Source organism: Brachybacterium sp. JB7, from assembly GCF_003335205.1.
Classification (GTDB): domain Bacteria; phylum Actinomycetota; class Actinomycetes; order Actinomycetales; family Dermabacteraceae; genus Brachybacterium; species Brachybacterium alimentarium.
Window position 1 is genome coordinate 1 of record NZ_QPGN01000002.1, and the last position, 55458, is coordinate 55458.

At 69.9% G+C, this 55458-nt stretch carries 55 protein-coding genes, 2 tRNA genes and 1 riboswitch (1 of these 58 only partly in view); of the genes, 26 read left to right on the forward strand and 31 right to left on the reverse strand.

The window, feature by feature from the left end; genetic code table 11:
* From CIK81_RS02340 to CIK81_RS02355, 4 genes are all read left to right on the forward strand, one after another.
* On the forward strand, positions 1-442 hold a 442-nt coding region (locus CIK81_RS02340; RefSeq protein ID WP_114355327.1), incomplete at its 5' end, for a DAK2 domain-containing protein.
* Between the two features lie 127 nt (positions 443-569).
* Complete coding sequence (locus tag CIK81_RS02345; protein ID WP_114305247.1) at positions 570-1040, forward strand: ribose-5-phosphate isomerase; 471 nt, start codon at positions 570-572, stop codon at positions 1038-1040.
* Positions 1041-1132: 92 nt separating this feature from the next.
* Positions 1133-1903: a triose-phosphate isomerase gene (locus CIK81_RS02350; protein ID WP_114312136.1), complete on the forward strand. Its 771-nt coding sequence runs from the start codon at positions 1133-1135 to the stop codon at positions 1901-1903.
* Positions 1904-2100: 197 nt separating this feature from the next.
* The gene (locus CIK81_RS02355) at positions 2101-2934 is read left to right on the forward strand and encodes a hypothetical protein (protein ID WP_158541890.1); all 834 of its coding nucleotides are present in this window, start codon (positions 2101-2103) and stop codon (positions 2932-2934) included.
* 22 nt (positions 2935-2956) lie between these two features.
* Here the strand turns inward: CIK81_RS02355 and CIK81_RS02360 are convergent, their stop codons facing one another.
* The 3 genes from CIK81_RS02360 to CIK81_RS02370 all read right to left on the reverse strand — a co-directional run bounded on the left by CIK81_RS02360 (position 2957) and on the right by CIK81_RS02370 (position 5911).
* Positions 2957-3652, reverse strand: coding sequence for a GntR family transcriptional regulator (locus tag CIK81_RS02360; RefSeq protein ID WP_096197756.1), 696 nt, complete (start codon positions 3650-3652; stop codon positions 2957-2959).
* Positions 3653-3920: 268 nt separating this feature from the next.
* Complete coding sequence (locus tag CIK81_RS02365; protein ID WP_096197755.1) at positions 3921-4922, reverse strand: Gfo/Idh/MocA family protein; 1002 nt, start codon at positions 4920-4922, stop codon at positions 3921-3923.
* A complete protein-coding gene (locus CIK81_RS02370; RefSeq protein WP_114305248.1) occupies positions 4916-5911 on the reverse strand; it encodes a Gfo/Idh/MocA family protein in 996 nt (331 codons plus the stop codon). Before CIK81_RS02370 ends, CIK81_RS02365 begins: the two co-directional genes overlap by 7 nt.
* Positions 5912-6145: 234 nt before the next feature.
* Between CIK81_RS02370 and CIK81_RS02375 the strand changes: the two genes are divergently transcribed.
* Genes CIK81_RS02375 through CIK81_RS02385 form a run of 3 tightly spaced genes read left to right on the forward strand, consistent with a single transcriptional unit; the run spans position 6146 to position 9466 of the window.
* Positions 6146-7663, forward strand: coding sequence for an alpha-N-arabinofuranosidase (locus CIK81_RS02375; protein ID WP_114305249.1), 1518 nt, complete (start codon positions 6146-6148; stop codon positions 7661-7663).
* A 6-nt stretch (positions 7664-7669) separates the two neighbouring features.
* Positions 7670-8857, forward strand: a complete 1188-nt coding sequence (locus CIK81_RS02380; RefSeq protein ID WP_114355328.1) for a sialidase family protein — start codon at positions 7670-7672, stop codon at positions 8855-8857.
* Positions 8858-8887: 30 nt separating this feature from the next.
* Positions 8888-9466: a sugar O-acetyltransferase gene (locus CIK81_RS02385; RefSeq protein WP_096165742.1), complete on the forward strand. Its 579-nt coding sequence runs from the start codon at positions 8888-8890 to the stop codon at positions 9464-9466.
* Positions 9467-9479: 13 nt separating this feature from the next.
* On the opposite strand, the gene CIK81_RS02390 is transcribed toward CIK81_RS02385, so the two are convergent.
* Positions 9480-10850 (reverse strand): aminotransferase class I/II-fold pyridoxal phosphate-dependent enzyme, encoded by a 1371-nt coding sequence (locus CIK81_RS02390; RefSeq protein WP_114355329.1) that lies wholly within the window; start codon positions 10848-10850, stop codon positions 9480-9482.
* 177 nt (positions 10851-11027) lie between these two features.
* On the opposite strand from CIK81_RS02390, the gene pdxS reads away from it, so the two are divergent.
* Together pdxS and pdxT are read left to right on the forward strand one after the other, a co-directional pair.
* Complete coding sequence (pdxS, locus tag CIK81_RS18440; RefSeq protein WP_241963895.1) at positions 11028-11960, forward strand: pyridoxal 5'-phosphate synthase lyase subunit PdxS; 933 nt, start codon at positions 11028-11030, stop codon at positions 11958-11960.
* A complete protein-coding gene (gene pdxT / locus CIK81_RS18445; RefSeq protein ID WP_241963896.1) occupies positions 11957-12559 on the forward strand; it encodes a pyridoxal 5'-phosphate synthase glutaminase subunit PdxT in 603 nt (200 codons plus the stop codon). The genes pdxS and pdxT overlap by 4 nt, the downstream gene beginning before the upstream one ends.
* A gap of 102 nt (positions 12560-12661) precedes the next feature.
* Here pdxT and aceB read toward each other — a convergent pair whose 3' ends face one another.
* Positions 12662-14257, reverse strand: coding sequence for a malate synthase A (gene aceB, locus CIK81_RS02400; protein ID WP_241963942.1), 1596 nt, complete (start codon positions 14255-14257; stop codon positions 12662-12664).
* A 197-nt stretch (positions 14258-14454) separates the two neighbouring features.
* Positions 14455-15771: an isocitrate lyase gene (aceA, locus tag CIK81_RS02405; protein WP_114355331.1), complete on the reverse strand. Its 1317-nt coding sequence runs from the start codon at positions 15769-15771 to the stop codon at positions 14455-14457.
* 170 nt (positions 15772-15941) lie between these two features.
* Here aceA and CIK81_RS02410 point away from each other — a divergent pair, with 170 nt between their 5' ends.
* Entirely contained in the window at positions 15942-17426 is a 1485-nt protein-coding gene (locus CIK81_RS02410; protein ID WP_096165738.1) for a helix-turn-helix transcriptional regulator, read from the forward strand.
* A 195-nt stretch (positions 17427-17621) separates the two neighbouring features.
* On the opposite strand, the gene CIK81_RS02415 is transcribed toward CIK81_RS02410, so the two are convergent.
* The 4 genes from CIK81_RS02415 to soxR all read right to left on the reverse strand — a co-directional run bounded on the left by CIK81_RS02415 (position 17622) and on the right by soxR (position 21073).
* Entirely contained in the window at positions 17622-18764 is a 1143-nt protein-coding gene (locus tag CIK81_RS02415; RefSeq protein WP_114355332.1) for an NAD(P)/FAD-dependent oxidoreductase, read from the reverse strand.
* A gap of 85 nt (positions 18765-18849) precedes the next feature.
* On the reverse strand, positions 18850-19806 hold the full coding sequence (locus CIK81_RS02420; RefSeq protein ID WP_096165736.1) for a sigma-70 family RNA polymerase sigma factor: 957 nt from the start codon (positions 19804-19806) through the stop codon (positions 18850-18852).
* Between the two features lie 98 nt (positions 19807-19904).
* A complete protein-coding gene (locus CIK81_RS02425; RefSeq protein ID WP_114307424.1) occupies positions 19905-20534 on the reverse strand; it encodes a superoxide dismutase in 630 nt (209 codons plus the stop codon).
* Between the two features lie 68 nt (positions 20535-20602).
* Positions 20603-21073 carry a redox-sensitive transcriptional activator SoxR gene (gene soxR / locus CIK81_RS02430; protein ID WP_096166522.1) on the reverse strand — a complete coding sequence of 157 codons (471 nt, stop codon included), beginning with the start codon at positions 21071-21073 and terminating at the stop codon, positions 20603-20605.
* 78 nt (positions 21074-21151) lie between these two features.
* Here soxR and fdxA point away from each other — a divergent pair, with 78 nt between their 5' ends.
* The 3 genes from fdxA (at position 21152) to CIK81_RS02445 (ending at position 22953) form a co-directional block, all read left to right on the forward strand.
* Positions 21152-21481 (forward strand): ferredoxin, encoded by a 330-nt coding sequence (fdxA, locus tag CIK81_RS02435; protein ID WP_096166523.1) that lies wholly within the window; start codon positions 21152-21154, stop codon positions 21479-21481.
* Positions 21482-21533: 52 nt separating this feature from the next.
* Positions 21534-21923: a MerR family transcriptional regulator gene (locus CIK81_RS02440; RefSeq protein WP_096166524.1), complete on the forward strand. Its 390-nt coding sequence runs from the start codon at positions 21534-21536 to the stop codon at positions 21921-21923.
* 79 nt (positions 21924-22002) lie between these two features.
* Positions 22003-22953, forward strand: a complete 951-nt coding sequence (locus CIK81_RS02445; protein ID WP_114355333.1) for a PD40 domain-containing protein — start codon at positions 22003-22005, stop codon at positions 22951-22953.
* Here CIK81_RS02445 and CIK81_RS02450 read toward each other — a convergent pair.
* The 4 genes from CIK81_RS02450 to CIK81_RS02465 are packed head-to-tail and all read right to left on the reverse strand — an operon-like array spanning position 22881 to position 26408.
* Positions 22881-23417: an HAD family hydrolase gene (locus tag CIK81_RS02450; protein WP_114355334.1), complete on the reverse strand. Its 537-nt coding sequence runs from the start codon at positions 23415-23417 to the stop codon at positions 22881-22883. The two genes, CIK81_RS02445 and CIK81_RS02450, sit on opposite strands and share 73 nt — an antisense overlap.
* A gap of 5 nt (positions 23418-23422) precedes the next feature.
* Positions 23423-24904, reverse strand: coding sequence for a PepSY domain-containing protein (locus CIK81_RS02455; protein WP_114355335.1), 1482 nt, complete (start codon positions 24902-24904; stop codon positions 23423-23425).
* 9 nt (positions 24905-24913) lie between these two features.
* Positions 24914-25630, reverse strand: coding sequence for a class F sortase (locus CIK81_RS02460; RefSeq protein WP_114355336.1), 717 nt, complete (start codon positions 25628-25630; stop codon positions 24914-24916).
* Between the two features lies 1 nt (position 25631).
* Positions 25632-26408, reverse strand: a complete 777-nt coding sequence (locus CIK81_RS02465; RefSeq protein WP_096166529.1) for a CHRD domain-containing protein — start codon at positions 26406-26408, stop codon at positions 25632-25634.
* A 197-nt stretch (positions 26409-26605) separates the two neighbouring features.
* Here CIK81_RS02465 and CIK81_RS02470 point away from each other — a divergent pair, with 197 nt between their 5' ends.
* Genes CIK81_RS02470 through CIK81_RS02480 form a run of 3 tightly spaced genes read left to right on the forward strand, consistent with a single transcriptional unit; the run spans position 26606 to position 28621 of the window.
* Complete coding sequence (locus CIK81_RS02470; RefSeq protein WP_114355337.1) at positions 26606-27151, forward strand: TetR/AcrR family transcriptional regulator; 546 nt, start codon at positions 26606-26608, stop codon at positions 27149-27151.
* 1 nt (position 27152) lies between these two features.
* Positions 27153-27872 carry an ABC transporter ATP-binding protein gene (locus CIK81_RS02475; protein ID WP_241963897.1) on the forward strand — a complete coding sequence of 240 codons (720 nt, stop codon included), beginning with the start codon at positions 27153-27155 and terminating at the stop codon, positions 27870-27872.
* Positions 27869-28621, forward strand: a complete 753-nt coding sequence (locus CIK81_RS02480; RefSeq protein WP_114355339.1) for an ABC transporter permease — start codon at positions 27869-27871, stop codon at positions 28619-28621. The genes CIK81_RS02475 and CIK81_RS02480 overlap by 4 nt, the downstream gene beginning before the upstream one ends.
* Positions 28622-28697: 76 nt before the next feature.
* On the opposite strand, the gene CIK81_RS02485 is transcribed toward CIK81_RS02480, so the two are convergent.
* From CIK81_RS02485 to CIK81_RS02500, 5 genes are all read right to left on the reverse strand, one after another.
* Positions 28698-29708, reverse strand: a complete 1011-nt coding sequence (locus CIK81_RS02485; RefSeq protein WP_114355340.1) for an IS481 family transposase — start codon at positions 29706-29708, stop codon at positions 28698-28700.
* Between the two features lie 451 nt (positions 29709-30159).
* Positions 30160-31448, reverse strand: a protein-coding gene (locus tag CIK81_RS02490; RefSeq protein WP_114355341.1) for an IS3 family transposase whose coding sequence is annotated in 2 segments (ribosomal slippage) — positions 30160-31175 and positions 31175-31448 — 1290 coding nt in all. Because the reading frame shifts where the segments join, the coding sequence is not laid out codon by codon here.
* A gap of 356 nt (positions 31449-31804) precedes the next feature.
* Positions 31805-31880, reverse strand: a tRNA-Ala gene (locus CIK81_RS02495).
* Between the two features lie 34 nt (positions 31881-31914).
* Positions 31915-32064, reverse strand: coding sequence for a DLW-39 family protein (locus CIK81_RS18095; RefSeq protein ID WP_158541891.1), 150 nt, complete (start codon positions 32062-32064; stop codon positions 31915-31917).
* A gap of 20 nt (positions 32065-32084) precedes the next feature.
* Positions 32085-32158, reverse strand: a tRNA-Ile gene (locus CIK81_RS02500).
* Positions 32159-32365: 207 nt separating this feature from the next.
* On the opposite strand from CIK81_RS02500, the gene CIK81_RS02505 reads away from it, so the two are divergent.
* The 4 genes from CIK81_RS02505 to CIK81_RS02520 all read left to right on the forward strand — a co-directional run bounded on the left by CIK81_RS02505 (position 32366) and on the right by CIK81_RS02520 (position 36352).
* Entirely contained in the window at positions 32366-33067 is a 702-nt protein-coding gene (locus CIK81_RS02505) for a fasciclin domain-containing protein (RefSeq protein WP_096197574.1), read from the forward strand.
* Positions 33068-33153: 86 nt separating this feature from the next.
* On the forward strand, positions 33154-33786 hold the full coding sequence (locus CIK81_RS02510) for a sigma-70 family RNA polymerase sigma factor (RefSeq protein WP_114355342.1): 633 nt from the start codon (positions 33154-33156) through the stop codon (positions 33784-33786).
* Complete coding sequence (locus CIK81_RS02515) at positions 33783-34763, forward strand: anti-sigma factor (protein WP_114355343.1); 981 nt, start codon at positions 33783-33785, stop codon at positions 34761-34763. Before CIK81_RS02510 ends, CIK81_RS02515 begins: the two co-directional genes overlap by 4 nt.
* Positions 34763-36352 (forward strand): molybdopterin-dependent oxidoreductase, encoded by a 1590-nt coding sequence (locus tag CIK81_RS02520; RefSeq protein WP_096166534.1) that lies wholly within the window; start codon positions 34763-34765, stop codon positions 36350-36352. Before CIK81_RS02515 ends, CIK81_RS02520 begins: the two co-directional genes overlap by 1 nt.
* A gap of 9 nt (positions 36353-36361) precedes the next feature.
* Here the strand turns inward: CIK81_RS02520 and CIK81_RS02525 are convergent, their stop codons facing one another.
* Positions 36362-37150 carry a hypothetical protein gene (locus CIK81_RS02525; RefSeq protein ID WP_096166535.1) on the reverse strand — a complete coding sequence of 263 codons (789 nt, stop codon included), beginning with the start codon at positions 37148-37150 and terminating at the stop codon, positions 36362-36364.
* 154 nt (positions 37151-37304) lie between these two features.
* On the opposite strand from CIK81_RS02525, the gene CIK81_RS02530 reads away from it, so the two are divergent.
* Positions 37305-37784: an aminoacyl-tRNA deacylase gene (locus CIK81_RS02530; protein WP_096166536.1), complete on the forward strand. Its 480-nt coding sequence runs from the start codon at positions 37305-37307 to the stop codon at positions 37782-37784.
* 88 nt (positions 37785-37872) lie between these two features.
* Positions 37873-38049, forward strand: a complete 177-nt coding sequence (locus CIK81_RS18100; protein WP_158541892.1) for a hypothetical protein — start codon at positions 37873-37875, stop codon at positions 38047-38049.
* Positions 38050-38133: 84 nt separating this feature from the next.
* Here the strand turns inward: CIK81_RS18100 and CIK81_RS02535 are convergent, their stop codons facing one another.
* From CIK81_RS02535 to dnaA, 11 genes are all read right to left on the reverse strand, one after another.
* A complete protein-coding gene (locus CIK81_RS02535; protein WP_096166537.1) occupies positions 38134-38694 on the reverse strand; it encodes a DUF3566 domain-containing protein in 561 nt (186 codons plus the stop codon).
* A gap of 3 nt (positions 38695-38697) precedes the next feature.
* Positions 38698-41487 (reverse strand): DNA gyrase subunit A, encoded by a 2790-nt coding sequence (gene gyrA, locus CIK81_RS02540; RefSeq protein ID WP_114305266.1) that lies wholly within the window; start codon positions 41485-41487, stop codon positions 38698-38700.
* Positions 41488-41520: 33 nt separating this feature from the next.
* A complete protein-coding gene (gyrB, locus tag CIK81_RS02545; RefSeq protein ID WP_096166539.1) occupies positions 41521-43656 on the reverse strand; it encodes a DNA topoisomerase (ATP-hydrolyzing) subunit B in 2136 nt (711 codons plus the stop codon).
* Between the two features lie 389 nt (positions 43657-44045).
* A complete protein-coding gene (gene ribH, locus CIK81_RS02550) occupies positions 44046-44513 on the reverse strand; it encodes a 6,7-dimethyl-8-ribityllumazine synthase (RefSeq protein WP_096166540.1) in 468 nt (155 codons plus the stop codon).
* Positions 44510-45748 carry a 3,4-dihydroxy-2-butanone-4-phosphate synthase gene (gene ribB / locus CIK81_RS02555; RefSeq protein WP_114355344.1) on the reverse strand — a complete coding sequence of 413 codons (1239 nt, stop codon included), beginning with the start codon at positions 45746-45748 and terminating at the stop codon, positions 44510-44512. The genes ribH and ribB overlap by 4 nt, the downstream gene beginning before the upstream one ends.
* Complete coding sequence (locus tag CIK81_RS02560) at positions 45745-46347, reverse strand: riboflavin synthase (protein WP_114355345.1); 603 nt, start codon at positions 46345-46347, stop codon at positions 45745-45747. The genes ribB and CIK81_RS02560 overlap by 4 nt, the downstream gene beginning before the upstream one ends.
* 15 nt (positions 46348-46362) lie before the next feature.
* A complete protein-coding gene (gene ribD, locus CIK81_RS02565; RefSeq protein ID WP_114355346.1) occupies positions 46363-47388 on the reverse strand; it encodes a bifunctional diaminohydroxyphosphoribosylaminopyrimidine deaminase/5-amino-6-(5-phosphoribosylamino)uracil reductase RibD in 1026 nt (341 codons plus the stop codon).
* Between the two features lie 126 nt (positions 47389-47514).
* Positions 47515-47644, reverse strand: a riboswitch (FMN riboswitch).
* 36 nt (positions 47645-47680) lie between these two features.
* On the reverse strand, positions 47681-48442 hold the full coding sequence (locus CIK81_RS02570) for a DUF721 domain-containing protein (RefSeq protein ID WP_114355347.1): 762 nt from the start codon (positions 48440-48442) through the stop codon (positions 47681-47683).
* Positions 48439-49704, reverse strand: a complete 1266-nt coding sequence (gene recF / locus CIK81_RS02575; protein ID WP_114355348.1) for a DNA replication/repair protein RecF — start codon at positions 49702-49704, stop codon at positions 48439-48441. The genes CIK81_RS02570 and recF overlap by 4 nt, the downstream gene beginning before the upstream one ends.
* A 19-nt stretch (positions 49705-49723) precedes the next feature.
* Positions 49724-50848, reverse strand: a complete 1125-nt coding sequence (dnaN, locus tag CIK81_RS02580; RefSeq protein WP_096166546.1) for a DNA polymerase III subunit beta — start codon at positions 50846-50848, stop codon at positions 49724-49726.
* A gap of 517 nt (positions 50849-51365) precedes the next feature.
* On the reverse strand, positions 51366-53063 hold the full coding sequence (gene dnaA / locus CIK81_RS02585) for a chromosomal replication initiator protein DnaA (protein WP_114305274.1): 1698 nt from the start codon (positions 53061-53063) through the stop codon (positions 51366-51368).
* Between the two features lie 435 nt (positions 53064-53498).
* Here dnaA and rpmH point away from each other — a divergent pair, with 435 nt between their 5' ends.
* The 4 genes from rpmH to yidC all read left to right on the forward strand — a co-directional run.
* Entirely contained in the window at positions 53499-53636 is a 138-nt protein-coding gene (gene rpmH, locus CIK81_RS02590) for a 50S ribosomal protein L34 (RefSeq protein WP_096166548.1), read from the forward strand.
* Positions 53637-53678: 42 nt separating this feature from the next.
* On the forward strand, positions 53679-54047 hold the full coding sequence (gene rnpA / locus CIK81_RS02595; protein ID WP_114305275.1) for a ribonuclease P protein component: 369 nt from the start codon (positions 53679-53681) through the stop codon (positions 54045-54047).
* On the forward strand, positions 54044-54334 hold the full coding sequence (gene yidD / locus CIK81_RS02600; protein ID WP_096166550.1) for a membrane protein insertion efficiency factor YidD: 291 nt from the start codon (positions 54044-54046) through the stop codon (positions 54332-54334). The genes rnpA and yidD overlap by 4 nt, the downstream gene beginning before the upstream one ends.
* An 85-nt stretch (positions 54335-54419) precedes the next feature.
* On the forward strand, positions 54420-55458 hold the 5' portion of the coding sequence (gene yidC, locus CIK81_RS02605) for a membrane protein insertase YidC (RefSeq protein WP_114355349.1). The gene runs 68 nt beyond the window's last position; the window shows 1039 of its 1107 coding nt (coding positions 1-1039); the start codon lies at positions 54420-54422; its stop codon lies beyond the right edge, outside the window.

A 55458-nucleotide genomic window follows, 5' to 3' on the forward strand; every position in this document is an offset into this window, starting at 1 on the left:
CACCCTGCTGGTTCGCGCGGGCGAGGCCTGGGCGGAATCCGCCGGGGTGACCTCGGGCGCGCTGTGGGGCGGCGCGCTCACCGCCGCCGGCGGCGTCTTCGCGGATGACGCCGGCTGCACGGCGCGCACGGTCGTCGACGCGCTCGACGCGGGCATCGCCGCGGTGCTGCGCCTGGGCGGCGCGAAGGTCGGCGACAAGACCATGGTCGATGCCCTGGTCCCCTTCCGTGCACGCCTGTCCGAGGCCTTCACGGGGGACAATGCCTCCGAGGCGATCATCGAGGCCGCCGCCACGGCCCGCGAGGCGGCCGATGCGACCGCCGACATCACCGCGACCCTCGGCCGCGCCCGCGTGCTCGGCGACAAGTCGCTGGGCACCCCCGATCCCGGCGCGATCTCCTTCTCGATCCTCATGACGGAGCTCGGCCTGCACCTCGGCTGACCGCCTCGCCCCCTGGCCGCCCGGCCACCTCGCCTCCCTGACCATCCACCTGACCACCAGATCCCCGGGCCCGGCATCCCCCGTGGACCCGGCCTCCCACCCGACCCGTTCCCAAGGAGCACCTCTCATGGCACTGAAGATCATCGTCGGCGGCGACAACGCCGGCTACGGCTACAAGGAAGAGTTCAAGGCCCTGCTCGAGGCCGACGACCGCGTCGAGTCCGTCGTCGACGTGGGCGTCGGATCGGCAGATGACGGCACCTACTACCCGAACGTCGCGGTCGCCGCCGCGGAGAAGGTCGCCGCCGGCGAGGCCGACCGGGCGCTGCTGATCTGCGGCACCGGCCTCGGCGTCGCGATCGCCGCGAACAAGGTCTCCGGCATCCGCGCCGTCACCGCGCACGACCTCTACTCCGTGCAGCGCTCGGTGCTGTCCAACAACGCGCAGGTGCTGTGCATGGGTCAGCGCGTGATCGGTCTGCAGGCCGCCCAGGAGCTGATCAAGGTGTGGCTGGACCTCGAGTTCGATCCCGAGTCCTCCTCCGCCGCGAAGGTCGACGCGATCTGCGCCTACGACGGCTCCCTCGAGCAGGCCTGACCGCCGCACGCCCCGCCTCAGCCCAGGCCTCGCCCTCCCGCTGGCCTTCGCCTTGACGCATACTCGCCTCACCTGACCCGGAAGGACCCCGCATGAGCACCCTGTGGATCGGCACCAGCTGGAAGATGACCAAGACGCTCGACGAGGCACGCGCCTGGTCGGAGGGCCTGCGCGAGGCGCTCGGCGGCGACGCGGCGCAGGCACCGACGGGGGTGCAGCCCTTCGTGATCCCGTCGTTCACCGCGACCACCACCGTGCGCGGAATCCTCGGCGAGGACTCGCCGGTGCTGCTCGGCGTGCAGAACGCGCACTGGGAGGATGCCGGCGCCTGGACCGGCGAGGTATCCGTGCCCCAGGCGAAGGACGCCGGTGCGCAGATCGTCGAGATCGGGCATTCCGAGCGTCGCGAGCACTTCGGCGAGACCGTGGAGACCACTCGTCTCAAGGTCGCCGCGGCCCTGCGCCACGGCCTGACCCCGTTGCTGTGCATCGGCGAGAGCGCCGACGTGAAGGAGGCCGGGGGCTCCAGCGAGTTCATCCTCGACCAGGCGCGCGGTGCGCTCGAGGGTCTGAGCGTCGAGGAGCTCTCGCGCGTCGTGATCGCCTACGAGCCGATCTGGGCGATCGGGGAGAAGGGCCGGCCCGCCACCGTCGAGGAGCTCGTCGAGCCCTTCGCCGCCCTGGGCGCGGAGTACACCGGGAAGGTCACCGGCCTGCTCTACGGCGGCTCCGTGAACCTCGACAACGCTGCAGGTCTGCTCGGGATCGAGCACGTCACCGGCCTGTTCGTCGGCCGTACCGCCTGGGAGCTCGACGGCTACCTCGAGCTGCTGCGCATCGCCGAGGCCCACACCGCCGCCTGAAGGGCCACTGCGCCGCTCGAGCTCGCTGCGCCCGTCGACGCCGCGCTGCCTGCTGAGGACCCGCGCCGCGCGCTGAGCGCGAACGTCCTGCACTGGGAGTGGGGCTGCCCGCGCTCCGAAGGGGGCGGGTAACCCCCAGGCGATGCACCGCCGCCCGCGATATCCTGGTTCATCCCACGAGAGAGCGGCGGGTGATCATGAGCGAGCAGGGCCGCACCCCGAGTGCCCAGCCGGCCAGGACCGGCATTCCCTCCTGGAACCCTGCCCAGCGCCCGCTGGTCGGCACGGTCCATGACCCTGCCTCACGGTCCGTCACCGTGCGTCGCCGGCGTGGCCGCTGGCTGACCGTCGGCGTGCCCACCGTCCTGGGCGGAACCTTCGGCATCACCAGTTTCATGGTGCTCGGCGTGAGCAGCCTGATCGGCGGCGCCGGCCTCCTGGCGCCCCTGCTGGCGGGGCTGGGGATCGGTGTCGTCGTCGGCGGAGGCACGGCCTTCCTCCTGCGCAACCGCAGCCATGCGCCGGCCCGGCTGAGCTCGGCCCGCACCGACATCCCTGCGGGCACCCTGCCGGTGCTCGAGAAGATGGTGAAGTCCACGAAGCACGAGCACCGCCGGCTCTCCCGGATGCGACGCGGCCGGCCCGACCCCCTGGTGAAACCGGTGCTCGACCGCGCCGAGCTGCTGCTGCAGCGGGTGAACGCCCTGGTGGGATCCCCGTCGCTGCAGTCCCGCCGCACCTCGGACGCCGACATGCTGATGCTCGAGGGGATCGCCGACCGCTACGTCCCCGAGCTGGTGCGCGCCCTCGAGGACACGGCCGGGTTCCTCGCCCCCGCCGCCGGCGAGGCGCGCGAGGAGGCGGTGGCGAACCTGAACAGCATCGATCGCCAGCTGGGCTCGCTCAGCGAGGAGCTGGATCGCATCGAGCGCGACGCCGTCGCCAGGGTCAGCCGTTCGCTCGACGTCCACTCCGAGTTCCTCCGGCTGCGCCTGCCGAATCAGGGAGGCGACCCGCTCGAGGGGCGCTGATCGCCGGGCGCGGGGCCGACGATCAGCTCTGCGCGGGGCCGTGCTCAACGGTAGCGAGCGAGCGCACCAGCACCGCGTCGAGGTGGTCGGTGAGCGCCTTCAGCGCCGCGTCATGGTGGTGCCGGCGCACCTTCGCCAGGATCTCTCCGTGCTCCTCGTACGCCTCGCGGGCGTCGAGCTGCATGGGTCCGCCTTCCCAGGTCTGCCGCATGCGGTGCGTGTGGGTGCGCAGACTCTCGAACATCTGGCCGAGGTAGCGGTTGTCCGCGTACTTGTAGAGGGTCTGGTGGAAGCCCCAGTCGGCCTGGAAGTGCTCGCGCACCAGCTCGTAGTCGACCTCGCCGGCGGCGTCGATACGGGCGATGATCTCGGCGTGCGCAGCATGCGCGGCCTCGAGGTCCGCCAGGAAGTCGTCCCAGTGCTCGAAGGCACGATCCAGCACGGCGATCTCGATGATCTTGCGGGCCTCGAGCAGCTCGGTGATCTGCTCGTCGTCGAGCATCGGGGCCACCACGTAGCCGCGCAGCGCCACGTACTCCACCAGTCCGGACCGCTCGAGCGACACCATCGCCTCCCGCACCGGGGTGGGGGAGACCTCGAGGTCACGAGCCAGTCCGTCGATGCTCAGACGGGAGCCCGGTGCCCAGCGCGATTCGAGCAGCCGCTGGAGCATGAGCTCCTCGACCTCGTCGCGCAGCACCTGTCGTCTGATGGCCATGAGGCGAGTCCTTTCGTGCGCAGATGCGCTGACCGGCGCCGCATTCCCACACGGACCGGCTATCCGTTTTCCCATAGGATACCCAGCCCTGATGCCGCCCGGCTGCGAACGGAGAAGTCAGGCAGGCCTCGCCGGCCGGCACCGCCAGCCCCTTGAGCCGCTGCGCCAGCGCATGAGTCGTGAATGCCTGGATGCCTGGATGCCTGGATGCGCCAGCTCTACTGGCCAGCGGACCCTCAAGCGCTCAGCCCGTCAGGCCTGCAGACCCTCAGATGCTCGCGAGCTCCACGGGCTGGCCGGTCCGCACGGACTCCTGGGCCGCCGCGACCACACGCACGGTGCGCAGGCCCACGTCGCCCGAGGGCTCGACGGCCCGGCCGTCGCGCACGGCGCCGAGGAACGCCTCGAGCAGCGCAGCATCAGAATCCACGCCGTAGGGCAGCCAGCGCCCGGGCCCGCCGACGTGCTCGGCGAAGGCGTCGACCTGGAGCTGGCCACCGGTGCCGACGGCCTGGATGCGCAGGCCGCCCCAGGTGGGGGCCTCGGCCGGCTGGGACCAGGAGCAGTCGATCGTGGCGACCAGACCGGACGCGTAGGTGAGCGTGACCAGTCCGCCGGTCTCCGCGCCCTCGCCGGCCCGGTCGGCCCACAGGATGCGGTTGGTAGTGGCGTGGACGGTCGCTGGCTCGCCGAAGATCGAGTCGAGGATCTCGGCGATGTGCACGGTGTGGTCCACGAGGGAGCCGCCGCCGGCGAGCTCGACGTCGGTGAACCAGGCCCGGGTGTCCGGCAGTTTGCCGTTGTTGGTGCCGGTGATGCCGATGACCTCGCCGAGCGCACCGTCCTCGACCGCGGCACGCAAGGTCTGGACGGCAGGAGCGAAGTGCACGGGGAAGGCCGTCATGAGCACCACGCCGGCCTCGCGGCAGGCGGCGACCATGGCGTTCGCGTCGGGCACGGTGGTGGCCAGCGGCTTCTCGCACAGCACGTGCACGCCGCGGCGGGCAGCCTCGAGCACGAGGTCCCGGTGGTGAGCGTTGGCGCTGGTGACGACGATCGCGTCGGGACCGCCGGGCCAGGCGTTCCACGCCTCGTCGTAGGAGCCGACGACGCTGACTCCTCGCACGTCGCCGAAGCCGTCCGGATCGGCGACCACGAGGTCGATGTCCTCGCGCGCCTCGAGCCGTGCGGCGTAGGCCCCGGCGTGGGTGTGCGCGCAGCTCATGAGGGCGATCTTCAGCGTGTCCGTGGTGGGGGATGCGGTCAGCATGTGATGCTCCGTCCGGTGCGCAGGGATTCGAGGGCCGCGCGGGAGACCTCCACGGCGTAGGCGCCGTCGGCCGCGCTGACCCGGGTGGAGCCGTCGGCCCTGAGCGCCGCCGCGAACTCGAGGATCTCCTCGGCGTAGGGGCTGCGCATGCCGCTCACGTCGGGCAGGAAGCCGTCCCCGCTGCGCTGAGTCGTGGTCGCGACCTCGTCGAAGACGACACCCGGGTCCCCCGCCGAGTCGTACTGCAGGCGGCCGCCGTCACCGGCGAGGTCGAAGGTGTAGCGGAAGCGGGTGCCGGGCGGACCCCACAGGCCACGGCAGTGGCTGATCGCGCCGCTCGTGTGGGTGAGCACGGCGTGGGCGGTGCGCACGGTGTCCGCTGCGGTCGAGACGGACTGCTGCGCGTAGACCCGCTCCACGGGCCCGGCGAGCCAGATCGCCTGGTCGATGTCGTGGATCATCTGGTCCATGACGATGCCGCCGGACTGCGACTCGTCAGCGAACCAGGGCTGGGTGGGGAAGGACCCGGTGCGCTCGAAGCGCAGCACGGCGAGCTGCCCGATCGATCCGGAGCCGACGGCACGATGCGCGGCGGCGTACTGCGGGAAGTACCGCACGACGTGCGCGGGGAACAGGGAACGGCCCACGCGCTCGGCGTGCTCGACGACGGCGCGGGCATCCTCGGTGGTCAGTGCCAGCGGCTTCTCGCACACGACGTCCTTGCCGGCATCGAGGGCCTGATGGACGATCTCGGCGTGGACCGCGGTGGGCGTGCAGACGTCCACGACGTCGACCGCTGCGAAGAGGTCCTCGAGGCTCGCATGGACGGTCGCACCGAACTGCTCAGCGAACTCCTGCGCTCCCTCGAGGCTGTAGCAGTGCAGGTCGGAACCGGTCTCGATCCACCCGGGCGCGTGGGCGCGGGAGATCCCTCCGGTCCCGATGACGCCGACGCGCAGGGGCGCGGCTGGAGGTGACGTCGATGTCATGATCCACCTTTCGGCCGGACGGGCTCCCATTTCGAAAGCGTCTTGCATAATCTTTCCCGGCCTGGTCGCCGGTGTCAAGAGAGCGCGCCGTCGAGCCTGCGCCGAGAGTCTGCGGCATGCTGACCTTCCTCGTCGGGTCGATCGTGCACCTTCCAGTGCGCCGCCGCTAGGCTCGGCAAGCACCCGGCCGCGGAGCACTCCCACCGTCGAACACCGCGGCCGAAGGAGTCACCGATGACCCTGCACGGCACAGTCCACCTCCACCCGGCGCACCGGGTCGGTCCCGTGCGCCGCCGCACCTTCGGCAGCTTCGTCGAGCACATGGCGCGCTGCGTGTACACCGGGATCTTCGAACCCGGCCATCCCTCGGCCGACGCCGACGGGTTCCGCCAGGACGTCCTGGAGCTGACCGGTGAGCTGGGGGTGAGCTCCGTCCGCTATCCCGGCGGCAACTTCGTCTCCGGCTATCGCTGGGAGGACGGCGTCGGCCCCGCCGAGCAGCGCCCGCGCCGTCCCGATCTCGCCTGGCACTCCACCGAGACCAACGCCTTCGGCCTGGACGAGTTCATGGCCTGGGCGGAGAAGGCGGGCGTCGAGCCGATGTACGCCGTCAACCTCGGCACCCGCGGGGTGCAGGAGGCCCTCGACGTGCTCGAGTACGCCAACGCCCCGGTCGGCACGGAGCTCGCGGATCGTCGGGCGGCCAACGGTCATCCCGAGCCGTACGGGATCCGTATGTGGTGCCTGGGCAACGAGATGGACGGGCCCTGGCAGATCGGCCACCGCCCCGCCGAGGACTACGCCCGGCTCGCCGCGGAGACCGCCCGGGCGATGCGCCGCACCGGTTCCGAGCTCGAACTCGTGGCCTGCGGCTCCTCCCATTCCTCGATGCCCACCTTCGGTGCCTGGGAGCAGGCCGTGCTCGAGGCCTGCTACGACGACATCGACATGCTCTCGGCGCACGTGTACTACCGCGGCGAGGAGGGCGATGCGGCCTCGTATCTCGCGTCGGCAGTCGACATGGATTCCTATATCGAAGCGGTCGTGGCCACGAGCGATCACGTGCGAGCCACCCTCAAGCGCGACAAGCGCCTCCAGATCAGCTTCGACGAGTGGAACGTGACCAATCCCGACGGCGACACCGGCGAGGAGCCGGGCGGCGACGACTGGCCGGAGGCGCCCCGCTTCGCCGAATCCACCTACACCGCGCAGGACGCCGTGGTGGTGGGATCGCTGCTGATCAGCCTGCTGCGGCACACCGATCGCGTGGCCTCGGCCTCGCAGGCCCAGCTGGTCAACGTGCTCGGCCCGATCCGCACCACCCCGGGCGGCCCGGCCTGGCGGCAGACGATTTTCCATCCCTTCGCCATGACCTCCCGGCATGCGAGCGGGCAGGTGCTGCGCACCGCGATCGACTCGCCCACGATCGACACTGCGAAGCACGGAACGGCCACCCTCCTCGACGCGGTGGCCACCTGGGACGAGGACGCCGGGCAGCTCACGGTGTTCGCCGTGAACCGCTCCCCCGACCAGGCGCTCGACCTCGTCGTGCCGCTCGGAGGCTTCGGGGATCTCGAGCTCCTGGACGCCTCGATCCTCCACGAGGACGACCCCCACGCGGTGAACACGGCCGACGACCCCGACGCCGTCGTCCCCCGCCCGCACGACGGCGCGGCCGTCACCCCGGACGGCCTCACCGCGCCTCTGCCCCCGATCAGCTGGGCCATGTTCCGGCTGCAGACCAGGAAGTGACCCACCATGCGACGACGCACCCTCACCACCGTCCTGACCGCAGCGCTGACCAGCACTGCCGCTCTCGGAGTCGCTGCCCCCGCCCTCGGCGCCGGCAGCCCCGGACGCGGAGGCACCGGCCGCCAGCAGGACCGGCCCCCGCAGCTCCTGCTCGACGACACCGGCCTCTACCCGCGCGTGATCCTTCTGGCCCACCAGCGCACCGCGAACGATCGCCTGCTCGCCTCGGTGGTCTCCTTCGACGGCCCCTCCAGCTACGGCGGGATCTGGGAGTCGACCGACAGCGGCGCCACGTTCACGCAGGTGGGAACCGTCTCCGATGAAGCGCTCGAGGCCGGGGAGGGCCTGTGCTGCGCCACACTGTTCGAGCTGCCCCGGCCCCTCGGCGACCTCCCCGAGGGCACCCTGCTCTGGAGCGCCTCCGTCGGCGCCGACGCCACGGACCGACGGATGTCGATCCGGATCTGGGCGAGCACCGACCTCGGCCGCAGCTGGGAGCGGATCGCGATCACCGCGGTCGCCGAGAATGAGGGAGGTCTGTGGGAGCCGGAGTTCGCGGTGGCCGACGACGACACCCTGGTGCTCTGGTACTGCGACGAGACCGACGGGGAGAACCACTCGCAGAAGATCGTGCAGCAGACCTCGACCAACGCTCTGACCTGGACTGATCCGACGCCGACGATCGAGCTGGAGGATCCCGACGCACGGCCCGGCATGCCCAATGTGCGCCGGCTGCGCGATGGCCGCTGGGCCATGAGCTATGAGATCTGCGGTCCCGAGGACCTCTGCCGCAGCTACGTGCGCACCGCCGACGACCCTCGCGACTGGGGCCCGGCCACGTCCCGGGACGAGGTGATCCGGGCGGCCGACGGCACCGAACCGCGCCACACTCCGACGCTCACGATCGACGCCGACGGCTCGGTGGTGCTGGGCTCCCAGATGCACTACGGTCCCGACGGCGACCCGGGCCCGGACAACGGGCAGGTCGTGCTCCGCTCCCAGAACAGGACGCTGAGCGGCAGGGTCCGCTGGGTGACCGAGCCCGCTCCGGTGCCCGTCGAGGAGCCGTGGAACAACTACTGCCCAAACTACTCGCCGACGTTCGTGCGCACCGACAGCGGGCACCTGCTGGAGATCACCTCGGCCCCCACCCAGGAAGGAGTCTGCCGCCCGTGGTTCGGCGCGCTGGGCTGACCCGCTTCCCCTCCCGCTACGCTCGATCCCATGCTCAGCACCTCTGCTCCGGACGATGACCGCACTCAGCACGAGCGCATGCTCGCCGGCGACTGGTACCTCTCCGACGAGGAGCTCGGGGCGCTCCAGCTGCAGGCCGCCCAGCTCGCCGATCGCTACCACCGAGCGTGGCTCGACGACGCCCCGGAGGCTCGTGACCTGCTGATCGAGCTCCTGGGCGGGGTCGGCGCGGAGACTGTGGTGCGGCCGCCGCTGTCGCTGGACTACGGCAGCAATGTGCGGATCGGTGCCCGCACCTTCGTGAACTACTACCTCACGGCGGCGGACGTCGCGACGATCACCATCGGCGACGACTGCCAGATCGGCCCGAACGTCCAGCTGCTGACCCCGATCCATCCCACCGAGCCGGCTCCCCGCCGCGAGGGACTCGAGCGGGCGGAGCCGATCACGATCGGAGACAACGTGTGGCTCGGCGGCGGCGTCACCGTGCTGCCGGGCGTCACGATCGGGGACAACTCGGTGATCGGTGCGTCGGCCGTGGTCACGAAGGACATCCCGGCGAACGTGCTCGCCGTGGGCAATCCTGCGCGGGTGATCCGGGCGCTCTGATCCGGCAGCGGCGCTACGCCGGGCTCCGGACGGTCCCGGCGACGTCAGCAAAGGCGGGGATGTCCGCGGCACCGGCGACGTCGGCGGCGAGCGACCGGGCGTCGGCCTCGGAGAGGTCGTGCACGGTCAGCCGCAGGTGGTGCGAGGGGGCGCCGGTCGCGACGAGGCGGAACTCATCCCCCGTGCGCACGAGCCAGCCGCGACGCATGAGCCGGTCCGCGACCTCGCGCGCGGGCACCGGGACGGGGACCCACAGGCTCATCCCGTCCCCCGCCTCGACCGGCAGGCCCAGCGCGGTCAGGCGTGCGGCGAAGGCGGCATTCCGCTCGGCATAGTGGGCGCCGGCCCGGTGGATGAGCTCCAGGGACTCGGGAGCGGCCATCACCGCATGCGTGATCCGCTGCAGCAGATGGCTGACCCAGGTGGTGCCGGGGCTGAGCCGCAGGGCGAGCCGGCCGGCGGTGTCGGGGTCGGTCGCGGTGACGGCCAGGCACATGTCCGGGCCCACGAACTTCGAGACGGACCGCACCAGCGCCCAGCGCCGATGCTCGGGGCCGATGATCGAGTGGAAGGGCTGCTGGGAGAGGAACGAGTAGTAGTCGTCCTGGATGACCAGCACGTACGGGTGCTCGGCGAGGACGTCGCGCAGCTGCTCGGCACGGCGGGCGCTGAGCGAGGCACCGGTGGGGTTCTGGGCGCGCGGGGTGCTGACGACGGCGCGGACTCCCTGGTCGAGGGCATGACGCAGCCCGTCGACGGTCATGCCCTCGGCGTCGACCGGGACAGGCACGGCACGATATCCGCCGATCCGGGAGAGGTGGATGCTGGCCAGGAAGCAGGGGTCCTCGAGGGCGACGGCGTCGTCGCGCTGGAGCGCCTGGGCGAGGAGCCGCTCGACCGCGTCGACGGCACCGCTGGTGAGGGTGAGGCGCACGTCCTCCACGGCGGCGGGGGCGTCGGCCGCCATCCAGTCCCGCGCCCACCGCTCGAGGTCGCGGTCGATGACGGGCTCGCCGTACAGCACGGGGCGGCCTCCGGCGGCGGCGAGCGCCGGCCCGAGATCGGGGATCAGCTGCGGATCGGGGTTGCCGGTGCCCACGTCGCGGAGGGATCCGGCGGCGGCGAAGCCCTCCTGCGCGACCGCGGCGCGCTGCGCGATCCGGGTGCCGGCGCGGCCCTGGGAGACGACGACGCCCGAGCGGGCGAGGTGGCGATACGCGGCGACGGCGGTGTTGCGGTTGATGCCGAGCTGCTCGGCGAGGGTACGCACCGGTGGCAGCAGGTCGCCGGGCGCCAGCTCGCCGCGGTCCACGAGAGCGCGCACGCTGTGGGCGATCTCGACGGCGGTGCTGCCGCTGATCCCCGGGGCGTTGTCCGTGCTCATCCGCTCGAGTCTAAGGGTCGATCCCCCTGCACGGTCCCGGATCGTGGACTCCTGGCGAGCGGGCGACGGGTGTTGGCCTGTGCCATGCTAGTTTTTGGCCTAGGCCAATGTGGTGCAGGGAGGGTCGACGCGTCGGATGCCGTCGGCCCGCGCCGCGCGAGCGACAAGGACACCCTTATGAACACCACCACCGAGACCCCCAGCACCCCGGCGACCACCGGCACCGTCACGGACACCGGGACGGGCACGGTCAAGCGCGGCATGGCCGAGATGCTGAAGGGCGGCGTCATCATGGACGTCGTCACGGCGGAGCAGGCCAAGATCGCCGAGGACGCCGGCGCGGTCGCCGTCATGGCCCTCGAGCGCGTCCCGGCCGACATCCGCGCCCAGGGCGGCGTCTCCCGCATGAGCGACCCCGACATGATCGACGGGATCATCGACGCGGTCTCGATCCCGGTGATGGCCAAGGCCCGGATCGGCCACTTCGTCGAGGCCCAGGTGCTGCAGGAGCTGGGCGTGGACTACATCGACGAGTCCGAGGTGCTCTCCCCGGCGGACTACGTCCACCACATCGACAAGCACCGCTTCACCGTGCCCTTCGTGTGCGGCGCGACGAACCTCGGCGAGGCCCTCCGCCGCCTCACCGAGGGGGCGGCCATGATCCGCTCCAAGGGCGAGGCCGGCACCGGCGACGTCTCCGAGGCCACCAAGCACATCCGCACGATCACCGCGGAGATCCGGGCGCTCGCGGCCAAGAACGAGGACGAGCTGTACCTCGCCGCGAAGGACCTGCAGGCCCCGTACGCGCTGGTCAAGGAGGTCGCCGAGAGCGGCACGCTGCCCGTGGTGCTGTTCACCGCCGGTGGCGTGGCCACTCCCGCCGATGCCGCGATGATGATGCAGCTGGGGGCCGACGGGGTCTTCGTCGGCTCCGGCATCTTCAAGTCCGGCAACCCGGCCGAGCGCGCCGCCGCGATCGTCAGGGCGACGACCTTCTACGACGATCCGTCCGTGATCGCCGAGGTCTCGCGCGGGCTCGGCGAGGCGATGGTCGGCATCAACGTGGCCGACCTCCCCGCCCCGCACCGGCTCGCCGAGCGCGGCTGGTGAGCTCCGGCGGGGCCTCCCCGCTGATCGGGATCCTGTCCCTGCAGGGCGACGTGCGCGAGCACGCCCACGTGCTCGCGGAGCTGGACGCGCAGGTCACGCTCGTGAGGCGGCCGACGGAGCTCGACGGGCTCGACGGCCTCGTCTTGCCCGGCGGGGAGTCGACCGCGATCACCCGGCTCGCCCGCACCGTCGGCCTCCTGGACCCGCTGCGCGCGGCGATCGCGGACGGGCTTCCGGTGCTGGGCACCTGCGCCGGACTGATCCTGCTCGCAGACCGTCTGGCGGACGGCGCCGCTGGTCAGGAGACGATCGGCGGGCTCGACGTGACGGTGCGGCGCAACGCCTTCGGGGCGCAGATCGCCTCCTTCGAGACCGATCTCGAGGTGCCCGCGCTGGGACCGCCGCCCGTGCGCGCGGCCTTCATCCGCGCTCCGCTGATCGAGCAGGTCGGCCCCGGGGCGTCGGCCCTCGCCGTCCTCGCGGACGGCCGGGTGGTCGCCGCCGAGCAGGGGAACCTGCTGGGGGTGGCCTTCCATCCGGAGTCCACCGGCGAGATCCGCTTCCACCGCCGCTTCCTGGATCGCGTCGCGAGCCGCTGATCCGAGCCTCCGTCCCCTTCGCCCCAGGGCACGGGGGCGACAGCAGACGGACCGCCCGGGAACTCGCCCCGGGGGTCCGTCTGCGCTGATCGCCCCTGGCTCTCACCCGAGGTGGCGGTCGTAGGCGGCATTGGTGAGGAAGGCCGGGAAGGCCTCGCCGAGCACCGCCTCGCTCAGCAGGTCCGCGGCGTCCTCCGCTCGGCTGCCCTCCTCACGGGACATCTCCTCAGCGCACCGCTCGATCAGGTACTCGACCTTCTCGGCGACCACCGGCATGCCCTCCTGCGTGGTCACGCCCTGGTTGATCCACTGCCACAGCTGGGAGCGGGAGATCTCGGCGGTCGCGGCATCCTCCATGAGGTGGTCGATCGCCGCGGCGCCCTGTCCACGCAGCCAGCTGTCCAGGTAGCGCATGGCCACGCGCACGTTCTGTCGGACCCCGGCCTCGGTGATCTGCCCGCCCTCGACCCGCATGTCCAGCAGGTCCTCGGCGGTCACGCGGACGTCCTCCCGCTGTCGGTGCAGCTGATGCGGGGATCCGCCCATCACGGCGTCGAACTCGGCCTGCGCCGCAGGGACCAGGTCGGGGTGTGCCACCCAGGTGCCGTCGAAGCCGTCGGTCGCCTCGCGGCGCTTGTCGTCCGAGACCATCTCGAGCGCCTGTCGCGTCACCTCCGGATCGCGTCGATCGGGGATGAAGGCGCTCATCCCTCCGATCGCATGGGCGCCGCGACGGTGGCACGTGCTCACCAGCAGCTCGGTGTACGCCCGCATGAACGGGACGGTCATCGTCAGCTCCGAGCGGTCCGGCAGCACCCGCCGCCGGCCCCGGTCGCGGAACATCTTGATGATGCTGAACAGGTAGTCCCAGCGCCCGGCGTTGAGCCCGGCGCAGTGGTCGCGCAGCTCGTAGAGGATCTCCTCCATCTCGAACGCCGCGGGCAGGGTCTCGATGAGCACCGTGGCGCGGATCGTCCCGTGGGCCAGGCCCAGCTGACGCTCGGCCTCGGTGAACACCTGGTCCCACAGCCGAGCCTCGAGATGGGACTCGAGCTTCGGCAGGTAGAAGTAGGGACCGACGCCGCGCTCGATCAGCTCCAGGGCGTTGTGGAAGGCGTAGAGCCCGAAGTCCACCAGCGCGGCGACCGCGCGGCCGCTGCGTCCGCTCGGGCAGGTGTAGCGCAGATGGGACTCGCTGAGGTGCCAGCCGCGGGGGCGCAGCACGATCGTCGGGGTCTCCTCCCCCAGGCGGTACTCCTTGCCCTGGTCGGAGACGAAGTCGATCTGCCGACGGATCGCGTCGTGCAGGTTCAGCTGCCCGCCGATGATGTTGTCCCAGGTGGGGCTGAGCGCATCCTCGTGGTCGGCGAGCCACACCCGGGCTCCGGAGTTCATCGCATTGATGGTCATCTTGCGGTCGGTGGGACCGGTGATCTCGACCCGACGGTCCTCCAGACCGGGCCCGCCGCCGGCGACCCGCCAGTGCGGATCCTCCCGGATCGCGGCGGTCTCGGGCAGGAAGTCGAACATCGCCCCGGCGCCGATCGACTCGCGGCGCATGCTGCGGGCCCGCAGCAGCCGGTAGCGGTCGTGCTCGAAGAGATCGTGCAGGCCGGCGACGAAGTCCAGCGCCTCGGGCGTGAGGATCTCGTCGAACCGCTCCTGCATCGGACCGACGACCTCGAGCGTGCCGCGCATGCTCTGATCCGGTGAGCCGTCCCGGCCGGCCGGGACGGATCGCGAGGTCCGTGCGGACTGAGTGGACTGGGTGGACTGGGTGGACTGGGTGAGAGTCATCAGGTGCTCCTGGCTCGGTGAGTTCAGTGCGTTCAGTGCGTTCGGTGGGTTCAGTGGGTTCAGTGGGTTCGGTGAAACGGGCGAGGTGGGGACGGGGATCAGTGGAACTGGGCCGTCTCGGTGGAGCCCGCGAGGGCGAGGGTGCTGCTGCTGGGGTTCAGCGCCGTCGAGACCCGATCGAAGTACCCCGTGCCCACCTCGGCCTGGTGGCGATGGGCGGTGAAGCCGGAGGCCTCGGCCGCGAACTCCGCCTCCTGCAGTTCGACGAAGGCCGACATCTGGCTCTCCTCGTATCCGTGCGCCAGCTCGAACATCGCGTGGTTGAGGGAGTGGAATCCGGCCAGGGTGATGAACTGGAAGGCGTAGCCCATCGCGGCGAGCTCCCGCTGGAAGGCGGCGATCTGCGCATCGTCGAGGTGGCGCTTCCAGTTGAAGCTCGGCGAGCAGTTGTAGGCGAGCTTCTGGTCGGGGAAGTCCTGGTGGATGCGCTCGGCGAACACACGGGCCAGCTCCAGGTCCGGCTCCGCGGATTCGACCCACAGCAGATCCGCGTACTCCGCGTAGGCCAGGCCGCGCGAGATCACCGCGTCGATGCCCGGCCGCACCTCGTAGAAGCCCTCCGCCGTGCGCTCACCGGTGAGGAACTCCCGGTCCCGCTCATCGATGTCGCTGGTCAGCAGGGTCGCCGCCAGGGCATCCGTGCGGGCGATGATCACCGAGGGGACGCCGGCGACGTCGGCCGCGAGCCGTGCTGCTCCGAGGGTCCGCACGTGCTGCGAGGTGGGCACGAGCACCTTGCCGCCCATGTGGCCGCACTTCTTCTCGCTGGCCAGCTGGTCCTCCCAGTGCACGCCGGCGGCTCCCGCCTCGATCATCGAGAGCATCAGCTCGTAGGCGTTCAGCGGGCCGCCGAAGCCGGCCTCGGCATCCGCGACGATCGGTGCGGTCCAGTCCCGGCTGGTGGTGCCGGTCTCGGCGTGCTCGATCTGCGCGGCGCGCAGCAGCGCGTTGTTGATGCGCCGCACGACGGAGGGCACCGAGTTGACCGGGTAGAGCGACTGGTCGGGGTAGGTCTTGCCCGAGAGATTCGCGTCCGCCGCGACCTGCCAGCCGGAGAGGTAGATGGCCTTCAGCCCGGCCCGCACCTGCTGCACGGCCTGGTTGCCGGTGAGGGCGCCCAGGGCCCGCACCCAGCTGGTGGGGTCCTCGGTGTTCTGCTGGATGAGGTCCCAGAGCGTCTCGGATCCGCGCCGGGCGAGGGTGTGCTCCTCGCGGACCGGACCGGCGAGGGCGACGACGTCCTCCGCGGTGTGGTCACGGCGCACGCTGCTCCATCGCGGGTCGAGATCCCACGCGGCGGCGAGCTCGTCGGCGGTGACGCTCTGGTCACCGGGTCGGGGGGTGAACTGCTCCATGGTGGACTCCTCTGCTGCTCCGCGCCCGACCTCCGGGATCGAACGCTGCCGGCGAACTTCGTCGGGTCCTCACACTCTGGAGGCGCAGAACCCCCTGTCGAAGGGGTCCGACGGGAGAACTTCGGCCATATTTCTGGCGCGAGGAACTTCCGGCATGGCACGCTGTCGCCATGGCACACGACGACGTGGACCCCGACGACTCCTCCGACCGCCTCACCATCGGCCGGCGCATCCGTGCCCGGCGGCTCGAGCGCGGCATGTCGCTGCGCGAGCTCGCCGCCGCCCTGGATCGTGCCCCCTCCCAGCTCTCCGTCATCGAGAACGGGCGGCGCGACCTGCGGCTGGGCGAGCTGCGGCGCATCGCCCGCGTGCTCGACGTCGCCGAGGAGGATCTGTTGCGCCAGGAGCCGCCCTCGCGCCGCGCCGCGCTCGAGATCGCCCTGGAGAAGGCCCAGGCCGGCGCGCTCTACCAGGGCCTGGACCTGCCGGACCTTCCCGTGCGCCGCTCTCTCAGCGATGCCGCGATCGAGACGATCCTGCGCCTCCACGACGAGCTGGGGCGCCTGCACCACGAGCGGGCCGCGACCCCCGAGGAGGCGCGGCGCGTGAACGGGCAGCTGCGCGAGGAGCAGGCCCGGTCGGGCAACTACTACCCCGAGCTCGAGGCGACCGCTCAGGAGCTGCTCGCGCGGATCGACCACACCGGCGGGCCGCTGTCCCACCGCAAGGTCTCGCTGCTGGCCGCGGAGCTGGGCTTCACGCTGCACTCGGTCGCGGATCTCCCCCACTCCACCCGCAGCATCACCGACGCCGAGAACATGCGGATCTACCTGCCGCGTGAGCGCAGCACCACTGATCCGCGCACGACGGTGCTGCAGGCGATCGCCGCCCACGTGCTCGGGGAGAAGGAGCCCGCCGACTACGGCGACCTGCTGCGGCAGCGCGTGGAGGTCAACTACCTCGCCAGCGCCATGCTCCTGCCCGAGGCGGGCGCCGTGCAGTTCCTGCGGGCCGCGAAGACCCAGCGCGAGCTCTCCGTGGAGGACCTGCGCGACGAGTTCTCCGTGAGCTACGAGATCGCCGCCCATCGCTTCACGAACCTGGTGACCCGCCATCTCGAGCTGCCCGTCCATTTCCTGAAGACGCATTTCAGCGGAGCAATCGTCAAGGCCTATCAGAACGACGAGGTGCGCTTCCCGACAGATGCCCTGGGCGCGGTGGAGGGCCAGATCGTGTGCCGCTGGTGGAGCGCCCGGCAGGTGTTCACGAGCGAGGACCGCATGAGCCCCTACTGCCAGTACACCGACAAGCCCGGCGGCACCTACTGGTGCACCTCCCACATCGAGTCCGGCCCGGGCGGCGAGTTCTCCATCTCGGTGGGCACGCGGTTCGAGCACACCCGCTGGTTCCGCGGGCGCGAGACCACACGGCGCTTCGCCTCGTCATGCCCTGATCCGGACTGCTGCCGTCAGGCCGAGCCGGCACAGGAGCAGCGTTGGCAAGGCTCCGTGTGGCCGGTGGCGCGACTGCATGCCTCGCTGCTCGCGGCGATGCCCTCGGGCACCTTCACCGGCGTCGACCGGGTGGCGATGCTCGAATTCCTCGACCGTCATGCACCCCAGGAGCAGCCGACGGATCAGGCGCTCCCGCACTGAGCGGCGTCATCTCGTCTCCACCGGGGCGGTTATCCACCTATCGATCCCCACCTGGGGATAACCCGGCGGCCCGGAGGCGTTCTCGGTGAATCATTTCCGTCGTGCGCAATGGTTCTGCACAGATTCGTCTCCTCTCCGCTCCGCGCTCGAACGCACGCCCGATTCGGCCAGCGCGGAATGAGCGGTTCAGGAGGATCACACGGGGCGTGCGGGGATCGGTATCCCGAGCGTCGGGTTCGCGGCCCCGAACGCGGCGCCCTTGCACACGAGCTCCTTGTCCCAGGCGCCGATCCGGCCCGTCAGCACCACGGGGATCGGGGTGTCATCGGGGCGCACCACCTGGATCAGGCCGTCCCGTCGGCCCAGGCTGATGCACCGGGTGACGTAGGCGAGAGGGAACTTCGGGGCGCGCTTCCCGCGCAGATCGGCGAGCAGCCCTTCGCCCGCCTGCCAGCCCATGGCGGTCCCGGAAGCGCAGGACATGCGCAGGGGCTTGTCGCCGTGGCCGATCGCGCGTGCCGCGTCGCCGACGGCATAGACGCCCGGGTGGGAGACCGAGCGCATCGCCCGGTCGACGACGATGCGGCCGTCCGCGTGAGTCTGCAGCGCGCTCGCCCCCGCGAGCGGGTTGGTGACGTAGCCCGTCGTCCACACCACGAGATCCGCCGGCAGGGCGCGACCATCAGCGGTGACCACGGCGTCGGGAGTGACCTCCTGGGCGCGCACGCCCTCCCGGACGGTGATGCCGAGGCGATCAAGTGCTCGGCGGACGTGCCGTGCTCCTCTCGGGACGAGGTCGCTTCCGATCACTCCCCGCGACAGCAGGGAGACGTCGAGGTCAGGGCGGGACTCGGCGATCTCGGTGGCGGTCTCGAGCCCGGTCAGCCCGCCGCCGACGACGACCACGGAGCGACCGGGCCCGAGGGCGCGCAGGCCGCCACGCAGCCGCAGGGCCTCCTCGCGGCCGGCGACGGTGTGCACCGTGTCGCCCGCGACCTCGACATCCGGCGGGGCCTGCGTGCTGCCCAGCCCCACCACCAGGGAGTCGTACTCGAGCACCCCTCCCCCTGCGAGGGACACCTGGTGGGCGTCGACGTCGAGGGCGGTCACCCGGTCGATGACCACGGTCAGGTGGGTCCTGGCGAACATCTCGTGCAGCGGCCGCTCAGGGATCTGCTGGCCGACGGCGAGCTGATGCATGCGCACCCGCTCGACGAAGTGCGGTGCGGCATTGACGAGCGTGATCTCCGCGTCGGAGGGGCGGAGCCGGCGCGCCAGCATGCCGTCGGTGATGGCGCCGGCGTATCCGGCGCCGAGGATGAGGATGCGATACGACATGACGGGCCTCCTGGCTGTCCTGAGGGGTGTGCCTGCTTGACGACACAGCCCGCCAGAACCTGACGTGATCGCGTGAACCGGTCTCTCACCAGGCGCTGGAGAGCGGCTCGCCGCGGTGTGCCGTTTCCCAGCGCTCGCTCGCACGCCCGAGCTTGGCCGGGTTCGCCTGGATGCGGATGTCCCGGATCAGCCCGTCGACCTGATTCAGGACGATGATGCCGACGAGCCGTTCGCCGCTCGCGGCGATGAGTGCTGGGCTGGCGTTGACGACGTCGGCGTAGAGCTCGAGAGGACCTCCGAGGAAGTTCCGTTTGGCCAGGGTGGGACGGAAGGCGCCGCGCAGCAGCTTGGCGATCGCCGGCGCCCCGAGGATCGGCCGACGAGCCGCCGGGACCTTCCCGCCGCCGTCCGCGATGCTCACCGCGTTCTCGCTGAGCAACCCGATGAGCGGGTCGAGGTCCCCGCCGGTGGCGGCCTCGAGGAAGGCCTCGACGAGCTCCCGAGCGGACTCGGGATCGGTGCTCGCGCCATGCTCTCCCTCGAGTTCTCCCCGGCGGAGGCGCTTCCTCGCACGCGCGAGGGCCTGCTGGCTGCCGGCGACCGTCGTGCCGAGGATCTCGACGATCTCGGCGTGGGGGTAGGTGAACGCCTCCTTGAGCACGAAGACAGCCCGCTCCTGGGGAGCGAGGTCCTCGAGCAGCCCGAGGAGCGCGAGGGAGACGGAGTCGCGCTGCTCCGTCGTCTCCGCCGGTCCCAGCAGAGGGTCGCCGTCCAGCAGCGGCTCGGGGAGCCACTGACCGACGTAGTCCTCGCGGCGCGCGCGGGCGGAGGACAGCTGATCCAGGCACAGGTTGGTCAGGACCCTGGTGAGCCAGGCTCGAGGGACCTCGATGTCGTCACGTCTCTCGGCGGCCCAACGCAGATAGGTCTCCTGCACGGCGTCCTCGGCGTCACCGGCCGAGCCGAGCAGGCGGTACGCGACGGCACCCAGGTGGGACCTGGCTGCTTCGAACCGGTCGAGATCCTCCGGGGGAACGCTCACGCGGCGAGCGTAACCAGGGCGGCCCGATTCCGATAGCGAAAAACGGCCGGTCCCCGTCGGGGGACCGGCCGTCCATCACTGTGTCCGTCGCGGAGGGATCAGGCCTGGGGAATGACCAGACCGGAGCCCGTCGCGCGGGCGGCCTCGAACCGTGCCTGGACATCCGCCCAGTTCACGATGTTCCAGATCGCCTTCACGTAATCGGCCTTCACGTTCTGGTAGTCCAGGTAGAACGCGTGCTCCCACATGTCCAGCTGGAACAGCGGGATCGTCGCCACCGGCACACCGTTCTGCTGATCGTAGAACTGCTCGATCACCAGGTTGCCACCGATGGGCTCGTACGCCAGCACGGCCCAGCCCGAACCCTGGATGCCCAGCGCCGCCGCGGTGAAGTGATCACGGAACGCATCGAACGACCCGAAGAACTCATCGATCGCCTGTGCCAGCTCGCCGGTGGGCTTGTCGCCACCCTCGGGCGAGAGGTTCTTCCAGAAGATCGAGTGGTTCGTGTGGCCACCGAGGTTGAACGCCAGATCCTTCGAGAACTGGTTCACCGTCGAGAAGTCACCGGCCTCACGAGCCGCCGCGAGCTTCTCCAGCGCCGTGTTCGCGCCCTTCACATAGGTCGCGTGGTGCTTGGAGTGGTGCAGCTCCATGATCTTGCCGGAGATCGAGGGATCCAGCGCGCCGTAATCGTAATCGAGATCGGGAAGGGTGAATTCAGCCATCATCAATCCTTTCGTCGGTGATGACGTGAGCCTAAAACCTCAAGTGCACTTGAGGACAAGCCGTCCCGTCACGCGCCGTCATCCGGGAAATCCTCCAGGCGGCGGGGGCCGGGACCGGTCGCGGCGAGAGCGTCGTCGGGGTTGAGCAGGGCGCAGGCCTTCAGCGAGAGGCAGCCGCATCCGATGCAGCCCGTCAGCTCGTGCTCGAGGCGCTCGATCCCGCGGCGCCTCTCCTCGAGCTGCTTCTTCCAGCGACGCGAGGCCCTCTGCCAGTCCTCGTGCGACGGGGTCGCCTCCATGGGCACGTCACCGAAGGCATCGTGCACGTCGGACAGGGGCATGCCCAAGCGCTTCGCGACCGAGATCAGCGAGACCCGCCGCAGCATGTGCCGGGCGTATCGCCGCTGGTTGCCACCGGTGCGAAGGGAGGAGATGAGACCGAGATCCTCGTAGTAGCGCAAGGCCGAGGGGGCCACGCCGGTTCGGCTGCTCATCTCCCCGATCGTCAGGAGGTCCTCCGGCTCGTGCTGCGCGTTCACAGTTCTCCTTCCGCCTTGACCTCAAGTGCACTTGAGATCCTACTGTCCTTTCCAGACGACGAGGAGAGGAAGTACTCCGTGACCTATGTGATCGCGCTGCCCTGCGTGGACGTGAAGGATCGCGCCTGCGTGGACGAGTGCCCCGTGGACTGCATCTACGAGGGCGACCGGATGCTCTACATCCAGCCTGACGAGTGCGTGGACTGCGGCGCCTGCGAACCCGTCTGCCCGGTGGAGGCGATCTTCTACGAGGACGACACCCCGGACCAGTGGGCCGAGTACTACAACGCCAACGTCGAGTTCTTCGACGACCTCGGAGCACCGGGGGGCGCCGCGAAGATGGGTGTCATCCATAAGGACCACCCGCTGATCGAGGCACTGCCCATCCAGCCGAATCCCCTGGCCTGACACCCGTGTGAGGTTCCCGCACCTCCCTCTCTCAGCGCTCTACACTGCTGAGATGTCGATATCTGACACCGATGTGAGACCACGGGACATGCTCAGCATCGGGGACCTCTCCGAAAGGACCCGGGTGAGCCCGCGGTCCCTGCGCTACTACGAGGAGCAGGGCCTGCTGCCCGCGCGCCGCACCGCCGCCGGTCATCGACGCTACGAGTCCGAGGCCGTGGACCGGGTGCTCCTGATCCAGCGTCTCTTCGCCGCAGGGCTGTCCAGCGCCGACATCCGCCCCGTCCTGCCCGGCATGATCGACGCACGGCACCGCTCTGCGGGCCTCGTCGTCGCGCTGCGCGCGCAGCGGGCTCGGCTGCAGCAGGAGGTCGAGCGTCAGCTCGACACCATCGACATCCTCGATGAGGTCCTCGAGGAGCACGCCGCCCCCGCGCGATGAGCGATCGGCTCTGCGCGAGTCGGCTCCAGTTCCGGATCCGGCGCGGCAACGCGCACGGCCACGTGCCAGACTTCGCCCCATGAGCGAGAGCATCTCCTGGAGAACACTGCAGCCCGGGCAGCGCGCCCGGATCCGTATCTGGGACCGCGCGAGCGGCGAGGTGCGCACCGTGCACGAGTCCCGTGAGCGCCTGTACGAGGCCCCGAACTGGACCCACGACGGCAGACTGCTGGTCAACGGCGACGGCGAGCTCTGGTTCCTTCCGGCCGACGGCTCCGGCGACCCCGAGCGTCTCGAGGCGGCCGGCCTGCCAGCGGTGAACAACGATCATGTCCTCGCCGCGGACGGCGCCGGCGTCTACGCCTCGACGGCCGATCACCACATCTGGCACGTGCCCTTCGATGGTTCGCCGATCCACCGCGTGACCAGCCAAGACGGCCCTCTCCACTTCCTGCACGGCGTGAGCCCGGACGGCACGCAGCTCGCCTATGTGCGCATCGTCCCCGAGGACGACGGGGCCTGGGCCGGGGCCGCCCTGCATCTGCTCGGCACGGACGGCTCCGACGACCGGGCGCTCACCACCGATCCCGGACCGGCCGACGGCCCCGCGTGGTCCCCCGACGGGCACTGGATCCTCTTCAACACCGAGCAGTTCTCCGCCCTCCCCGGCCACGCCCAGCTCGCGAGGATCCGGCCCGACGGCAGCGGGCTCGAGCAGCTGACCGCCGATGACCGCGTGAACTGGTTCCCGCATGTCGCCCCGACCGGGGACGCCGTGGTCTACGTGAGCTTCGAGCCGGGAACGATCGGCCACCCCGAGAACCGCAGTGTCGAGCTGCGTCTGGTGCCGTGGGGAGCCTGGGACGAGCCGACGACGCTCGTCGCGCTGCACGGCGGGCAGGGAACCATGAACGTGCCGAGCTGGGCGCCGGACGGCTCGGCCTTCGCCTTCGTCGACTATCCGCTCGAGGAGTCGCCCTCGAGCTGGAGCAGCAGCGGCACCAGCTCGGCGGGCATGCCGATCGTGTGATCGGCGACCTCCTCGGGCCCCGCCGGTTCCTTCGGATACCTGCTGGTCCAGGCGAGGTGGATGCTCGTGATGCCCAGGCGGTTCGCGCCGGCGATGTCGCGGGAGAGGTTGTTGCCTACCATCACGCACCGTGCGGCGTCGGCCGGGTCGAGGTCCAGCGACCCCAGGGCCGCCTTGAACATGCGCGCGCTGGGCTTGTCGTGTCGGACGGCCTCCGAGCAGGTCAGCGTCTCGAACAGGTCGAGGAGACCGTGCTGGGAGAGCAGGTTCTCGAAGGAGGCGTAGCGCCCGTCGGCCACGAGCGCGATGCGGAAGCCCTCGGCGACGAGATCGCGGACCATGCCATCGGCGTCGGGCAGCAGACCTCCCGAGAGCACGATGCCCGAGGGATCATGGACCTCCGTGCCCTCGTCGACGATGGTGTCGCCGCAGTCCAGCAGAACGATCAGGTGCCTCGAGGTCATGCGTGTCAGCCTAGTCGGCGGCGACGGACACGCCCCGCGATCGCATCGACGAGCACGAAGGCCGCCAGGCTCACGCCCATCAAGGGCAGCATGAGCCCGATGCCCACGGCGACGAGCAGCACCAGGGCGGTCCCCCACCAGGGCGCCCGTCCCAGCGCACCGCGGCGCGGCGGCTTCGCCGGGCCGCGCCCGCCCCGGGTGGGTCGTCGCTGCCACCACATCAGATAGCCCCAGATGATCATGACGACCAGCGCGGACGCGATGACGAACAGGATGATCTGATTGACCAGGCCGAACATCGTGCCCATATGCAGGTCGATGCCCCAGCGGGTCAGCTTCGCGGCGAGGTCCGCCTCGGCGAAATCGGTGCGATCCACGACCTCCAGGGTCCCGCCGTCGATGGCCACGGCGTCGACCTTCGTGGGATAGCTGCGCTGGATCTCCTCGATCACCCAGGCCGAGCTCTCGTCCCCCGGAGGGCGGATCTCCACGAGGCCCGTGTCGATGTTCGCGGCCCGGCCGGCGTCGAGCACTCGATCGATCTCCCCGAGGTCCGCCGCCGCGGCGCCATCGGTTCCGTCGGCTCCGTGATGCGCGGCCGCACCCTGAGGTGCGCCATGGCCCGCGTGCTCGCCGCCCTCCATGCCTTCCATGTCCTCCATCCCGTCCATCCCGCCCATGTCTTCCATGTCGTCCATGTCGGTGTCAGCGGTGGAGGATTGCGGCAGCTCGGTGCTGACAGCCGCGGTGGTGAAGCCGAAGGCCTCGCGGATCGTGCCGATGTTCCCTCCGCCGTACCGGGACCAGGTGATACCCGTGGCCGAGAGGAAGAGAGCGCCGAGCAGCACCCAGGCGCCGACCGAGGAGTGCAGGGAGAGCGTGCGGCGATAACCGCGTGCGCGGAGGTCCGGCAGGAGCACGTCCCGTGCCCGGCGAGCACGACGGGCACGACGGACCCACAGCCCCAGTCCCGCTGCGGCGACCACTCCGAGCCAGGAGGCGGACAGCTCGCTGTAGAGGCGTCCCACCTCCCCCAGGTGCAGGTTGCGGTGCAGCTGGTCGACCCAGGTGCGCAGCGGCAGGGAGCCGCTGGTGCCGTAGACGGTGAGGTCCCCGCGGATCTCGGCAGTCGCAGGATCCAGCATGATCGCACGGGATTCGCCCTCGCCGAGCGAGTCGTCGGCGTACATGACGCGGGTGGTCTGCCCCGCCTCCGCGGCGGGTCGGATCGCGGTGACCACCGCGGCCTCACCCACGTGCTCCTGCGCCGCCGCGACCTGCTCGGCCAGCGGGAGCGGCGAGCCATCGGACGGGGCCGTGAGCTCATCGGAGTAGACCACCTGCTCGAGCTGAGGGGTCAGGGCGTAGAGGGCTCCGCTGGCTGCGGAGATCAGGATGAACGGGGCCACCAGGATCGCCGCGTAGAAGTGCAGCCTGAGCAGCAGCGGTCCGAGCCATCGGTCACGCGTGGGGGCCGGAGCGGCCATGGCAGGTCCTCAGTTCTGGACGAGGCGGGCGAAGACGACGGTGTTGTCGAGGTGGTGCCCCTCGGTATCGAGGTCGCCGCCGCAGGTGATGATACGAATCTCGGGGCCGTCGGTGCGGCCGTAGACCGCGACGGTCGGGAACTCGTCCTTCGCGTACCGGGCGGTGTCGTAGATCTCGAAGACGGCGGTCGTGCCGTCCTCCCGATCGACCTCGACGGTGTCACCCGGTGCGAGCCCGCCCAGCTCGAAGAAGACGGAGGCGTCGCCATGCCAGGTCACGTGGCCTTCGATGACGGCCGGCCCGTCCTCGCCCGGGGTCGGGGAGCCGTCGAACCATGCGGGCTGATCCGCCCGGTCGCCGCTGGGGGCGAGCAGTTCGCCGTCCTCGCCGAGGCCGATCGGGAAGACCTGCTCCTCGACGTCGATCGCCGGGATGCGCAGTGCGGTGGGTTCGGCCGCGGGCAGCGGCGTCGTCTCCGCCTGGTTCTCCTCCTGCGTCGCAGGCTGGTCCTCCGGCTCGGAGGCCTCGGTGCTGGGCACGGAGGCCATCTCGCCCCCGCCGTCGGACGCTGCCGCTCCGGAGCTCAATGCGGGCTCCGGCGGAGCGCCGACCTGTGTGGCCAGGGAGTAGATGATCAGCGCCACGCCGAGCGTGGCGAGCACCGCCAGGGCGAGGACCGCGATGCGGCGGCCCCCGCCCTGGCGAGGTGAACCCTCGGGGGTCATATCACTTCTGGGTCTGGCGACGACGCAGAGCGATGCCGCCGACTGCCGCGGCGGTGAGCAGACCGCCACCGGCGATCAGGGCACCGGAGTTCTCGATGCCGGCGGTGGAACCGTCACCGGTCTCGGCGCCGCCCTCGGGCCACTGCTCCATCTGTGCCACGTCCAGCGTGCCGCAGGCGGCCGGATCGGTGGCTTCGGAGGGCAGGTTCGGATCGAGGTCGGAGACGACGTCGCCGTCGTACTCGCCGCTGCCGTTGTGGTCGACGCCGTGGACGACGATCACGCCCTTCCCGTCGGCGATGTCCGCTGCGACGTCATCGCTGACCTCGAAGGTCCGCTCGTAGGCGTCGTCACCGACGGGGAAGCGGTCCACGGCCAGGCCGCTGTCCGGGCTGGTGTCGCCCTCGGTGGTCAGCGAGGAGACGATCATGCCGTAGTCGTCATGAGCATCGGAGACCTGGATGGCTCCGTTCTCGCCGTTGCCCTCCATGTTCGGGTCGGGACACTGGTTCTTGCCGCCGACGTGGATGTGCTGGGCGTGAGGGGACCCGGCCAGCAGGCCGGTGTTCTCCATCTTCACGGTGACCTCGTTGCCGTCGAGGGTGACCCAGGCGGTGCCGGAGGCACCGGAGTCGTTCAGCTCGGTCAGATGGGCTTCGAGGGTCGTCGTGTCGTGCCCGCCGTGGCCCTCTGCCAGGGCGGCGCTGGACCCTCCGAACAGGCCGAGCATCGCAGTGGCCGCCAGCAGGGGCAGCACTCGCTTCGTGGTCGTGCGCATCATGACTCCTTCGTCGTCGATCGCCGGACGGACGTACGGCCGTCTGGGGCGGCGGATCGGAAGGAGTTCGGAGCGATCGCCGCAGCGGATTGGTGGGACCGGGACTTTTCTCCGACGGCGTCTTCGGCCACCCTCACGAGCGGAGCGGCCCGCACAGGCGACCTTGCGCACTGAACGTTAGCGACTAACATCGGTTTATGGAGCGATGGTGCCAGACACACGAGGCGTTGAGACGAGCGGCGGCGGAGCTGTTCGCCGAGCGGGGCTACGACGCGGCGACCACCGCCCAGGTAGCCGATAGGGCGGGTGTGAGCGAGATGACGCTGTTCCGTCACTTCCCGACGAAGGAGAGGCTGCTGCTCGCTGATCCGTTCGACCCGCTCATGGCCGATGCGGTGCAGGCGCGTCCCGCGCATGAGCCGGCGATGACCGCTTTGGCGGAGGGCATCCGCCAGGCGTGGGGGCGGGTCGACGCAGAGAGCGCACGGGCACTGCGCAACCAGCTGAGGATCATCGCCCGGGCCCTGACCCTGCACGGTGCCATCGAACGCAACAGCGACGAGACCATCGCCGCGCTCGTGGCTGCGTTGAGGGTTCGCGGTGTGGAGGAGACACCGGCTCGAGTCGCGGCAGCTGCCGTGATCGCCGGATTGAGCACGGCGTTGCTGGAATGGGCGCGATCGGAGCACACCCCCGTGGACGTCGCGATCGCGTCGGCCCTCGACCTGCTGGGCGGTGGGTGAGGTGCTGGCGCTCGAGGGCGTCAGCCGCCTCTTCCGTGATGGGGCGGGTGTCTCCGATGTGACGGTGCAGGCCCGGCCGGGCGAGATCGTCGCGTTGATCGGACTGAACGGTGCCGGGAAGACCACCCTCATGCGCCTCGCGCTCGGGATGCTCCGCCCTCACCACGGCACCGTGACGCTCTTCCGTCACCCTCTGGAATCAGTGCCGAGCGAGCAGTGGGCGAGGGTGGGGGCACTGATCGAGGTGCCCCTGGCCTACCCGGAACTCACCGTGCGGAAGAACCTCCATATCGCGTGCCTCCTTCGCGGGGCCGATCCGGAGCTCGTCCAGGACTCCCTCGATGCCTGGAAGCTCGATCCTGTTGCGAACCGCAGGTTCCGTCACCTCTCGCTGGGCAACCGGCAGCGCGTCGGCCTGGCCGCAGCGCTCCAGCACGATCCCGATGTGATCGTGCTGGATGAGCCGAGCAATGCTCTCGATCCCGCCTCGGTGATCCTGGTGCGGGAGCAGCTGATCCGTCGCGCACGTGACGGAGCCGCGATCCTGGTCAGCAGCCACCATCTCGATGAAGTGGCGCGCATCGCCGACCGGGTGCTGCTGATGAACAGGGGTCGCCTGATCGGTCCGCTCGACCCCACCGGAGACGACCTCGAGCGCGAGTTCTTCGAACGCATCCGGCAGGATGACGAACTGCGCGGCAGCGCCGAGGTCGCGGAATGAGCGCCGCCCTAAGGGTCGAGGCCCTCAAACTCACGCGTTCACCGGTCGGGGTGGTCGCCACCCTCGCCATCGTGGTCGGCATACTCGCGCTGCTCGCGGGCATTACCGTCGGCATAGCGGGCGGCAACCCCGAGCTGATCGCGAAGGCCGGCCCTGCCGCGACTCTGACCTGGCAGGGTCTGCTCGCGGGAGCGGCTCAGATCACCGCTGCCGCCAGCATTCTCGGCTTCGGGATCGTCCTGGCATGGATGTTCGGCCGCGAATTCGTCGACGGAACCATCACCGGCCTGTTCGCGCTGCCCATCGCCCGCAGCCGGATCGCGCTCGCCAAGCTCACCGTCTATGCACTCTGGGCTGCATCGGTCAGCATCGCCCTGACACTCGGACTGCTCGCGCTGGGACTGCTGATCGGCTACGGCCCCCCGAGCCCCGACACGTGGGCTGCGCTCGGACGGCTCGGCGCACTGGCGATGCTCTCGGCATCGGTCGCCGTTCCCGTCGCGTGGCTCGCGACACTCACCCGCTCGCTCCTCGCAGCCGCCGGCGGCGCCATCGGGCTCGTCGTGGCCGCAGAGGTCGGAGCTCTTGCCGGAGCCGGCGGATGGCTGCCGTTCGCCGCCCCTGCCCTCTGGGCCATGAGCGACGGGACCGCTGTCGCCCCGGCACAACTCGCGCTGGCCGCAGGGGTCGGCCCGGTGTGCACCATGCTCGTCTGCTTCTCCTGGTCACGCCTCCAGCTCGACCGCTGAGGGAGGGCTCGTCGACCCCGAGATGCACGAGCGGCCCGCCCCGAAGGGCAGGCCGCTGAGGACGTCCTGGTGGAGACTAGGTGTAGTTGGTCATGACGTTGTCGACGCCGGCGTGGAGGCGTGAGGCCGGGGGCTGATCGCCGCAGGCGGTGTGGGGCCGATGGTAGTCATAGTGATGGACCCAGATCGCGATGGCCTCTCGTCGCTCGTTCTCGGACTCGTAGGCGCGGGCGTAGAGGCACTCGTCGGCCAGGATCCGCTGGTACCGCTCGATCTTCCCGTTATGGCGGGGAGTGTAGATCCGCGTGCGCTGGTGGCGTCCGATGAACGCGCAGGTCGAGCGGTGGAACGCCGTGGCGGTGTAGTTCGCGCCGTTGTCGGTGACCAGGCGGGAGATCCTGGTGATGCCGTGGGCAGCGAAGAAGGCTCGGGCGCGGTGGAAGAAGGTGATGGTCGTGACGGCTTTCTCGTCCTCGAGCGCCTCGGTGTAGGCCAGGCGGGAGAACCCGTCCTCCATCGAGTGGAGGTAGGTGTAGCCGACCTTCTGCTTGTGGGCGCGTTTGCCGGCGAGGGCCTGTTCGCTGCCGCGGCCGTGGGCCCACCAGCCGCCGCCGTCGGGGATCTTCCCGACCTTCTTCACGTCCATGTGGACCATGTGGCCCGGGTAGCGGGCGATGATCTTCCCTGGTCGGCGAAGGTTCTCGCCGTCTGGGGTGATGTCGCGGATCCGATTCAGTCCGAGCCAGTCCAGCCAGCGCGACACCGTTCTCACGCAACAGCGGAAGCCGTGCCCGTCGGCGAGCTCGCGGGCGATACGGCGCGCGGACCACTTCTTCGTCCGTCGCCAGGACTCGATCAGCTCGAGCACCCAGATCGGGAGACGGGTAGGGCGGTTCGCTGGCGCGCTGGAGTGGTCCTGCAGGCCGAGCTCGCCGTGCTCGCGGAAGCGTCCGACCCATTTCGAGAGCGTGGTGCGGGCGATGTGGAACTCGGCGGCGACGTGCGCAATGGGGCGACCGACCTCGACGACCTGCGCGATAGCGCGCTGTCTTCCGACGACGGTCAATGGGGCATTACGGTGGTGCATGGAACGGGCCTCTTCCTGCGTGACGGCTGCTTTGACACCACCCATCGTGCCGGTCAGGGGCCCGTTCCTTCATCCCCGACCCGGTGTCCACAACGTCATGACCCGCAACATCTAGGGCGCTAATGATTGAGTCACGGGGGTCCGGCTGCCTCATGCTCGTTATGGCGTAGACCCGCATCTCCTCGTTGTGCTCACACTCGTTCAACAAGTTCAGGAGGCTATTGGCGAAGCCCTGCCATACTGTCACCGTACGTAGGTAGCTGGTCAGGTGCGCATGGATGCGCCGACCTTCGGATTGGTCTATCTGCTGTCGCAGGTCCGCAACCTCACGCTGCCCGTCGTCATCCTGCCAGTTTCGGCCCTCCGGGATTGTCAAGTGTGTCTCCTGTGTCTAGCGCCGGGCTCGAGTCACGCGGTCAAGGGGGAGTGAACCGGCCCAGGTTCTCTGCCGCTACTTTGCGGGTTCGGGCTCTCGGGTGAGGGCCTCGTAGTGGAGCGTCTCGAACTCTATCGGGGTGAGCATCCCGAGGGTCCCGTGGAGACGCCTATTGTTGTACCAGTCGACCCAGCCGGCCGTCGCGAACTCGACTTCAGCGAGGGTCCGGTAGGGGCCGGCGTGGAACACGGTGGTGCGGATGCATTCGGTCTTGAACAGGCCATTCACCGTCTCCATCAGCGCGTTATCGTATGCGTCGCCGACGGTTCCGATCGACGGGGCGATGCCCTCGAGGGCGAGATGCTCGGTCAGGCGAATAGCGGTGTATTGAGATCCGGCATCGCTGTGATGGATCAAATCCCCAGGTGAGATGGGGTTTCCTTCCCGCTGGCGCTGCCACAGGGCGATCCGTAGCGGGGTCATCACCAGGTCGACTCTCTTGCTGGTGCTGGCGTGCCAGCCCACGATCCGCTGGGCGAACACGTCCAGGACGAACGCGACGTAGACGAAGCCCGACCAGGTGCGGACGTAGGTGAAGTCGGTGACCCACACCAGGTTCGGCGCGGCCGCGGTGAAGTCACGATTCAGCAGGTCACCAGCCCGTTTCCCATCCGGATCGGGGATCGTGGTGCGCAGCTTCTTCGCCCGCCGAACACCTTCGAGCCCGAGAGTACGCATTGCCCGGTCCACCGCGCCCCGAGACGTGCCGGCGAGGCCGTCTTGGCGGCGGAGCAAGGCGACCCACTTCCGCCGCCCGTACAGACCTTCCGGGGTCATGTGGATCTGTCCGGTGACCTCGTTGAACGTCCAGGCCACGGCACGGATCTTGTCCTCAACCAGGGCATCGGTGACGGTGCGGGCTGCGATCCGAGCCGGGCGCTTCCAGGCTCGGTAGGTCCGTGCAGCGATCTTCAGGCCCTGCTGGTGCAGGACGCGGAGGATCGACTCGACTGCGTAGCCCTCGGCTCTCATCTCGTCGATGAACGCGAGGATCAGCGGTTGCGGGGGTCGAGCTCCCCCGCGAAGAAAATTGAGGCTTTTCGGAGGATCTCGTTGTCCTCCCGCAGCCGCCGATTCTCAGCCTTCAAGCGTTTGACCTCGGCTGATTCCTCGCTGGTGACGCCGGGACGGGTTCCGTCGTCGACGTCGGCCTGGGTCAGCCAGCGTCGCACAGACTCCTTCGAGACGCCTTCTTGGCGGGCGACCGCGGTCACCGCTGCGAACTGAGAGGGGTACTCCTGCTGGTGCTCGTGCACGAGCCGCACGCATCTCGCGCGCAGCTGGGGATCGATCTTCCTCGGCATGCTGTCTATCCTCTCGGACTCAAACAGCAGCGGCATCAAACCTGGGCCGGTTCAACGAGCCAGGCCGACGACTCTCAGTAGTCGCTCGCCGCACCCCAGACTCGCGGGCCGCACAGGGCGCACACAGTCACTACCGGATCTAGGACTGCAGGTCAGAGGTTCGACACATGGGCGCACGGGGCGCACTCAACACGAATCACTACCGTTCGCGACCACTTTACTCCCATTTTCTGTCAGTGCGGACCCCGGCACTACTCATCGCGATAGGCCCGATCGGATCCCAGAACAACCCGTTAACCTGCAGTGATAGAGGAAGGGCCCCTCTCCCGAAGGAGAGGGGCCCTTCCTCTATCGTCTGGTGGAGACTAGGGGGGTCGAACCCCTGACCTGAAGCTTGCAAAGCTACCGCTCTACCAACTGAGCTAAGTCCCCGTATTGTGTTGTGCCCGGCCTCAGTGAGCCTGGGTCAGGCGGAGGCGTCCTGCTGGGCAGAGACCTTCTCGGCCTCGGTCCACAGATCGTTGCGAGCACGATCGGACTCGATCTTCCGCCAGGTGAGGAGGCCGGCAACGGACGTGCCGACCAGGACTGCAGTGACCTTGATGAACGTCTTCACATGTCCTCCGATCCTCGAAGTGGGCCTAACTGGACTTGAACCAGTGACCTCTGTCTTATCAGGACAGCGCTCTAACCGACTGAGCTATAGGCCCGTGGGGGCTGATGTCACGAAGCATATCCGCGACAGCCAACGACGAGAAACACTACAGCGCAGCGGGCGACCACGTCCAACCGGTCCGGACGGTTGTACGTGAGGTCACAACAACCTCTCCGGCTCCGGACCAATCCGCTCCCCGGCCGGCTCCGAACTCCTTCCGTGACACCGCACCGGTGTCAGCATCACCACGAAGGAGACTGTCATGAAGACTCGGAAGATCCTTCCCACCCTCGGTGCCCTCGCGGCCTCGGCCGTACTGATGAGCGCCTGCTCGGGCGGCATGGATGAGGGCTCGAGCCCGGAGCAGGGCGACGATCAGCCCGCGGCCGAGCAGGACAGCGCCTCCGACGGCGGCGGCATGGGCGAGGACATGGACGACATGGACATGGACCCGGCCGCGAACCTCGTCGGCCCGGGCTGCGCGGACTACGCGGAGATGGTGCCGGACGGCGACGGCTCGGTCGAGGGCATGGCCCAGGACCCGCTGAGCGTGGCGGCCTCCAACAATCCGATGCTCACCACACTCACCTCGGCCATCTCCGGCGAGCTGAACCCGGACGTGGACCTGGTCGACACCCTCGACGGTGACGAGTTCACCGTGTTCGCCCCGGTCGACGACGCCTTCGGGGCCATCCCCGAGGACGATCTGAACGCCCTGGCCAGCGATGCCGACAGCCTGTCCACGGTGCTCACCTACCATGTGGTGCCCGGCCAGATCGCTCCCGACGAGATCGCCGGCACCCACACCACCGTCCAGGGCGAGGATGTCGAGGTCACCGGCAGCGGGGACGACCTCATGGTCGACGGCGCAGCCGTCGTCTGCGGCGGCGTGAAGACCCAGAACGCCACCGTCTACCTCGTCGATACCGTTCTGATGCCGCCGTCGATGGCGGACGCCAGCTGAACAGCGCACACTGGGACGACGCAGTGAGCGGGCGGGCATCGAGCCGATCGCCCCGCCCGCTCCTACCGTCGTCGAAGGAGTTGTGAATGGCGCACGACCCTCCCGAGGCCACAGCGGAGCCACGGCGAACGCCGGAGGCGCGCAGCGGACGGGGAACGGCGGCGGATGCCGCCGCCGTGTCCTTGGCCGCGCTGCTGCCTCGCGTCGCCGTGGGGGACGAGGAGGCCTTCTCCCGTCTCTACGACGACGTCTCGCCTCTTCTGTTCGGCCTGATCAAGCGTGTCGTCCGAGATGTGTCGATCAGCGAGGAAGTCCTGCAGGAGGTGTTCGTGGAGATCTGGAAGCAGGCCCCGCGATTCGAAGCCCGTCGCGGTTCCGCCCACGGGTGGATCTGCACCATCGCGCATCGCCGTGCCGTCGACACGGTCCGCTCGACCGACGCCGCTCGGCGCCGGGATTCCGAGGAGGGCCTGCGAGCCATCGAGGAGAAGGTCGTGGACGTCCAGGAGGAGGGGATCTTGAGAGTCGAGTCGGAGCGGGTCGCCACGGCACTGCGCGCCCTGGCCCCGCTGCAGGCCGACGCGATCCGTCTCGCGTACTTCGGCGGCTACAGCCACCGGGAGGTGGCGAGCCTTCTCGACATTCCCGTCGGGACGGCCAAGACACGGATTCGGGACGGGATGATCGTCCTGCGAGACAGCCTGGGGGTGACGTCGTGAACGAGCAGGATCGTGATCTGACGGGCGCCTGGGCCCTGAACGCCCTGGACGCCGAGGAGCGGGCCCGGATCGAGGAGCTCTTCGCCCAGGGTTCCGAGGCGGCGGGCGAGGCCCGTTCCTTCGAGGAGACCGCAGCCGAGCTGGCCGCCGGCCTCGAGCCGGAGGCCCCGCGTCCCGAGCTGAAGTCGTCGCTGATGGCGCGGATCGCCCGAACCCCTCAGCATTCCGTCGAATCGTCCGAGCCTGCAGTGCCCGCGGAGGTCACGCAGGACGACAGCGCCACCGGACCGACGCATCGTCGGACCGACGTGCCGCCCCACGTCCCGGAGAACGTGGACGAGAACGTGGACGACGGCCGGCACCAGCACGACGACCCGCACGAGGGCAGGGCCGAGAACGAGGACGGGACCGAGACCAGGGACGAGGACAGGGTCGAGGACCAGGCCACGGTGATCCCCCTGGATCGCTACCGGTCGAGCGTCCGGCGTTCGCGCTGGTTGGCGGTCGCCGCCGCGGCGCTGATGGTCACCAGCGTCGCCGGAGTCGGGCTGTGGAGCGCCGAGCGCGCCGCACAGGACGAGGATCGAGCGACCATCGAGGCCCTGCAGTCCCAGCAGGCCGCCTCGGACGAGGAGCGCCAGATGATCTCGGCGCTGTTGACGGCGGAGGACACCTCCCATCTCACGGTCCCGTCCGAGACGGGCGGCACCCTGCATGTCATGTACTCGCGCGACCAGCAGTCCATGATCGTCCAGGGTGCCGACCTTCCGGAGCTGCCCAGCGACAGCACGTACCAGCTGTGGATCATCGGCGACGGCGGCGACAGCTTCGAGGACGCAGGGCTGATCACCGAGCCCGGCCAGACGGTGATGGCGCACGAGGAGCTGCCTCCGGAATCCCTGATCGGCCTCACGGTCGAACCGGCCGGCGGCTCCGAGCAGCCCACCACCGACCCGATCGCGTCGTCGGAGCTGTGATGAGCACCCCCACCGCCCACCAGGGCCCCGCCGACGGCGGTCACCGCACCGCACGGCCCGGGATCCCCTGGTGGTCGATGCTCGCCGGCGTGATCGGCGGTGTCGTGCTGCTGGCCGTCGCGGAGCTCGCCTCCTTGGCCTTCAGCTCCTCCTCGGCCCCGTTCGTGGCCGTCGGCGGCGGCTTCATCGACATCATCCCGCCGTGGGTGAAGGACGTGGCCATCGGCCTGTTCGGCACCTGGGACAAGATCGTGCTGTTCGCGTCGATGGTCGCGGTGTACGTGGTGCTCACCGCGCTGAACGGGGCTCTCGGGGCTCGCCGTCCCCGTACGGCCGCCGCCGTGCTGGCGGGTCTGGGCGTCTTCGCCACGGTGATCGTGCTGACCCGGGCGCAGAACTCGGTGCCCGACGCGATCCCGACCCTGCTCGGCACCGTGGTCGCGGTTCCGACGCTGCTGCTCCTGCTGCGCGCCGTGCGCTCTCCTGCCGCCGAGCCGGGCACCGACGCGGCCTGGTCGCGCCGACGCTCGCTGGTGGGCGTCGGGGCCGTCGGAGTGCTCGCAGTCATCGTCGCGGCCGGCGCCCGGGGCGTGAATGCGACCCGCGAGGTCGCCCGCCGGGCCGCGGAGTTCACGCTGCCCACGCCGCGCACCCGCGCCGAGCAGATCCCCGACGACGCCCAGGTGGATGTCGAGGGGATGCCCGCGTACGTCACGCCCAACGAGGACTTCTACCGGATCGACACCGCCCTCGCCGTGCCGCGCGTGGACCCCACCACCTGGGAGCTGCGGATCCACGGGCTGGTGGATCGCGAGCTCACCCTTTCTTTCGAGGAGCTGCTCGCGGAGCCGATGATCGAGAAGCACGTGACGCTGACCTGCGTGTCCAACACGGTCGGCGGCGATCTCGCCGGGAATGCGACCTGGCTCGGCGTCCCCGTGCGCACACTGCTGGAGCGCGTCGGCGTGAAGGACGGCGCCGACATGGTGCTCTCCCGCTCCGTGGACGGCTTCACCGCGTCCACGCCGCTCGAGGCCCTGACCGACGACCGCGACTCCCTGATCGCCGTCGGCATGAACGGGGAGCCGCTGCCGCAGGAGCACGGATATCCGGTGCGGATGGTGGTGCCGGGACTGTACGGATACGTCTCGGCCACGAAGTGGCTCACCGAGCTCACCGTGACCCGCTTCGCCGAGGAGACCGCCTATTGGACCGATCGCGGCTGGTCCGAGCGCGGCCCCATCAAGATCGCCTCCCGCGTGGACGTGCCGCGCTCCTTCGGGACGCTCGACCCGGCATCCGACGGGTCCGTGATGCTCGGCGGGACGGCATGGGCCCAGCAGCGCGGGATCGCTGCGGTCGAGGTGCGGATCGACGACGGGGACTGGCACGAGGCCGAGCTGGGCGCGGAGGTCACCGCCGACACCTGGGTCCAGTGGTCGCTGCGCTGGGAGGATGCCGCGCCCGGTGATCACACGGTCTCGGTGCGGGCGACCGATGGGGACGGCGAGCAGCAGACGGAGGAGCGCGCCGACCCGGTCCCCAACGGAGCGAGCGGCTGGCACACGATCGACTTCACGGTGGAGTGAGCGCGCGGGTCAGGATCCGTGCGGCAGACCGTCGTCGGCCACCAGGCCGTGCTCGCGGACCAGGCTGTTCAGCGCCTCGGGCGCTGCGGCCAGTCGGGCGCAGACCTCGGCGGCGTCCCCGATCAGCAGCTCGCACCCGGTGATCCCCACCAGCTCGTCGAACATCTCCTGCTGCCGGTGGCGCAGCGGGATCGGCTGCTCGTGGGCGACGACGCCCCAGCTCGAGGCGTAGACGTCGAACTGCCCGGGCTCGTGCCCGGTGGCCAGGGAGAGCGGGAACCGGGAAGAGTCCAGGCGCACCCGCTCGTAGTTCGGCTCGGTCTCGTCGACCACGGCGAGCTGCGCGTCGTCGAACCAGGTGGCCACGAGCTCCATCCGCTCCCCGTCGGCACGGTACGGGGCGGCAGGGATGTAGCCGCGCGCGGAGGTGTGCGCGCAGTGGCCGACGGCGAGGCCGCGCACCGTGCAGCGCACGAACGGGGTCGCGATCGGCACGTCGGCGCCGGAGCGCGCGTACTTCCGGGCGATCGTCTCCGGGGTCTGGTTGGAGCCGACGGCCACCACCAGGGTGCGCTCGGCGAGCGGCGCCGCTCCCTCCGCGGCGAGGGCCTGCTCGATCGCGGCGATGTCGACGAGGGCACGGTCCTGCTCCTCGGTGGGGGCGGCCGCGGCGTCGGCCGGGTCCAGATCGACGATCCCCTCGGCCAGCAGCAGCGCGGAGCGCACGGCCTGCCCCGTCCAGGGGTAGTCCTCCGGGGCATCGGCCTGGACAGGGGTGGAGATCGTCGAGGAAGACATGACTCGACCATAACGAGCCGGGCCGGCCCGCCCCAGGATCCCGTGGCCACCCCCACGTGCGCCCAGCGCCGTCCTGGCCCTCCTTGCTCTCAGCTCTCAGCTCTCACGCTGGCCCGTGTCACCCGCTGGAGTCGAGGGGACCTATCGTGGGGTGATGAGCGAACAGCGTGCGATCGATGCCCTGACGGCCTGCGGTCTGGACGCCGAGATCACCCGGCACGGACAGGTCGGGTCCCTCGCCGAAGCCGCCGCCGCTCGCGGGGTCGAGCCCCGCGACATCATCAAGACCCTCGTGGTGCGCCGACGCAAGGGCGACTACCTGTTCGTGCTGGTCCCGGGCGATCGCGAGATCTCCTGGCCGAAGCTCCGCTCGTTCCTCGGGGTGAACCGCCTGTCCATGCCGGACAAGGACGTCGCCCGCGAGGTGACCGGGTACGAGCGCGGCACCATCACGCCGTTCGGCTCCACCACCGCCTGGCCCGTCATCGCGGACATCGACCTCACCGGGGATCCCGCTCGGCGGATCTCCCTGGGTGCCGGTGCGCACGGCGTCGCAGCGACGCTCAACGCCGAGGCGGCCCTCGCTGCCCTGCACGCACAGGTCGCCGACGTCACGGACCTCCAGGCGACCTGACCTCGACCCGCACCAGGAGACTGCCATCCGCTCACGACTCTACTTCCTCGTCCTCGGCGCCTACCTGCTGTGCGTGGGGATCTATCTGATGATCACGACCGACGACTCCGTCCTCCGGGGACTCACGGTCCTCCAGATCATCGCCGCCGTGCTCATGTTCCGGCAGGCGCGGCGCACCCCCGTCACCCGCGACCGCGACGACGACCGCGACGACCGCGACGACCGGGACTCGGCCTCGCACTCCACGTCGAACTCGGCGGAGTAGGTCCTCCGCACGCGGAACGGGCGGGCATCCCGGAGGATGCCCGCCCGTTCCCGGCGAGGAGCCGCGCCCGCTGGGCGCGACCGGTCACTCGTCGGTGAAGGTCATCTTCAGCCCGCCCAGCAGCGCGGCGACCAGGTTGTACAGGAACGCCAGCAGCGTGCCGAGCGCCGTGATGATCACGACGTTCACCACGGCGACGATCGTGCCGTAGCTGACCATCTTGGAGAACTCGAAGAACTCCATGAACGGCAGCGGGTCACCGCTGTTGAGGTCACGGCCGAGCTGATCGATCTTGCCCCACAGACCGATCGCATCGACCAGGTTCCAGGTCAGGATCACGGCCACCACGGTCGCGATGCCGAGGGCGATCGCCACCAGGAACGACAGCTTCATCACCGAGAAGGGGTCCAGCCGTGCCAGCGTGAGCCGCACCCGGCGCGGACCGCGCCGCTCGGGCTCAGCGGTCTGCGCCGGGCCCGTCGTCTTCTTCGGACTGCGGCTGGCGCCCTTGGCCGCGGAGCCCTTGCCGGTTCCGATCGACGTCGTCGAGGGGGACGTCTCGCTCTCCTCGAACGCCGGGAGCTTGGTGGTCGCCTCCGGAGACGTCGTGGTGCCGGAGGCGGACCTCGAGTCGCTCGTGCTCACGGATTACTCCTCGTTGGGGTCGTCGTCGCCGGCGGGCGACTGGTCGGACTCGTCAGAGCCTAGATCATCGGACGGGGCCGGAGCCTGCACCGACTCCCCGTCGCCCTCGATCTGCACAGCATCACCATCAGCGTCGGTGAGCTCCGGGGACTCGGCGTCCCCCGCCTCCTCCTCGTCGATCTCCGACTCGGGGCTGGTGGTGACCAGCAGGATGCGATCGCCCTTGTCCGGCTTGGCGAAGACGACGCCCATGGTGGTGCGGCCCTTGGACGGCACCTCCGCCACGCGGGAGCGGACCACGCGGCCGCGCTCCATGACCACGAGCAGCTCGTCGCTCTCCTCGACCACGGCGGCACCGACCAGGTGGCCGCGGTCATCGGGCAGCTTCGCGACCCGGATGCCCAGGCCGCCGCGGCCCTGCACCCGGTACTCGTCGACGCTCGTGCGCTTGGCGTAGCCGCCATCGGTCACGGTCACCACGAACTGCTCGGGTCGCACGACGTCCATCGCGAGGAGCTCGTCGTCGTGACGGAACTTCATGCCGGTCACGCCGCTGGTCGCACGGCCCGTCGGGCGCAGCACGTCATCGGCCGCCGGGAACCGCACGGACTGGCCGTTGCGGGAGACCAGCAGCAGGTGGTCATCGGCGTTCACGGCCTGGGCCGCGATCACGCGGTCCGGCTGTGCGCCCTCGATGCCGTCGATGTCGCGCAGGTTGATCGCGATGATGCCGCCGGTGCGGTTGGAGTCGAAGGCCGGCATCGCCGTCTTCTTCACCAGTCCGGAGGCGGTCGCGAGCACCAGGTACTCGGCATCCTCGTAGGTGTCGATCGCGAGCACCGAGGCGATGCTCTCGTCGGGCTGGAACGCCATCAGGTTCGCGACGTGCTGGCCCTTGGCATCACGCGGCGCCTCGGGCAGCTCGTAGCCCTTGGCGCGATAGACGCGCCCCTGGTTGGTGAAGAACAGCAGCCAGCGATGGGTCGTGGAGGTGAAGAAGTGCTCGACCACGTCGTCCGCTCGCAGCGAGGCGCCGCGCACGCCCTTCCCGCCGCGCTTCTGGGCGCGGTACTGGTCAGCGCGGGTGCGCTTGACGTATCCGCCGCGGGTGATGGTGACGACCACGTCCTCCTCGGGGATGAGGTCCTCCATCGACATGTCCCCGTCGAACGGCATGATCTGGGTCCGACGGTCGTCGCCGTAGCGGTCCACGATCTCCTGCAGCTCGTTCGAGACGATGTCCCGCTGGCGCTGCGGATCCGCGAGGATCGCCGTGTACTCCTCGATGAGGGCCTGCAGACGATCGTGCTCGTCCATGATCTTCTGGCGCTCCAGGGCGGCCAGGCGACGCAGCTGCATCGCGAGGATCGCATTGGCCTGGAGCTCGTCGATCTCGAGCATCTCCATCAGCCCGTCACGGGCCTGGTCGGCATCCGGCGAGCGACGGATCAGCGCGATGACCTCGTCGAGCGCGTCGAGCGCCTTGAGGTAGCCGCGGTAGATGTGGATCTGCTCTTCGGCCTTGCGCAGGCGGTACCGGGTGCGACGCACGATGACGTCGATCTGATGCTTGGTCCACTCGCGCACGAAGGAGTCGATCGACAGGGTGCGGGGCACCCCGTTCGCCAGCGCCAGCATGTTCGCGGAGAAGTTCTCCTGCAGCTGGGTGTGCTTGTACAGGTTGTTCAGCACGACCTTCGCGACCGCATCGCGCTTGAGCGTGATGACCAGGCGCTGGCCGGTGCGGCCGGAGGTCTCGTCGGTGATGTCCGCGATGCCCTGGATCTTGCCGAGCTTGACCATCTCGGCGATCTTGCGCGCGAGGGTATCGGGATTGACCTGGTAGGGCAGCTCGGTGACGACGAGCGACATGCGGCCGTTGATCTCCTCGGTGGAGACCACGGCGCGCTGGGTGATGGAGCCTCGACCGGTGCGGTACGCCTCCTCGATGCCCTTGGTGCCGGCGACCGTGGCGCCGCTGGGGAAGTCGGGTCCCTTGATGAACCTCAGGCACGCCTCGAGCAGCTCGGGCTTGGTGGCCTCGTGGTTCGTCAGCAGCCACTGGACGGCGTCGGCCACCTCGCGCAGGTTGTGCGGCGGGATGTTCGTCGCCATGCCCACGGCGATGCCGGCGGACCCGTTGACCAGCAGGTTCGGGAAACGCGCGGGCAGCACGACGGGCTCGTCGACCGTGTTGTCGTAGTTGCCCTGCATGTCGACCGTCTCCTGGTCGATGTCACGCACGAGCTCGAGGGCCAGCGGGGCCATCTTGCACTCGGTGTATCGCGGGGCGGCTGCGCCGTCGTCGCCGGCGGAGCCGAAGTTGCCCTGGCCCAGGATCAGCGGGTAGCGCATCGACCACGGCTGCACCAGACGCACCATGGCGTCGTAGATCGCGGTGTCGCCGTGGGGGTGGTAGTTGCCCATGACCTCGCCGACGACCTTCGCGCACTTCGAGAAGGAGCGGTCGGGGCGGTAGCCGCCGTCGTACATCGCGTAGACGATGCGGCGGTGCACGGGCTTGAGGCCGTCGCGCACGTCGGGCAGCGCACGGGAGACGATCACGCTCATCGCGTAGTCGAGGTAGGAGCGCTGCATCTCCTGGTTCAGGTCGACCTGGGTGATGCGGTCCACCTCGTCCTCGTCGAGGGGGTCGACGAGGGTGACGGTGCGGTCCGATGCCTCGGAGGTGGAGATCTCGTGGGCGCCGTCGGGCGTGGCCTGGCCGGCCACACCGGCGGGCAGCTCCGGGGTCTCGTCGGGGTTCGTGGGGTCCTGCGGGGTGTCGCTCATGGTGAGAGAGAGGCCTTTCGGGTGGGGCCGAGATCAGATGTCGAGGAAGCGGACGTCCTTGGCGTTCTCCTGGATGAATCGCCGCCTGGACTCGACGTCGTCGCCCATCAGGACTGAGAAGATGGTGTCGGCGTCGGCGGCCTCGTCGACCGTGACCTGCTTCAGCGTGCGCGAGGTGGTGTCCATCGTGGTGGTCTGGAGCTCCTTCCAGTCCATCTCGCCCAGACCCTTGTAGCGCTGGATCCCGTTGTCGCGGGGGATGCGGCGACCGGCGGCGCGGCCGGCCTCGAGGCGCTCGTCGCGCTCGACATCGCTGAAGACGTACTCGTGCGGGGCGTTGGTCCACTTCAGGCGGAACAGCGGCGGCATCGCGATGAACACGTGGCCGAGCTCGATCAGCGGGCGCATGTAGCGGAACAGCAGCGTCAGCAGCAGGGTGCAGATGTGCTGGCCGTCGACGTCGGCATCGGCCATCAGGATGATCTTGTGATAGCGCAGCTTGGTGGCGTCGAAGTCGTCGCCGATTCCGGTGCCGAACGCGGTGATCAGCGAACGGACCTCCTGGTTGTCCAGCGCGCGGTCCAGCCGGGCCTTCTCCACGTTCAGGATCTTGCCGCGGATGGGCAGGATGGCCTGGGTGCGGGGGTCACGGCCCTGCACGGCGGAGCCGCCGGCCGAGTCGCCCTCGACGATGAAGATCTCCGACTCCGCGGGGTTGCGGGAGGAGCAGTCGCGCAGCTTGCCGGGCATGCCGCCGGTCTCCAGCGGCGACTTGCGGCGTGTCGCATCGCGGGCCTTGCGGGCCGCCTCGCGGGCGGCCGCGGCGGCCTGGCCCTTCATGACGATCGCGCGGGCCTCCTGCGGATGGGAGACGAACCAGTCCTGGAGCTGATCGGTCATCACCTTGACCATGAAGGTGCGGGCGATGGTGTTGCCCAGCTTCGTCTTGGTCTGGCCCTCGAACTGCGGCTCGCCGAGCTTGACGGAGACCACGGCGGTCAGCCCCTCGCGGATGTCCTCGCCCGTGAGGTTCGAGTCCTTCTCCTTGAGCAGGCCCTGCGACCGGCCGTAGCGGTTCACGATCGACGTCAGCGAGGAGCGGAAGCCCTCCTCGTGGGTGCCTCCCTCGTGCGTGTTGATCGTGTTGGCGTAGGTGTGCACCGACTCGGAGTAGGCGCCGGTCCACTGCATGGCGACCTCGACGGAGATCGCGGCCTCCTGGTCCTCGGACTCGAAGGAGATGATCTCGGGGTGGATCACCTCGGCCCGCTTGGCCGTGTTGATGAACTCCACGAAGTCCTGCAGACCGCGCTTGTAGAGGTAGGAGACGGTGCGGGGACCGGACTCCTTCTCGGCGTTCTCCGCCTCGAGCTCGACGTCGATGACGTCGTCCTCGTCCTCTTCTGGCTCCTCGGGGGCGCGCTCGTCGGTCAGCGTGATCTTCAGTCCCTTGTTCAGGAACGCCATCTGCTGGAATCGCTTGCGCAGCGTCTCGAAGTCGTAGACGGTCTCGTCGAAGATGTCGTGATCGGCCCAGAAGGTGATCGTGGTGCCTGTCTCCTCGGTCTCCTCGCCCTTGTCGAGCGGGGCGAGGGGGACGCCGCGGCTGTACGCCTGGCGCCACACGTGACCGTCGCGGCGGATCTCCACCTCCATGCGGATGGACAGGGCGTTGACGACGGAGGAGCCCACGCCGTGCAGGCCGCCGGAGACCGCGTAGCCGCCGCCGCCGAACTTGCCGCCGGCGTGCAGCACCGTGAGCACGAGCTCGACGGCGGGCTTGCCCTCGGTGGGGTGCATCGCCACGGGGATGCCGCGCGCATGGTCGACGACCTTCACGCCGCCGTCGTCCAGCAGCGTCACCTCGATGGTGTCGCCGTGACCGGCCATCGCCTCGTCCACGCAGTTGTCGACGATCTCCTGCACCATGTGGTGCAGGCCGCGCTCACCGGTCGAGCCGATGTACATGCCCGGGCGCTTGCGCACCGCCTCGAGGCCCTCGAGGACGGTGATGTCCGAGGCGTCGTAGTGCTCCGGCGCATGCGCTGCGCGCTCACCGGCGGACTGGACCGGGGGTGCCGGTGCGTCCGGTGCCTCCGGCGCATCGGGAGCGTCAGAAGCACTCCGGGAGGCATCCGTCTCGGGCATGGGGTGGTCGCTGTCGCTCACCTGATGTGGCTCCTCGCAGTCCTGGGATCCCTCGACCCAGGAGAGCGTCGAGGGTTGCGGCCGGCCACGCGGAGCGATCCGGACGGCTCAGCACACATGCGGCCCACGAGGAGTCTCGCGCGCACACGCGCGTAAGGCACCCGTAGGCCACAGCGATCGAGCCGACGGCATCGAGATCCGCGAGGACGTCGGCCGAACACCCCCATTCTAGCCGACTGAGGCCCGTGAACCTATTGACGCGGCCGATCCTGTGGAGAACGCGACGCAGGATCGGCCTCAGACGGCCCTCGGCGGCCTCAGGAAGCCGTTTCGGAGGCGGTCGCCGGGGTCCCCTGCCTCAGGCGGGGTGATATCGCGGCATAGAGCCGCCTGGGCAGGCGACCTCGCGCTCAGAGCTCCGCGAGCACCGCGGCGGTGGCCAGCGCGGCGGTCGCCGCCTCGTGGCCCTTGTCCTCGCTCGAGCCCTCGCGACCCGATCGGTCCAGCGCCTGCTCCTCGTCATCGCAGGTCAACAGCCCGAAACCGACGGGAACCCCGTGGTCCAGGGCCACCCGGGAGAGTCCATCGGTCGCCGCCGAGCAGACGTACTCGAAGTGCGGGGTGCCGCCCCGGATCACGACGCCGAGCGCGATCACGGCGTCGTGGGTGCGGGCGAGACGGTCGGCGATCACCGGCAGCTCGAAGGAGCCGGGGGCCCGCACCACGGTGGGGCCGGTGATCCCCGCCTCGGTGCAGCCGCGCAGCGCACCGTCGAGCAGGCCGTCCATGACCTCCTGGTGCCAGGAGGCGGCGACGATCGCGACCCGCAGGTCGGGGTGGGAGGTGGTGGTCAGGCTGGGGCTTCCGTGTCCGCTCATGCAGCGTCTCCTTCAGGGGTGGTGGGGAGGCCGACGAGATGGTGGCCCAGTCGGTCCCGCTTGGTGGTGAGATACGCGAGGTTCTCGGGGGTGGGGTGGGTGCCGAGGTCCACGACCGCGGCGACGTCGAGGCCGCCCGCGCGCAGCGCCTCGGCCTTGGCGGGGTTGTGGGTGAGCAGGTGGACGCTCCCCACGCCGAGGCGCGCGAGGATCCGCGGCACCGCCTCGAAGCTGCGGGCGTCGACCGGCAGGCCCAGGTCGAGGTTCGCCTCGACGGTGTCGCGGCCGGAATCCTGCAGCGCGTAGGCGCGCAGCTTCTGCACCAGGCCGATCCCTCGCCCCTCGTGGCCGCGCAGCAGGACGAGCACGCCGCGGCCGGCGGCCTCGATCCGCGCCAGGGACTCCTGCAGCTGCGGCCCGCAGTCGCAGCGGCGGGAGCCGAACACGTCCCCGGTCATGCATTCGGAGTGCACCCGGGTCAGCACCGGTTCGTCGGTCGTGACGTCCCCGCGCACGAGCACCAGATGCTCGGCGGAGCCGTCGCGCACGGCCAGGGCACGGAAGGTGCCGTGCTCGGTGGGCAGGTCCACCGGCTCGGTCATCTCGAGGGGATCGGCCTCGAGCGCCCGACGGTGCGCCACGAGCGCCTCGATCGAGATCATCACCAGGTCGTGCTGGTCGGCGAACTCCCGCAGCGCCGGTCCGCGCATCATGGTGCCGTCATCGTGCACGAGCTCGACGATCATGCCGACGTCGGGCAGGCCGGCCAGACGCGTGAGGTCCACCGCCGCCTCGGTGTGGCCGCGGCGCTCGAGCACGCCGCCGTCGCGGGCACGCAGGGGCAGCACGTGGCCGGGACGGATCAGGTCCGCGGGGGCCGAGCCCGGATCGGCGAGGACCTGCAGGGTGCGGGCACGGTCGGCCGCGCTGATCCCGGTGGTCACGTCGGCGGAGGCGTCGACGCTCACGGTGTAGGCGGTGCGCAGCGGGTCCGCGTTCTCGGCGACCATCAGCGGCAGCTGCAGGGCATCCGCCCTCGCCGCCGTCATCGGAGCGCACAGCAGGCCGCTCGAGTAGCGGACCGCGAAGGCCAGGGTCTGCGCGGTCGCGGCCGAGGCGGCCAGGATCAGGTCGCCCTCGTTCTCGCGGTCCTCGTCGTCCACGACCACCACGGGCGCTCCGACGGAGAGTGCGGCGAGGGCCTGCTCGACGGAGTCCAGTCTCAGCGTGCTCATCGACGCGCCCCCTCGGCGAACAGCAGCTTCTCGACGTGCTTGGCCAGCACGTCGACCTCGAGGTTCACGCGGTGGCCGATGTCCCGTCGGCCCAGGGTGGTGCGGGCGAGGGTCTCCGGGATCAACCCGATCGTCACCTCGTCGCCGTCGATCGCGGCGACGGTGAGGCTCACGCCGTCCACGGCCAGCGATCCCTTCGCGACCACATAACGGGCCAGGCCCGCGGGCAGCTGGATCCGCAGGCGGGTGGTGCCTGCCTCCTCCTCCCGGTCGAGGATCTCGCCGGTCGCGTCCACATGGCCCTGCACGATGTGGCCGTCCAGGCGTCCGTCGACCCGTACGCAGCGCTCGAGGTTGACGGTGTCACCGGCGGCGAGCCCGCCGAGTGTGGTGGCCTCGAGCGTGGTGGCGATGACGTCGGCGCTCCAGGTCTCGCCGTCCTCTGCGGTCACGGTGAGGCAGCAGCCGTTCACGGCGATCGAGTCGCCCAGGGCGATGCCGGCCAGGACCTGCGGGGAGCGGATCGTGAGGCGGGCAGGATCCGCCGGTGAGGTGAGCGACTCGACGGTGCCGAGTTCTTCGATGATTCCGGTGAACATGGGGGTCCTTCCAGGTCAGGCGGTTCGGGGGCGGAGGGTGAGGCGGAGGTCGCAGCCGCGGGGGGCGACCTCCACGAGGTCCAGGTCCAGGCGCTCGGAGATCGTGGTGATCCCCAGGTCGCCGACGCCCGGTGGTCCGGCGCCCAGCAGGGTGGGGGCCAGGTGCACGATCAGCTCATCGACCAGCCCGGCGCGCAGGAAGGCGCCGGTCACGGTGGGCCCGCCCTCGAGCAGGACATGGCGTCGGCCGTGCGCGAAGAGCTCCGCGAGGGCGGCCGACGGGTCGTGTGTGCGCAGGAGGAGCGTGTCTCCCGCACCCGCCGGAGCGGGCAGCGGGGGGATGTCGCCGGTGCCCATCACCACGCGGAGAGGCTGGTGCGGGAGCAGGGTCCCGTCGGGGCGGCGGGCGGTGAGAGAGGGATGGTCGATCCGGGCGGTGCCGGCGCCGATGAGCACGACGTCGCAGGTGGCGCGCAGGTCGTGGACCTCGCTGCGGGCCTCCTCGCCGGTGATCCAACGGCTGCTGCCGTCCGCCGCGGCGACCCGGCCGTCGAGCGTGAGCGCCGTCTTGGCGGTGACCAGGGGGCGGTCGTGCTGCAGGCCGTGCTCCCAGCCGCGATTGAGCAGGCCGGCCGCGGCAGCGAGGTCCTCGGGCACGTCCAGCTCGACGTCGATGCCGGCGGCACGCAGGGTCTCGACGCCGCCGGTCGCGTGCGGGTTCGGGTCACGCCGGGCGACCACGACCCGGGCCACTCCGGCCTCGAGCAGCGCGTCGGCGCAGGGCCCGGTGCGTCCGTGATGGGCGCAGGGTTCCAGGGTGACGAGGGCGGTGGCTCCGGCGACGGAGACGGACGCGCGACTCAGGGCGTCGATCTCGGCATGCGGCGTGCCGGCCCTGCGGTGGTGTCCCTCCGCGATCACCGCTCCGTGGGCATCGAGCAGCACGCAGCCCACACGGGGATTCGGGCCCAAGGGCACGGCGGGGTCCGCAGCGATCTCCAGCGCACGGCGCAGGGCCGCGGTCTCGGCGTGGGCCAGCATGGTCTCTCTCCCTCGGTCCGCAGCTCGCGGTTCCGGAGGGAGGGGAAGGGTGCGGAGACGTCGTCGCCCGAGGAGCGTTCGCCGGTGCACCGGGGTGCACGGCGAAGAGCCGCCCGAGGACGTCGTTCGCGTGCGCTTCCCATCCGGACTCTGACCGTCGGTCCAGGAGTTCCACCTGGTCAGCCGAGGGCCAGAGGCCATCGGGTCGCGGACTATCACCGCCGGCTCGGAATTTCACCGACCCCAGTGCACGCGAGCTTGTCAGCTCGTCAGCACTCACGGTAGCAGGAGCTCATCCGTATGTGTCGCGCGGTCCGCGCCAGGTGACGGTGCGTCGGCCCTTCTTCCAGGTGCGCTCGGCAGAGGCCGGACCGGTCACGCGCAGCTCGGAGATCACGTGGGAGCCGATGTGCTCCTCGATCGCGGTGATGAGCTGCGGGGTGAGCATGCGCAGCTGGGAGGCCCAGGCCGAGGAGGACGCGCTGACCATGAGCACCCCGTCCTCGAGGGAGACCGGACGGCAGTGGGTCGCGAGCCTCTCGCCCACGATCTCGTCCCATTCCTCGAGCACCCGTCCGGCATCCATGCCGGCGTTCCAGCCGAGGTTTCCCAGCACCTTCTTCAGCACCAGCTCGATGCCCTGCGGGTCTCGCGGGTCCGGGCGGGATCCGGAGTAGCCGGGGGCGCTGCCCGAGCGGTCGCGCACGTCTCTGGCCTGGGTCTTCGCGGAGATCGGGAAGAGTCCGCGGCCCCGGGCCGCGGCACGGGAGCGGTTCACGGTGCGCCGGGCGAGTTCGAAGGGGTCGGTCGACGGCGGCAGCTCGGGCGGGTCGTAGAACTCATCCGGCCCCGCGACCCGCTCCTGATCGCGCTCCGACGCCGGCCGACGCTGCCCGCCGGTGCCCGGCGGACGTCGAGGGGCTACTGTCCCGGGGTGCCGTTCCACGGTCCGGGAGGCCTGCTGGTCCGGCTCCTGGGGGCCTCGCCAGGTCGAGAGATCGTACGGGTTCGCGAGCCGCGGCCGCTGTCCGTTCCCGGATCCCGGCGTCGTCATCGCAGGCCTCCGTCGCGCGGATCCCGCGGCGTCGCGTCGCCGAGGCTGACGTCGACCACATGGATCTCGCCGTCCAGCGAGCCGGGGATGTCGGTGTCGTTGGCGGTGGTGATCAGCACCTGGGAGGCGCTGGTGACGATGCGGCCCAGCCGTTCGCGCCGGTGCACGTCGAGCTCGCTGAACACGTCGTCGAGGATGAGGATCGGTTCGCCGTCGCCGAGATCGCCCTCCTCGAGACGGAGCAGGTCGTAGCTGGCCAGGCGCAGGGCGAGGGCCAAGGACCAGGACTCGCCGTGGCTCGCATAGCCCTTGGCGGGGAAGTCGTGCAGCCGGATCTCCAGGTCGTCGCGGTGCGGTCCGGTCAGGGTGACGCCGCGGTCGATCTCGTCGTCGTGACGCGAGGCGAGCAGCCCGAGCAGGCAGTCGTGGATCTCCTGGGTGCCGGGCAGCTCTCCGGCTCCGGTGCCGAGCTCGTCGAGCACGGTGGACCGATATGCCACATCGGCCGGGGAGGAGAGGTTCCCGCGCTGGTCCGGGGGGAGGTCCAGGGATTCCTCGGCACCCTCGTCCGTCGCCACCCGGAGGTACGAGTAGCCCAGATGCGGGCGCAGACGGTTCACCAGGTGCAGCCGGGCGCGCAGCAGCTCGGCGCCGAAGCGGGCGAGCTGCTGGTCCCAGACCTCCAGAGTGCTCGAGGCCGAATCCGCCGGATCGAGGCCCGCGACGCTGCGCCCGGCTCCGCCCCGACGCATCGATCGCATCTGCTTGAGCAGGTTGCTGCGCTGCTTGAGGACGCGGTCGTAATCCGCTTTGACCGACGCGAAGCGCGGCGCGATCTCGAAGAGGAGCTCGTCGAGGAAGCGGCGGCGGCCTTCCGGATCCCCCTTGATGAGGCCGAGATCCTCAGGGGCGAAGAGCACGGCCCGCACCTCGCCGAGCAGGTCGCGCAGCCGCGCGACGTTCTGGCCCTGGACCCGAGCCCGGTTGGACTTGCCCGGCGTGATCTCGAGGTCGACCTGCAGGTTCCGCCCTGCCCGCACGAAGCTCGCCCGGATGATCGCGGTCGATTCGCCCCGTCGTACGAGGGCGGCGTCGTGGGGGACCCGATGGCTCGACAGCGTCGCCAGATACCAGACGGCCTCGACGATGTTGGTCTTGCCCTGCCCGTTCTTGCCGACCAGCACGGTGATGCCCGAGGTGACGGGCAGCGTGAGGCGTTCGTACGAGCGGTAGTCGGTGAGATCGAGAGCGGTCAGCTGCATGGACGGACCACTCCCACGCTCAGATCCGCATCGGCATGATCAGGTACTTGTACGAGGTGTCGGGCACGCCCTCGAGGGAGTCCTGACCGCTCATGACCGAGGGCTTGATGGAGTCGGTGAACGTGAGCCGGGCGAACTCGGTGCCCAGGGCGCCGAGGCCGTCGAGCAGGAAGCCCGAGTTGAAGCCGACGACCAGGTCCTCGCCCTCGAGGTGCGCCTCGAGAACCTCACTGGCCTGTGCGTCGTCACCGGCACCGGCCTCGAGCGCGACCTGTCCCTCCGCGAAGGACAGTCTCACCGGGGTGTTCCGCTCGGCGACCAGGGAGACGCGCTTGACGGCATCGATGAGGGCACCGGTGGAGACCACGGCGGTGATCGCGGTGGTGTCCGGGAAGAGTCGCCTCACGGGCGGGTACTCGCCGTCGACCAGTGTGGAGGTCGTGCGGCGGCCGCCGGCCTCGAAGCCGATGAGGTGGGCGGAGTCGTCCTCGGCCAGAGCGATCTCGACGCTGCCGCCGGTGGCCAGGGAGCGTGCGACCTCATGCAGGGTGCGACCGCGCACGAGCGCCGTCTGCTCGGTGCCCGGGGTGGCCGGGTTCCAGGTCAGCTCCCGCAGTGCGAGGCGATAGCGGTCGGTGGCCATGAGCGTCATGGTCTCGCCGGAGATCTCGACCTTCACGCCCGTCAGCAGCGGGAGGGTGTCGTCCTTCGAGGCGGCGACCGTGACCTGGCTGATCGCCTCGGAGAAGACGTCGGCCGCGACGGAACCGGCGACCGGAGGCATGCTCGGCAGCTGCGGATACTCCTCGACCGGGAGGGTGGCCAGTGCGAAGCGCGCCGAACCGCACCTGACCTGCAGCTTCGTGCCCTCGAGGGCGATCGAGACGTCCTTGTTGGGCAACGCTCGGACGATGTCGGACAGCATCCGTCCCTGCACTAGGACCTCGCCGGGCTGCTCGACCTCGGCATCCAGCCGGATCTGTGCGCTCACTTCGTAGTCGAACGTGGAAAGCTGCAGCTCACCACTGGAATCAGCCACGATCCGCACGCCCTGCAGGATCGGCATCGCCGGTCGCACAGGGAGGGTTCGAGTGGCCCAGGAGACGGCGTCACCGAGGACGCCGCGATCGAGGTGGAACTTCACCTTTGCCACTCCTTCGCAGTGGTCGAAAGCCAGAACGGGGGACAGCGTATCGGTTTCCTCGGCCTGCGGGCGACACACCGGCCTGGATCCTTGACAGCGACCCGCGCCGGTACCCGGGGATCACTCGTCTCGTCCGGGCTGAAGAACCCTCCCCGGCACCCGAAATGACATGACGCCGACGTCGCTCCCCGGCACCCCGGCCCGTCCACACCCCCCTTGAGCTGAGAACTACAGTCCTCTTCATCACGGCTGTGCACATCGTGGATAACCGCGATCGTCCCAGCTCCCACGGTTCAGAGCCCTCGTGGACGGAGCGTTGAGCGCTGCGCACTTCTCGTGCGCCGGCTGTGCACAGGTCGCCGGCTCCCGCGGATTCTTGTCATTCCTCCGTGCACATCGGGGTGTGCGTGGGACTCGTCGGTTCCACATTGTCCACAGAGTTATCCACAATTGGGGAGAACTGCGCGGTGACCTGCTCTGTTGTTCGCGGTGTTCGGTCCTCGCGAGCGGGGCGGCCTCAGCCGCGGGGGCGGGAGTTGGAGCTCTTGATCCGCGCGGTGAGCTCGGTGACCTGATTGAAGATCGCGCGGCGCTCCTTCATGAGTTCGCTGATCTTCTTGTTGGCGTGCATCACGGTGGTGTGGTCGCGGCCACCGAACTCGTCGCCGATGCGGATCAGCGGCATGTCCGTGAGCTCGCGGCACAGGTACATGCCGATCTGCCGGGCGGAGACCAGCCGGCGCGACCGTCCGCTGCCGACGATCTCGTCGACCGACAGATTGAAGTAGGTAGCGGTCTGGGCGATGATCGTCGACGCCGTGATCTGGGTGCCGTCGTCGTGGGAGAGCAGATCCTTCAGCACGCTCTCGGCAAGCGTGACGTCCATCGGCTGGCGGGAGAGCGAGTGCAGCGCCTGCACGCGGATCAGCGCCCCTTCGAGCTCACGGATGTTGGTCGCGATGTGCGAGGCGATGTACTCCAGCACGTCATGAGGGACCTCGCCGGTGTTCTCCTGCGCGACCTTCTTGCGCAGGATCGCGATGCGGGTCTCGAGGTCCGGCGGCTGCACGTCGGTCATCAGGCCCATCTCGAAGCGCGAGCGCATGCGGTTCTCGAAGCCGCCGAGCTCCTTCGGGGGGAGGTCCGAGGTGATGACGATCTGCTTGTCCGTGTTGTACAGCGTGTTGAACGTGTGGAAGAAGGCTTCCATCGTCTCGGGCGCACGCTGCAGGAACTGGATGTCGTCGATGAGCAGGATGTCGATGTCGCGGTAGCGGCGCTGGAACTCCTGCGCCTTGCCGAACTGGCCGGACTGCACGGAGTTGATGAAGTCGTTGGTGAACTCCTCGGAGTTCACGTACCGCACGACCACGTCCGGGTAGAGGCTCTGCGCGTAATGGCCGACGGCATGCAGCAGGTGGGTCTTGCCCAGACCCGAGCCGCCGTAGATGAACAGCGGGTTGTACGCCTTGGCGGGAGTCTCCGCGACGGCCGACGCCGCTGCCTGGGCGAAGCGGTTGGAGGACCCGATCACGAACGTGTCGAAGGTGTACTTCGCGTTCAGCCGGGAGTCCTCGCCGAGAGTGGACTGTCCGGTCCGTGCCGGGCGACGCGGTGCGGGCAGCGGCGACGGCGCCGACGAGCCGGTCGTGGCGGAGAAGCCGGCATAGGCGCTGGGGTCGTCGGCCGCGGTGCCGGTGTAGGCGCCCCCGAGGGAGAAGCGGTCCTCGCTGGAGAACGGGCCGGCAGCCGGAGACGGGACGGAGGAGGGCAGGGCGGCGCGGCCGGGCTGATCGCTCGCGGGGAGCACGGAGCCCTCGTCACGTCGGAAGGGGGCCGTGTAGGAGTCGTGCACCGGAGTTTCCACAACTCTGTCCACACCATGTGCACTGCTGGGGGCGGCGGACGGGGTCGGAGCCGCAGCAGGCGCCGGGTCATCGTCGTCATCGGCGAAGAGCGTCTCGTCGACCGTGACCGCGAACCGCAGCTCGCTGCCATAGGCGTCGCTGAGGGCGGCGGCCAGGGGGCCCGCGATGCGGTGCTCGAACAGCTCCTTCGCGGAGGTGGAAGGGGCTGCGACCAGGGCAGTCTCTGCCACGACGGCCATCAGGCGGGACAGCGTGAGCAGGGCGATGACGCGCTGGGACACGTTGCCGTCTCGACGCAGGGTGGCCAGGGTGCGCTCCCAGATCGCGGCGACGTTCGCGTCAGTCATCAAGTTTCTCCGTACGGGGGCGATCGGCGGTCCAGGTAGTTTTCCACAATAGCCGCTGTATTGTGGATCAACAGTGTGGACAAGTCCTCGTCCTCGCCCGCTCGTGACCGGAGACTCGTTCCCCGGGCCGCGCAGGCGTCCGTGCTGGTACGGACTCCGTTCTATCCGTTCGGCCTGTCACAGCTCTCGCGGCGCCGAGGGTCGCGAAACGCCGGACACAGTGAGAAACCGGCCACAACGGGCCTGTGGAGGGCGTTCTCCGTTGACCCTTCGCGCCCTCGCTCCTAAGATCATGCAGTCAGCGCTGCGCGCCGTCCCGACACGGTCTCCGGCAGCCGCCCCGCGAGAGCGGGTGCGCCCGAACAGTCCGTTCGTGCAGCACGACCACCAGACCACCGCGAGGGGTACGTCCGTGCCCACGATCGAGGAGAACCGATGAGCAAGCGCACGTTCCAGCCGAACAACCGTCGTCGCGCGAAGAAGCACGGCTTCCGCGCCCGCATGCGCACCCGCGCCGGCCGCGCCATCCTGAACGCACGCCGTTCCAAGGGTCGCGCCGAGCTCTCGGCCTGAGTCGCTGTCCCGACGTGACCTGCGGCGTCACCCCATGACTCCGTGAACTGGTCCAGTCACCGGCTGCACACCGGCGACGAGTTCCGCGCCGTCACCCGTGGTGGCGTCCGCAGCGCCCGATCCCACGTGGTCGTGCACCTCTCCCTGCTCACGCAGGAAGGGGACGCACCCCGCGTGGGATTCGTCGTGTCCAAGAGGATCGGCAACGCCGTAGTGCGCAACCGTGTGACCCGTCGGCTCCGCGAGATCGTGCGCCCGCAGTTCGAGACCCTGCCTCCGGGCTCGGGGATCGTGCTGCGAGCGCTGCCGGGCATCGATGAGCAACCCTTCGCCGAGCTCGAGGCCGATGTCGTCGGTGCTCTCGGCGCCGCGACGCGCAAGCTCGAGCGCCGCACACGGACCGTCTCATGACCACGCTGCTGCGGTCGGTCCTGCGACTGCCCCGTCGGGCGCTCGCACTGCTGGTGCGCGGCTACCAGGTAGGCATCTCGCCCTACACCCCGCCGGCCTGCCGGTACGATCCCGTGTGCTCGCAGTACGGCATGGACGCCCTGCGAGTGCACGGAGCGGTGAAGGGCACGCTGCTGACCGCCGGCCGGATCGTGCGCTGCAACCCGCTCAGCCACGGCGGTCCCGATCCTGTTCCCGCCCCCGGCATGTGGAGGAATCCACGCCGACTGCGGCACCCGGCCCACTAGGGCCTACCCTTGACCCAGATTCCCGACCACAGCCGACACCTCGCATGAACGGCATGCGCATCCGTGCGGCAGGAAGACCAGGCCGATGAACCCCCTGTATCCGATCGAATGGGCCGTGGCATGGCTCATGGTGAAGTTCCATGCCATGCTCTCGGTCTTCATGGACCCGGACGCCGGGCTCACCTGGGTGCTCTCGATCGTGGGCCTCACCGTCGTGGTGCGAACCCTGATCATCCCGCTGTTCGTGCGCCAGATCCGTGCATCGCGCGCGATGCAGATGGTCTCGCCCGAGCTGCAGGCCGTGCAGAAGAAGTACAAGGGCAAGACGGACCAGGCCTCGAAGCAGAAGATGGCCGAAGAGACCATGGCGATCTACAAGGATGCCGGGGCCAGCCCGTTCTCCTCGTGCCTGCCCATGCTGCTCCAGATGCCGATCTTCTTCGGTCTGTTCCGCGTGCTGTTCTACAAGCTGCCGGAGGCTGCGGAGGGGGCGGGCTTCGGCCCGCTGACGCCGGAGCTCGCCCAGAGCGCCCGGAACTCGGCGTTCATCGGGAACGTCACCATCTCCGACAGCTTCCTGTCGCCCGGCGACGGCCAGCTCACCACCCGTATCATCGCGGGCATCATCATCGCCTGCATGTGCGCGGTCACCTTCTTCACCCAGAAGTCGCTGACCATGAAGAACATGCCGAAGGCGGCCCTCGAGGGCCCCATGGCCAGCACCCAGAAGATGATGCTGTACATGCTCCCGTTCATCTACGTGATCACGGGGCCCGGCATGCCGATCGGTGTGCTCATCTACTGGCTGACCACCAACGTGTGGACCTTCGGCCAGCAGTACATCGTCATCCGCGCCACCCCCACGCCGGGGTCCGACGCCGCGCGCGAGCGCCACGATCGCATCAATGCCAAGCGGGAGAGGAAGGGCCTGGAGCCCCTCGACTTCACCCCGCCCAAGAAGGTCTCCGCCGAGCCGGAGCCCGAGCAGGCCATCCGCGTGCAGCCGCCGGCGAAGAACAAGGGCGGCAAGAAGCTCTCCGACGAGGAGAAGCTCGAGCGCGCTCGCGAGGCCCGCGAGAAGGCGGCCGAGGAGCGGCGCAGGGCCCAGGAGGCAGCGGGCGAGA

Bases quoted from the DNA above. Each gene is read 5' to 3' on its own strand.
- CIK81_RS02345 (WP_114305247.1), top strand. From the start codon at position 570: ATGGCACTGAAGATCATCGTCGGCGGCGACAACGCCGGCTACGGCTAC.
- CIK81_RS02350 (WP_114312136.1), top strand. From the start codon at position 1,133: ATGAGCACCCTGTGGATCGGCACCAGCTGGAAGATGACCAAGACGCTC.
- CIK81_RS02355 (WP_158541890.1), top strand. From the start codon at position 2,101: ATGAGCGAGCAGGGCCGCACCCCGAGTGCCCAGCCGGCCAGGACCGGC.
- CIK81_RS02360 (WP_096197756.1), bottom strand. From the start codon at position 3,652: ATGGCCATCAGACGACAGGTGCTGCGCGACGAGGTCGAGGAGCTCATG.
- CIK81_RS02365 (WP_096197755.1), bottom strand. From the start codon at position 4,922: ATGCTGACCGCATCCCCCACCACGGACACGCTGAAGATCGCCCTCATG.
- CIK81_RS02370 (WP_114305248.1), bottom strand. From the start codon at position 5,911: ATGACATCGACGTCACCTCCAGCCGCGCCCCTGCGCGTCGGCGTCATC.
- CIK81_RS02375 (WP_114305249.1), top strand. From the start codon at position 6,146: ATGACCCTGCACGGCACAGTCCACCTCCACCCGGCGCACCGGGTCGGT.
- CIK81_RS02380 (WP_114355328.1), top strand. From the start codon at position 7,670: ATGCGACGACGCACCCTCACCACCGTCCTGACCGCAGCGCTGACCAGC.
- CIK81_RS02385 (WP_096165742.1), top strand. From the start codon at position 8,888: ATGCTCAGCACCTCTGCTCCGGACGATGACCGCACTCAGCACGAGCGC.
- CIK81_RS02390 (WP_114355329.1), bottom strand. From the start codon at position 10,850: ATGAGCACGGACAACGCCCCGGGGATCAGCGGCAGCACCGCCGTCGAG.
- pdxS (WP_241963895.1), top strand. From the start codon at position 11,028: ATGAACACCACCACCGAGACCCCCAGCACCCCGGCGACCACCGGCACC.
- aceB (WP_241963942.1), bottom strand. From the start codon at position 14,257: ATGCGCGGCACGCTCGAGGTCGTCGGTCCGATGCAGGAGCGGTTCGAC.
- aceA (WP_114355331.1), bottom strand. From the start codon at position 15,771: ATGGAGCAGTTCACCCCCCGACCCGGTGACCAGAGCGTCACCGCCGAC.
- CIK81_RS02410 (WP_096165738.1), top strand. From the start codon at position 15,942: ATGGCACACGACGACGTGGACCCCGACGACTCCTCCGACCGCCTCACC.
- CIK81_RS02415 (WP_114355332.1), bottom strand. From the start codon at position 18,764: ATGTCGTATCGCATCCTCATCCTCGGCGCCGGATACGCCGGCGCCATC.
- CIK81_RS02425 (WP_114307424.1), bottom strand. From the start codon at position 20,534: ATGGCTGAATTCACCCTTCCCGATCTCGATTACGATTACGGCGCGCTG.
- CIK81_RS02440 (WP_096166524.1), top strand. From the start codon at position 21,534: ATGTCGATATCTGACACCGATGTGAGACCACGGGACATGCTCAGCATC.
- CIK81_RS02445 (WP_114355333.1), top strand. From the start codon at position 22,003: ATGAGCGAGAGCATCTCCTGGAGAACACTGCAGCCCGGGCAGCGCGCC.
- CIK81_RS02450 (WP_114355334.1), bottom strand. From the start codon at position 23,417: ATGACCTCGAGGCACCTGATCGTTCTGCTGGACTGCGGCGACACCATC.
- CIK81_RS02455 (WP_114355335.1), bottom strand. From the start codon at position 24,904: ATGGCCGCTCCGGCCCCCACGCGTGACCGATGGCTCGGACCGCTGCTG.
- CIK81_RS02460 (WP_114355336.1), bottom strand. From the start codon at position 25,630: ATGACCCCCGAGGGTTCACCTCGCCAGGGCGGGGGCCGCCGCATCGCG.
- CIK81_RS02465 (WP_096166529.1), bottom strand. From the start codon at position 26,408: ATGCGCACGACCACGAAGCGAGTGCTGCCCCTGCTGGCGGCCACTGCG.
- CIK81_RS02470 (WP_114355337.1), top strand. From the start codon at position 26,606: ATGGAGCGATGGTGCCAGACACACGAGGCGTTGAGACGAGCGGCGGCG.
- CIK81_RS02480 (WP_114355339.1), top strand. From the start codon at position 27,869: ATGAGCGCCGCCCTAAGGGTCGAGGCCCTCAAACTCACGCGTTCACCG.
- CIK81_RS02485 (WP_114355340.1), bottom strand. From the start codon at position 29,708: ATGCACCACCGTAATGCCCCATTGACCGTCGTCGGAAGACAGCGCGCT.
- CIK81_RS02505 (WP_096197574.1), top strand. From the start codon at position 32,366: ATGAAGACTCGGAAGATCCTTCCCACCCTCGGTGCCCTCGCGGCCTCG.
- CIK81_RS02510 (WP_114355342.1), top strand. From the start codon at position 33,154: ATGGCGCACGACCCTCCCGAGGCCACAGCGGAGCCACGGCGAACGCCG.
- CIK81_RS02520 (WP_096166534.1), top strand. From the start codon at position 34,763: ATGAGCACCCCCACCGCCCACCAGGGCCCCGCCGACGGCGGTCACCGC.
- CIK81_RS02525 (WP_096166535.1), bottom strand. From the start codon at position 37,150: ATGTCTTCCTCGACGATCTCCACCCCTGTCCAGGCCGATGCCCCGGAG.
- CIK81_RS02530 (WP_096166536.1), top strand. From the start codon at position 37,305: ATGAGCGAACAGCGTGCGATCGATGCCCTGACGGCCTGCGGTCTGGAC.
- CIK81_RS18100 (WP_158541892.1), top strand. From the start codon at position 37,873: ATGATCACGACCGACGACTCCGTCCTCCGGGGACTCACGGTCCTCCAG.
- gyrA (WP_114305266.1), bottom strand. From the start codon at position 41,487: ATGAGCGACACCCCGCAGGACCCCACGAACCCCGACGAGACCCCGGAG.
- ribH (WP_096166540.1), bottom strand. From the start codon at position 44,513: ATGAGCGGACACGGAAGCCCCAGCCTGACCACCACCTCCCACCCCGAC.
- ribB (WP_114355344.1), bottom strand. From the start codon at position 45,748: ATGAGCACGCTGAGACTGGACTCCGTCGAGCAGGCCCTCGCCGCACTC.
- CIK81_RS02560 (WP_114355345.1), bottom strand. From the start codon at position 46,347: ATGTTCACCGGAATCATCGAAGAACTCGGCACCGTCGAGTCGCTCACC.
- ribD (WP_114355346.1), bottom strand. From the start codon at position 47,388: ATGCTGGCCCACGCCGAGACCGCGGCCCTGCGCCGTGCGCTGGAGATC.
- CIK81_RS02570 (WP_114355347.1), bottom strand. From the start codon at position 48,442: ATGACGACGCCGGGATCCGGGAACGGACAGCGGCCGCGGCTCGCGAAC.
- recF (WP_114355348.1), bottom strand. From the start codon at position 49,704: ATGCAGCTGACCGCTCTCGATCTCACCGACTACCGCTCGTACGAACGC.
- dnaA (WP_114305274.1), bottom strand. From the start codon at position 53,063: ATGACTGACGCGAACGTCGCCGCGATCTGGGAGCGCACCCTGGCCACC.
- rpmH (WP_096166548.1), top strand. From the start codon at position 53,499: ATGAGCAAGCGCACGTTCCAGCCGAACAACCGTCGTCGCGCGAAGAAG.
- yidD (WP_096166550.1), top strand. From the start codon at position 54,044: ATGACCACGCTGCTGCGGTCGGTCCTGCGACTGCCCCGTCGGGCGCTC.